44 protein-coding genes are annotated in these 43,860 nt (G+C 59.9%); 2 read left to right on the top strand and 42 right to left on the bottom strand.

Going from position 1 to position 43,860, the window contains the following annotated elements:
• The 41 genes from ACE4YL_RS10235 to hflX form a co-directional block, all read right to left on the bottom strand.
• Window positions 1-911 (bottom strand): S-layer homology domain-containing protein (locus ACE4YL_RS10235; RefSeq protein ID WP_461360358.1); only part of this gene is annotated, 911 nt, incomplete at its 3' end.
• 392 nt (window positions 912-1,303) lie between these two features.
• Complete coding sequence (locus ACE4YL_RS10230; RefSeq protein ID WP_461360357.1) at window positions 1,304-2,425, bottom strand: DUF3084 domain-containing protein; 1,122 nt, start codon at window positions 2,423-2,425, stop codon at window positions 1,304-1,306.
• An 18-nt stretch (window positions 2,426-2,443) separates the two neighbouring features.
• Entirely contained in the window at window positions 2,444-3,169 is a 726-nt protein-coding gene (gene lptB, locus ACE4YL_RS10225) for an LPS export ABC transporter ATP-binding protein (RefSeq protein WP_461358463.1), read from the bottom strand.
• Window positions 3,150-4,379 carry a lipid-A-disaccharide synthase gene (gene lpxB / locus ACE4YL_RS10220; RefSeq protein ID WP_461358464.1) on the bottom strand — a complete coding sequence of 410 codons (1,230 nt, stop codon included), beginning with the start codon at window positions 4,377-4,379 and terminating at the stop codon, window positions 3,150-3,152. Before lpxB ends, lptB begins: the two co-directional genes overlap by 20 nt.
• Before the next feature lie 98 nt (window positions 4,380-4,477).
• Window positions 4,478-5,206, bottom strand: a complete 729-nt coding sequence (locus ACE4YL_RS10215) for an amino acid ABC transporter ATP-binding protein (RefSeq protein ID WP_461358465.1) — start codon at window positions 5,204-5,206, stop codon at window positions 4,478-4,480.
• A 35-nt stretch (window positions 5,207-5,241) separates the two neighbouring features.
• Window positions 5,242-7,365, bottom strand: a complete 2,124-nt coding sequence (locus ACE4YL_RS10210) for a hypothetical protein (protein ID WP_461358466.1) — start codon at window positions 7,363-7,365, stop codon at window positions 5,242-5,244.
• A gap of 94 nt (window positions 7,366-7,459) precedes the next feature.
• Window positions 7,460-8,020 carry an LptA/OstA family protein gene (locus ACE4YL_RS10205; protein WP_461358467.1) on the bottom strand — a complete coding sequence of 187 codons (561 nt, stop codon included), beginning with the start codon at window positions 8,018-8,020 and terminating at the stop codon, window positions 7,460-7,462.
• Window positions 8,013-8,645, bottom strand: coding sequence for an LPS export ABC transporter periplasmic protein LptC (gene lptC / locus ACE4YL_RS10200; RefSeq protein ID WP_461358479.1), 633 nt, complete (start codon window positions 8,643-8,645; stop codon window positions 8,013-8,015). The genes ACE4YL_RS10205 and lptC overlap by 8 nt, the downstream gene beginning before the upstream one ends.
• On the bottom strand, window positions 8,645-10,783 hold the full coding sequence (gene lptD, locus ACE4YL_RS10195; RefSeq protein WP_461358468.1) for an LPS assembly protein LptD: 2,139 nt from the start codon (window positions 10,781-10,783) through the stop codon (window positions 8,645-8,647). The genes lptC and lptD overlap by 1 nt, the downstream gene beginning before the upstream one ends.
• Before the next feature lie 15 nt (window positions 10,784-10,798).
• On the bottom strand, window positions 10,799-11,875 hold the full coding sequence (locus ACE4YL_RS10190; protein WP_461358469.1) for an LptF/LptG family permease: 1,077 nt from the start codon (window positions 11,873-11,875) through the stop codon (window positions 10,799-10,801).
• Between the two features lie 27 nt (window positions 11,876-11,902).
• Window positions 11,903-12,499, bottom strand: coding sequence for a hypothetical protein (locus tag ACE4YL_RS10185; protein WP_461358470.1), 597 nt, complete (start codon window positions 12,497-12,499; stop codon window positions 11,903-11,905).
• Window positions 12,500-12,613: 114 nt separating this feature from the next.
• Window positions 12,614-13,033 carry an OmpH family outer membrane protein gene (locus ACE4YL_RS10180; RefSeq protein WP_461358471.1) on the bottom strand — a complete coding sequence of 140 codons (420 nt, stop codon included), beginning with the start codon at window positions 13,031-13,033 and terminating at the stop codon, window positions 12,614-12,616.
• A 44-nt stretch (window positions 13,034-13,077) separates the two neighbouring features.
• Complete coding sequence (locus ACE4YL_RS10175) at window positions 13,078-13,698, bottom strand: hypothetical protein (RefSeq protein WP_461358472.1); 621 nt, start codon at window positions 13,696-13,698, stop codon at window positions 13,078-13,080.
• Window positions 13,699-13,815: 117 nt separating this feature from the next.
• A complete protein-coding gene (locus ACE4YL_RS10170; RefSeq protein WP_461360355.1) occupies window positions 13,816-15,543 on the bottom strand; it encodes a BamA/OMP85 family outer membrane protein in 1,728 nt (575 codons plus the stop codon).
• A gap of 108 nt (window positions 15,544-15,651) precedes the next feature.
• Window positions 15,652-17,394: a SpoIVB peptidase S55 domain-containing protein gene (locus ACE4YL_RS10165; RefSeq protein ID WP_461358474.1), complete on the bottom strand. Its 1,743-nt coding sequence runs from the start codon at window positions 17,392-17,394 to the stop codon at window positions 15,652-15,654.
• A gap of 22 nt (window positions 17,395-17,416) precedes the next feature.
• A complete protein-coding gene (locus ACE4YL_RS10160) occupies window positions 17,417-18,820 on the bottom strand; it encodes a phosphodiester glycosidase family protein (RefSeq protein WP_461358475.1) in 1,404 nt (467 codons plus the stop codon).
• Window positions 18,821-18,934: 114 nt separating this feature from the next.
• Window positions 18,935-19,252 (bottom strand): rod-binding protein, encoded by a 318-nt coding sequence (locus ACE4YL_RS10155; protein ID WP_461358476.1) that lies wholly within the window; start codon window positions 19,250-19,252, stop codon window positions 18,935-18,937.
• Window positions 19,253-19,262: 10 nt separating this feature from the next.
• Window positions 19,263-20,378, bottom strand: coding sequence for a flagellar basal body P-ring protein FlgI (locus ACE4YL_RS10150; RefSeq protein WP_461360354.1), 1,116 nt, complete (start codon window positions 20,376-20,378; stop codon window positions 19,263-19,265).
• Between the two features lie 20 nt (window positions 20,379-20,398).
• Complete coding sequence (locus ACE4YL_RS10145) at window positions 20,399-20,995, bottom strand: flagellar basal body L-ring protein FlgH (RefSeq protein WP_461358823.1); 597 nt, start codon at window positions 20,993-20,995, stop codon at window positions 20,399-20,401.
• Complete coding sequence (flgA, locus tag ACE4YL_RS10140) at window positions 20,992-21,780, bottom strand: flagellar basal body P-ring formation chaperone FlgA (RefSeq protein WP_461358822.1); 789 nt, start codon at window positions 21,778-21,780, stop codon at window positions 20,992-20,994. The genes ACE4YL_RS10145 and flgA overlap by 4 nt, the downstream gene beginning before the upstream one ends.
• A gap of 6 nt (window positions 21,781-21,786) precedes the next feature.
• Complete coding sequence (gene flgG / locus ACE4YL_RS10135; RefSeq protein WP_461358821.1) at window positions 21,787-22,575, bottom strand: flagellar basal-body rod protein FlgG; 789 nt, start codon at window positions 22,573-22,575, stop codon at window positions 21,787-21,789.
• 154 nt (window positions 22,576-22,729) lie between these two features.
• Window positions 22,730-23,452 carry a flagellar basal-body rod protein FlgF gene (flgF, locus tag ACE4YL_RS10130; RefSeq protein WP_461360359.1) on the bottom strand — a complete coding sequence of 241 codons (723 nt, stop codon included), beginning with the start codon at window positions 23,450-23,452 and terminating at the stop codon, window positions 22,730-22,732.
• A gap of 77 nt (window positions 23,453-23,529) precedes the next feature.
• A complete protein-coding gene (gene mreB, locus ACE4YL_RS10125; protein ID WP_461360352.1) occupies window positions 23,530-24,546 on the bottom strand; it encodes a rod shape-determining protein MreB in 1,017 nt (338 codons plus the stop codon).
• Between the two features lie 91 nt (window positions 24,547-24,637).
• Window positions 24,638-24,904: a sporulation transcriptional regulator SpoIIID gene (gene spoIIID, locus ACE4YL_RS10120; protein ID WP_461358586.1), complete on the bottom strand. Its 267-nt coding sequence runs from the start codon at window positions 24,902-24,904 to the stop codon at window positions 24,638-24,640.
• A gap of 61 nt (window positions 24,905-24,965) precedes the next feature.
• A complete protein-coding gene (locus tag ACE4YL_RS10115) occupies window positions 24,966-25,682 on the bottom strand; it encodes a M23 family metallopeptidase (RefSeq protein WP_461358587.1) in 717 nt (238 codons plus the stop codon).
• A gap of 102 nt (window positions 25,683-25,784) precedes the next feature.
• The gene (locus ACE4YL_RS10110) at window positions 25,785-26,189 is read right to left on the bottom strand and encodes a F0F1 ATP synthase subunit epsilon (RefSeq protein ID WP_461358588.1); all 405 of its coding nucleotides are present in this window, start codon (window positions 26,187-26,189) and stop codon (window positions 25,785-25,787) included.
• Complete coding sequence (atpD, locus tag ACE4YL_RS10105; RefSeq protein WP_461360350.1) at window positions 26,189-27,607, bottom strand: F0F1 ATP synthase subunit beta; 1,419 nt, start codon at window positions 27,605-27,607, stop codon at window positions 26,189-26,191. The genes ACE4YL_RS10110 and atpD overlap by 1 nt, the downstream gene beginning before the upstream one ends.
• Window positions 27,608-27,627: 20 nt before the next feature.
• Window positions 27,628-28,497 (bottom strand): ATP synthase F1 subunit gamma, encoded by an 870-nt coding sequence (atpG, locus tag ACE4YL_RS10100; RefSeq protein ID WP_461359518.1) that lies wholly within the window; start codon window positions 28,495-28,497, stop codon window positions 27,628-27,630.
• 11 nt (window positions 28,498-28,508) lie between these two features.
• The gene (atpA, locus tag ACE4YL_RS10095) at window positions 28,509-30,017 is read right to left on the bottom strand and encodes a F0F1 ATP synthase subunit alpha (RefSeq protein ID WP_461360349.1); all 1,509 of its coding nucleotides are present in this window, start codon (window positions 30,015-30,017) and stop codon (window positions 28,509-28,511) included.
• 15 nt (window positions 30,018-30,032) lie between these two features.
• Window positions 30,033-31,139: a non-hydrolyzing UDP-N-acetylglucosamine 2-epimerase gene (wecB, locus tag ACE4YL_RS10090; RefSeq protein ID WP_461359516.1), complete on the bottom strand. Its 1,107-nt coding sequence runs from the start codon at window positions 31,137-31,139 to the stop codon at window positions 30,033-30,035.
• Window positions 31,132-32,169 (bottom strand): glycosyltransferase family 4 protein, encoded by a 1,038-nt coding sequence (locus tag ACE4YL_RS10085; RefSeq protein ID WP_461360348.1) that lies wholly within the window; start codon window positions 32,167-32,169, stop codon window positions 31,132-31,134. The genes wecB and ACE4YL_RS10085 overlap by 8 nt, the downstream gene beginning before the upstream one ends.
• Entirely contained in the window at window positions 32,166-32,627 is a 462-nt protein-coding gene (locus ACE4YL_RS10080) for a deoxycytidylate deaminase (RefSeq protein WP_461357872.1), read from the bottom strand. Before ACE4YL_RS10080 ends, ACE4YL_RS10085 begins: the two co-directional genes overlap by 4 nt.
• 23 nt (window positions 32,628-32,650) lie before the next feature.
• Window positions 32,651-33,280: a uracil phosphoribosyltransferase gene (gene upp, locus ACE4YL_RS10075; RefSeq protein ID WP_461357871.1), complete on the bottom strand. Its 630-nt coding sequence runs from the start codon at window positions 33,278-33,280 to the stop codon at window positions 32,651-32,653.
• A gap of 27 nt (window positions 33,281-33,307) precedes the next feature.
• Window positions 33,308-34,243: a ribose 5-phosphate isomerase B gene (rpiB, locus tag ACE4YL_RS10070; protein ID WP_461357870.1), complete on the bottom strand. Its 936-nt coding sequence runs from the start codon at window positions 34,241-34,243 to the stop codon at window positions 33,308-33,310.
• 18 nt (window positions 34,244-34,261) lie between these two features.
• Window positions 34,262-35,281: an L-threonylcarbamoyladenylate synthase gene (locus tag ACE4YL_RS10065; RefSeq protein ID WP_461357869.1), complete on the bottom strand. Its 1,020-nt coding sequence runs from the start codon at window positions 35,279-35,281 to the stop codon at window positions 34,262-34,264.
• Window positions 35,269-36,123: a peptide chain release factor N(5)-glutamine methyltransferase gene (gene prmC / locus ACE4YL_RS10060; RefSeq protein ID WP_461357868.1), complete on the bottom strand. Its 855-nt coding sequence runs from the start codon at window positions 36,121-36,123 to the stop codon at window positions 35,269-35,271. Before prmC ends, ACE4YL_RS10065 begins: the two co-directional genes overlap by 13 nt.
• On the bottom strand, window positions 36,116-37,198 hold the full coding sequence (gene prfA, locus ACE4YL_RS10055; RefSeq protein WP_461360347.1) for a peptide chain release factor 1: 1,083 nt from the start codon (window positions 37,196-37,198) through the stop codon (window positions 36,116-36,118). Before prfA ends, prmC begins: the two co-directional genes overlap by 8 nt.
• 13 nt (window positions 37,199-37,211) lie before the next feature.
• Window positions 37,212-38,132, bottom strand: a complete 921-nt coding sequence (locus ACE4YL_RS10050; RefSeq protein WP_461365495.1) for a DUF1385 domain-containing protein — start codon at window positions 38,130-38,132, stop codon at window positions 37,212-37,214.
• A complete protein-coding gene (locus ACE4YL_RS10045) occupies window positions 38,125-39,009 on the bottom strand; it encodes a TrkA C-terminal domain-containing protein (protein ID WP_461357865.1) in 885 nt (294 codons plus the stop codon). The genes ACE4YL_RS10050 and ACE4YL_RS10045 overlap by 8 nt, the downstream gene beginning before the upstream one ends.
• The gene (locus ACE4YL_RS10040; protein ID WP_461357875.1) at window positions 39,002-39,604 is read right to left on the bottom strand and encodes a thymidine kinase; all 603 of its coding nucleotides are present in this window, start codon (window positions 39,602-39,604) and stop codon (window positions 39,002-39,004) included. The genes ACE4YL_RS10045 and ACE4YL_RS10040 overlap by 8 nt, the downstream gene beginning before the upstream one ends.
• Before the next feature lie 75 nt (window positions 39,605-39,679).
• A complete protein-coding gene (hflX, locus tag ACE4YL_RS10035; protein ID WP_461357864.1) occupies window positions 39,680-40,912 on the bottom strand; it encodes a GTPase HflX in 1,233 nt (410 codons plus the stop codon).
• A gap of 73 nt (window positions 40,913-40,985) precedes the next feature.
• On the opposite strand from hflX, the gene dinB reads away from it, so the two are divergent.
• Window positions 40,986-42,158 (top strand): DNA polymerase IV, encoded by a 1,173-nt coding sequence (gene dinB, locus ACE4YL_RS10030; RefSeq protein WP_461357863.1) that lies wholly within the window; start codon window positions 40,986-40,988, stop codon window positions 42,156-42,158.
• A 41-nt stretch (window positions 42,159-42,199) separates the two neighbouring features.
• Here dinB and ACE4YL_RS10025 read toward each other — a convergent pair whose 3' ends face one another.
• Entirely contained in the window at window positions 42,200-42,943 is a 744-nt protein-coding gene (locus ACE4YL_RS10025; RefSeq protein WP_461357862.1) for a GTP-sensing pleiotropic transcriptional regulator CodY, read from the bottom strand.
• Between the two features lie 208 nt (window positions 42,944-43,151).
• Between ACE4YL_RS10025 and ACE4YL_RS10020 the strand changes: the two genes are divergently transcribed.
• A complete protein-coding gene (locus ACE4YL_RS10020; RefSeq protein ID WP_461357861.1) occupies window positions 43,152-43,664 on the top strand; it encodes a ferritin-like domain-containing protein in 513 nt (170 codons plus the stop codon).
• Window positions 43,665-43,860 lie beyond the last annotated feature (196 nt).

Here is a 43,860-nt window from a genome sequence, read left to right as displayed (position 1 = left end):
TTGCCAGAGAAGCCGACCTTCTCAAGGGCGGTTACTCTGTCTTCAACAGCAGCTACGTCTTCCTTCAGACCAGCAACGTCTTCCTTCAACACTGCTACGTCGCCGTCGAGCTCATCTACCCAGTCAGACAGGGCAGCGATCATAGCGCGGTTCTCGTTGATGAGCAGCTCCAACCTCTGAACCTGAGTCCTGATGAGAGCTTCAGCGATGAACTCCACATCTTCCTTGGTCAGCTCAGGAGTGGTGGCCACTACTCTTTCGATAATAGTGGTTTCCTTAGCAGCTGCGGCTGCTTCCAGAACGGCCTCTTCAATCCTCTTAGCGATCAGCTCTTCGATCTCGTCCATGGAAGGAACTTCCACTTCGGGCTGATCCTTCAGCTGGTTGAGATCATAGCGGATGCCATCGATCAAGCCGAGCATTCTGGCTTCGAGATAGGCCATGTCGCCGGTGAGAGCCTCGATGGCGACCTCGTTGGCGCGGATGCGGGCGAGTGTCTCTTCGTCTACATCCTTGTCAACGATAACTCTCTCGATAACGGTGGTCTCGATGGGTTCCTTCTCGGCTGCGGCTGCAGCAGCGGCCTTGGCAGCTTCGATCTCAGCCATCAGCTCAGCCTTAACTCTGTCGAGCTCAGGCAGGAGATCCATGGCTGCAATCTGGCCTTCGAGACGCTGCAGAGCGCGGGCAAATACCATAGCAGCCTCATAACGGGTCATCATCCGGGCGCCGCCATAGGTTCCATCGGGATACCCTTCGATCAAACCGGCTGCGGCTAGTTGTACGATTGCGTCGTATGCCCAGTGATCGGCAGGGACATCCGCGAACGGGCTGGCGAATGCCGGTGTTAGTGTACTAGCCAAAAGCACGATGGCTAATACCAGGGCAAACTTCTTGAATTTCATGTTCATGTTAACCCCCTTGGTTTACGCGAGATTTTCATCAGATGGGATATGTTTCACTCGATGAAAACCCTCTTGTCCGCGCTCCCTGAGTGTCCTTGTTCCCTCAGATTTCCGCAGATACAAGAGCGCCTTCATCTTCCAGTATCTTCAGCTGGCGGTAACCTCGGGCACCTCCTTTCTAACCGCCCCGGCTTTAAGATACTGAAAATGGACATTGTAATAGTGGTTATTTCTCCACTATTTTCCCAATTCCTCCTGGCAAGCGATCTTTTTCGGACCGCTTCCCTGGAAGAATCTAACTTTCCCCCTGCATTATACCACAGAACAGGGGTAGTTTCGACAAGAAGTTTTCCATAAGGGGAGAGAAATTCCTGCTAGGTAAGGACTGGGATTTTCTTCTAGGGGAACATCTCCAGGTAAAGCAGCACCGGGCTGGTGGAGCGCCAGGAGTCCTCCGCCACCACCAAACGGATTTCCACCGGCTGCTTTATAGCCCGGGAAGCTTCGATGGCATCGAAGAAGTAGTTGCCGGGGAGCAGAACCGCACCCCGCCGTTCTGGGCTCAGGGCTACTCCGGCATTGAGGGCTGCGTTGTTGGCTTGGTTCAAAAGCTGCAGGATGACCAGGTCGATTTCCATGCCGCTGTGGGGATCCCAGGTGCCGGCGGCCAATACCGTCCCTTGGGAAAAGACCATCTGATCGAGGAAGTTTTCCAGGTAGACACGGACGGGTACCCCCGGGATGCTGTTGGCTTCACTTACGGCGCGCACGATCACATTACCGGGAGCCAGAAGCACATCTTCCACCACCAAATCCAGGACGCCGGGGGGCAGGAAGATAGCGCGGTACGGCTCGCCATCGGCTCGGGCACTGCGCCGGTAGGCCACATCATCCACTTCCCGCAGGAAGTCTTCCAGGGCTGCCCGCACCTCTGCCCGGCTCAACCCCTTTTCGATGACTGTGCTCAAAATCACTTCACTGGCGTAAAAGGCAATGTCCGCGGAGCGGATCTGGCCGAAGGCGGTTTCCACCAGATCGTACAGCCAGCTCAGCTGCTCGGCCGTGACCATCAGTTCGGCAACCTCAGCCTCCAAAAAGGCACGCTCTTCCTTCAAGGCCTCCACCGACTGCTGGGCCAGCTCCAATTCGGCGGTGATCTGGGCGTAGCTTTCCTCCACCAGGGCCAGTCTGGACTCGGCTTCCTGGAGCTCGGTCTGGGCAGCATCCCTCTGCCGCCTCATCTCCGCGAAGTCCCTCTGGAGGCCCCGCAGTTCCTCTTGGATCTCCTTCATGTTGAACAGCGCGGTGCGCACATCCTGGGAAGCAATACTCAAAACCACGATGGAAGCCGTGGCAATAAGGACTCCTGTGACAATTGTCACTAATATGCTGGTGTGTTTTGGGCGCAGACCAAAGAGCGTTAGTTTCTTGCGGCCCACGTTCATCCCCAGGCGATCGCCGATATAAGCGATGGCACCGCCCACAACCGCTAGGGTGAGGATCAGGGTAAAACCATACATGGGCTGCACCTTCTTTCTCTACAGCGTGAAGTTCGCCCCTAAGTAGTACTTCCGGGCCAGTTCATCTGCTGCCACTTCTTGGGTAGTGCCAGCTACAAGGACTTTGCCGAGATGGATGATATAGGCGCGGTCGGTGATGCGCAGGGTCTCCCGTACATTATGATCCGTGATAATGATGCCGAGATTGCTGGAACGCAGGTGGGCCACGATGTCCTGGATCTCCCCCACAGCAATGGGGTCAACCCCGGCAAAGGGTTCATCCAGGAAGATAAACGCCGGATCTAGCGCCAGAGCCCTGGCAATTTCCGTCCTCCGCCGTTCCCCGCCGGAGAGCTGGTAGCCCTTTTGGTGGCGCACCTCCCGGAGGTTAAACTCTGCTAAAAGGTGCTCCAGCCTTTCCGCCTGCTCCGCCTTGCTCAGATCCCGGCGCAGCTCCAAAACCCCCCGCAGGTTTTCTTCCACGGTTAACTTGCGGAAAACCGAGGGCTCTTGGGGAAGGTAGCCCAAACCCAAGCGGGTACGCTTATACATGGGCAGCTGGGTGATCTCCCGCCCATCCAGGAAAATGCGTCCGGAGTTGGGCTTGGTCAGCCCTAAAATCATGCTGAAAATGGTGGTTTTGCCTGCTCCATTGGGGCCCAGCAGCCCCACGATCTCCCCGCGGTTGGCCTGGAAATCCACGCCCTGGACCACGGTGCGCCGGCCGTACACTTTGACCAGCCGTTCAGCCTCGAGTTGTCCCATCGTTTCCACATCCAGCCATTTCTATAACTACGCGTACCGCCCGCTCCACAGCACCTGGCTCCCCCAGTTCTTCCTCCAGCTGAGACAGGGCGGTGAGCATTTCCTGGCGGGCTTTTTCATCATACAGCAGTTGTTCAACTGCCTTGGCAATTTTCTGGTGATTGACATGGCCTTGGATGAACTCGGGTATTACATTCCTTCGCAGGATCTTGTTGGTTATGGACATATAGGGTTTGCGGTCCAGTATTTTCTCCGCAAAATAAGTAGCACGGGGCACCCGGTAAACAGCCAGGGAAGGCACACCCAAGAGGGAGGCCTCCAGGGAAGCTGTGCCGATGGAGGTGATGGCCGCATCGGCAGCGCTGAGCACCCGGTAAGTATCGCGCTCTAAGCGCACGTTGGCGCAGGGGTTACTCCCCAAGATTTCCTCCACCAAGGTGGTGCGAATGGTGGGCGCCAGGGAAATCAAAACCTGCAGTTCAGGATGGTCCTGGGTTACCTGGCAGAGGGCCTTTAGAACAGGGGGCAGAACGTTTTTCACTTCCACTTCCCTGGGCCCCGGCAAGACGGCCACCACTTTGCCCTCCAGGGCAAGTCCCAGCTTCTCCCGGGCTTGCTCGGGAGTTGCGGAGCGATCCGCCAGGTCCATCAAGGGATGGCCCACAAACTCCACATCCAGGCCCGCCTCTTGGCAGAGGGATGCTTCGGTGCGGCTGATGGCCGCCACTTTCGTGACCACGCTGCAGAACTGGCGCTGGTTCATATGGGCCAGCCCCCGGCTGAAGGGCGTGTAATAATAGATCACGGGGATCCCCCGGGCCCGGGCAATCTCCAAGAGCTTAAAGCCAAAGACCGGCAGGCCAATCTGCAGCACCACTGAAGGCTCCTCCTGGTCCATGGTCTCCACTACCCGGGCAATCAAGCGTTTGATCACGGTGGCGCCCTTCACAGACTGGAAGGCACCCAGACTTACCATCTCGGAAATATCAAAAAGCAGGCGCACCCCGGCATCGTTCATGTGCGGGCCCCCAACCCCATAGACGGTTGCCTGCGGGCAAAGTTCGTGAATCTTGGCAGTAAGGGCGGCCCCAAAACGGTCGCTGGTGTTGTCGCCGCCAATGATCAAGACGGTGGGGCTAGCAGCCACCTTTTCCTTTGGGCCCTCGCGCCTTTGGTCCGTAGGGAGCTTCTCTCCCGGTGTATCCGTCACCACATCTCACTCCTTGCCGCTAAGAATCCCGCGATTGCCTTAGCTCTATAGAGGGTTCTGCATCACTCCAGCTTTTCCTCTTTTTCCAAGTTTAACCCTTAGTTCATCAGCAGTTTCCTGTACAGCCTGGCTATCTCCGAGCGGGGTTGGGCAAAGACTTCTTGGGGCTCTCCCTCCTCCACCACCTTGCCCCGATCCATGAACACGATGCGATGGGCGGCCCTCAGGGCAAAGGACACCTCATGGGTGACAATGACCATGGTTGTCCCTGTTTCCTTCACCAGTTCTTCCATGACCTCCAGCACCTCTCCGACCAGGATGGGGTCCAGGGAGGCGGTGGGTTCATCCCAGAGCATGATCTCTGGGTTGGTCACCAGGGCCCGGGCAATGCCCACCCGCTGCTGCTGGCCACCGCTGAGCTGTGCCGGCCGGCGATCCGCGGCTGCCTTCAGCCCCACCCTGTCCAGGGCGAGCAGGGCCCTGGCGCGGGCCTCTTCCCGGTCCATGCCGGCCAACACAAGATGAAACATCACGTTATCCAGCACGGTGAGGCGGGCAATCAGGTTAAAATGCTGGAAGACAAAGCCAACTTTCCGTCGGAACGCCTGAAGCTCAGGACCCTGCAGGGCCAGGACATCCTGGCCGCCCAGGATGATGGAACCGCCGTCGGGCTCGGTCAGGCGGTTGACGCAGCGGATCAGGGTGGATTTGCCGCAGCCCGAAGGGCCCATGATCACCACCGTCTCCCCCCTGGCCACATGCAGATCCACCCCGTCCAAGGCCGTGGTTTTACCGTAAGACTTGTATAAATCCCTGATTTGCAGCATGCACTCACACCTCCCCGTTTCTCTCAAACCCTCGGTCAAAACTGCTGCTTTAAGCGGTTGAGCATGTTCATAAGTCCAGGCCGGCTGGGCGGGATGACCACTTCCCGCATGATCTGCACATTGGATAGTCCCAAGGCCTGAGCGGCCATGAGCTCCATGCCATCCACCGGGCTGAAGCGCTCGGCCAAAAGAACCAGCAGCACGCCTAGGGCGAAGCCCAGCACGGCAACGACCGCCGGATTGACCAGGGGAATCCCACCCCGGGCCAGATGGTAGATGCTGCTCAAAAGAGTGCACCCTACCCCGCCGCCCAAAAGCAGCAGGGGATCGACCAGTCGCCGCCAGCCCCGGGCAGCCGCCCGGCGTCCTGCCCGCAGGTGTTTGAGGGTGCTGAAGATGGTGGCATGGTCCAAAACTAAAGCGATCATGGTGAAGATAATGGCCAAAAGCCCGGCTACGATGGAGCGTACCTCCTTGAGAATGCGGAAAATCTCGCCCCGGGCATCGGGCGAAACCATGCCTGCTGAGGTGGAGTAGGTGTGCAGGTAGGGGTTTTCCAGCTCCGCCTGGAAGACCTTCTCCAATTCCTTTTCGTTCACCGGTTCTCCCTGGATCAGCAGCTGCACCCGCTCCCCAGGGATGACCTGGCCTCCCAGGTAGGTGTTGATCAAACGGATGGACTGGCCGATTTCCGCATCGCTTAAGTCGGGCAGCGTATCCCGGACAAAACCGATCTGTTCCATGATCGCGGCCACGTCGATCTGCTGCACGTTGGCGATCTGCTTGCTGATCCCGTCCAGGCTGCGCCGCATCTCCTCGATGTCCAGGTTCTCCAGGGAATCCAGGGACTCCTCACCGCTGTGGACGATACCCTGGGCCAGCGTCTGGAGCAGGCCGTTGAGGAGCAGGGTAACCAGAAACTGCTCGCCGGAGGGTTTGGCATCGCCCTTGGCAATACCCTCGTTGAGCTGCCGCATCTGCACCTGCAGTACCTCCAGCTGCAGAAGGGCCTCCTGGAAGGTGGTGAGCACCCCTTCCGCGTTGTCCACCGCGGCACTGGCCTGCACCGCCAGTTCCTCCAGCTCGGCGAGGAGCCTCAGGCTCTCATCCACCGCGTAGGCCAGCCGATAGCGCTCGTTTTCAATCTCCACTTCGCCCACGAAAGCGCCGCGCTCCCCCTCCCCCTGGAGGCGGAACCCCTGGTATAACACGCGATCCGTGGACTGGACGGGGGAACCCTGGACGATCATGCCCTCCGCCAGGCTGCCGAACAAGCCCGTCACTTCCACGATCAGATCCTGGCCGGCTTCCACCGGCCCCTCCAGCACCAGACGCTCGCCCACGGCCAGCTGCACTCCCTCAGAGGGGGTGATGCGCACCTTGGAGGCGTAGCTGCCTAAGAAATCCCGCATTTCCACCAGCGTCTTGAGGAAAGCGTCCAAATCCTCACCATACTGGGCAGAAGTGACGTTGGCGTAGCGGCTCCCCGCCCCCTGGTTCCGGGCGCGCAGAATTTCCAGAGCACGGCTGCCCACTTCCTGGGTATCCACTTCAAAGCCCATGGGAAAGCGCAGCTCCAGAATTTGATACTGCTCTAGAATCTGCTCGACGGCGGTCTTAACCTGGCCGAGCCGGCCTTCGCCGTCCGCCAGTACCACCAAGTTATTGCCGTCCTTCACGGTAAAGCGCACCCCGGGGAGGGCCTCAATTAGCGCCCGCAGCTCCTCCCGCACCCCGGGATGCACTCCCCGAATGAGCACGCTGGGCTGTACGATCAAGGTGTAACCGTTCAGCCCGGGAACCGCGCCAAAATAGGAGGTTATGCTCTCCAGAACCTCCCTGGTGCGACAATCCGGCGGCAGCCCAAAAAAGACATTGGCCTGCCCGGCGATGGTCAAGGTCTCGTTGAGTTTATAGCCGGGGAAGGACTGCTCACCGATGCGCTGCAGTTCACGCAGGGCCGCTTCTTTGGCCTCTTCCCGGATATGGAGGATCAGGTCATACTCTCCATACTCGCCCAGCATCTGATCGAGGGTATCGCCAAAATAGGCGTCGATGGCCCAGGCGATGCCCTGGGAAAAGGCGGCGCCCAGCAGGATTGTGATCACCAGCAAAAGTGCCAGGTCTTTATAAAATCCATCTCGAAAAAAATCGAGCATTACCCTTCCTCCTCACCCAGTGCATTCATTATAACATGCCTCTAGCTGGGTCTTAAGTGGTAATGCCCGTCAATACTGTCATATATTACTTACTTCAATCCGTCTCAAACGTTCCCTGGAAAGCGCCGAAGAACTGCAGCTCGCTCTTTTCCAGGAACATAACAAACTTCTCACCCTCCAGCACCCCATCATCAAAGACCACCTTCACCTGGCCGGTGAAAACCGCCTCGTCGGTCTCCTCATCGTAGACCAGTTCGTTGGCGTAAACGGTGGCATCATCGGTCACCACCACCACGCTGCCCACCGCGTGGAGTTTTTTCTCCTTACCGAAATACTCCAGCGTATCGCCGGTGACGGTGAAATCCTCCTTGGTCAAGGTAGCGCCGCCGGTGAAGATCAGGTAGTCATCGTCGGTGCGCCACTCCATGGTCTGACCCACGATCTTCACTTCTTCAAAGGTGACGTGGACTAAAGCTCCCTCAATGGCCGACACATCCGCGGAGAACACCCCTGCCTGGCGGTCATAGCGCCCGGCGGGTACATCCGCGGGCACACCGGTGATCTCCAGCGTCCCGGATTGGCCCTGGGCCCAAACAGCCGGTGCCAAGGCCAGCATGCCGGCGAGCAAACACAGTAAAGTCAACCTTTTAGTCACTGCCTGCTTCCCCCTCCAATACCACGTTTCCGTAGAAGTCCATTGACTCCGCATCCAGATCGTAGACCGCTTCCTCCAGCTTCCACACCAGACCCCCATCGCGGATTTCCACATTCCCCTGGAGGAAGACAATCTCCCCCTCCGTGTCCATGGTCATGGTATCCGCGGAGATCTCCATACCCCGCCAGAGCATCTGCACAGGGCCTGGCGAAAGCAGCTTCGAGCTGCGGCCCTGCCACTCCAGGTAATCGCTTTCTAGGCGGAATCCTTCTTCCCCCTCCACCAATACGGGGCCGAACAGGCGCAGCAGCTCCGTTTTCCGCTCCCACTCCGCCTCGGGGGCCTGGATGGTGAGGTACGGCTCTTCATCCTGGAAGACCACCATCTCCTCCAGCTCCCTTAGGGTCACCACATCCCCTTCCTGCAGCACGCTCCGGCTGAGTATCTCCCACTGCCTTTGGCCGTCTTTCCTCCCCACCAGCCGCGACTCCTGCAGCTGCACGCTGGGGGGCACACTCACCGCGGGTGGAGGCGGCTGGGCCGCGTAGCGAAAAGTGATGAACAGGAGCACGGCCACCGCAACGGTGCCCGCGGCGATCCACTTTGCCTTGGTTGACAGGTTCATCACTCCTTCGCATCATCAATGATGTCGGCCACATCTTCAAAGTCAAACAAGCTCAGGCCGCCTTCGCTGTCCCAGCCGATGGGCAGGGTGGGGAAGGCGTTGATGGTGAGCTGCACCGCCACCCGCCCCGCAACATGGTCGTAAGAAAAGGCCAGCTGCCGGCAGTGGAGATCCTTCTTGATGGAGATCTCACCCTTGGTGAACTTATCCGACGGGGGAGTGTAGATGCTGTCGTAGCTCACATACCAGGTGGAGCCCAGGGGCAGGGCCACGCGCAGATCTACCCGCTCCAGCTCCTGGAGATTGGGTTTGTAGCGGAAGCCGAACTTCAAACTGAGCTCATCCCGCTTGTACTCCACCAGGGGAACCACATGGGTTAGAGTACTGGTGTTCAGATCATAGCTGGCGTAGAGATCCACATTCCAACGCTCATTGGGGCGCAGGCCGGTGTTCAAGGTCAGGCTGCTGAACTTCTCCGTGAGGAAGTCGTAGGTTGTGCTGGCGCTGGCCCGGAACTTGTTCCGGTTGTAGCTGAGCCGCACGTTCAGGTCCTGCAGGGGCTTTTGGGCGTCGAATTTGATAGGTGATTCCCCCCACACATCCCTGCGCCGGTAGGTGCTGCTCAGGGACAGGTTGCTCCCCAGGCTCTGGTTGAGCACCGCCCGGCCGTAGAGCCAGGCCTGTCCTCCGCTTTCAGAGTAGAGGGCGCCGTTGAGGTCGCCCCGGTAGCTGATGCTCGTCCCGGTCCTGGGCCGCCAGGTCCTTGAGGCCAGGGTGAGCTGGCCGTAAACCCGGTCTTTGCTCACCATGGACGGGGTTTCCTGGTAGTGGCCCACCACCAGCTGGCTGCGGAGGGGCAGGCTCTTCAGCCCCAGATCGCTCACCTCCCATTTCAGCTCTGGGAGGCGCTGGACGCTGCGCCACTCCTGGGAACCGGAGGTCAGAAGGTCCGGATTGAACTGCTGCTCCAAGGTCAAAGTGAGCTTGTGCTTGCCCCGGCTGTACACCGAGGAGATGAGAAAGTCCATGAGGCGCACCTCCTCGCTGGTGCGCTTTTGGACATAGTTTCCCTTGAGGTTGAGCACCAAGTGGTCTGTGAGCTCCTTAGACCACTCCAGACCCAGATCCGTCTGCTCCTTGGCGGTTTCCCCCGGGTTGTTTTTGTAAGTGAGCCAGACCCTTCCCCGCAGGTCCTCGGTGCGGAAATCAAGGCGCGTGTCGGAGCTGGTCTGCTCGCGTACCCAGGTCTTCTCCACGCTGTTCTTGGTGGTGAGATCCCAGCTGTCTTTGGAGAGGGTGTGTTCCCAGGCCCCTTTGTAGGCGGTTTCGCTGCTGGTGGGCACGCCCCAGAGGTACAGAAATCCCTCGCCCAGATCCTTAAGCCGGTAGTTGTGGCGCATCCCCACGCCCAGGCCCAGCCGGCTGTAGAGGTCCACGTAGATGTTGCCGTAGGCCCTACTGTTGATATAGTAGTTAAAAGTGCTCTTCATGAAATAGCCTTCATGTTCGCTGTAACCGAAGGCGGGCAGGCTGACCAGGATATCCTCCAGATCCTTGCTCAAGGGAACGACCAGATAAGGCCAGTAAAAGAGGGGAATGCTGCCCTCATAGTAAACCACATGGCGAATGATGGCCTTATCGCCGGGGACGAACTCCATTTCCCTGGTCACCAGCCGGTAGTGGCTCTCTTCCAGATCGCAGGTGGTGAAGGCGGCGCGGGAGACGGTGTAGTTATCTCCAGCGAAGAGCACGCTGTCTCCGGTGACATAGACCGTACCGTCGGGCACCGTCAGCTGGGCACTGAGCTCCTCAAAGGTGCCCTCCCCGGTCTCCAGATTGTACACCAAGCGGTCCCCGCCCAGTTCCTGCCCGTCCCGGATCACCCGGACCGAACCCTCCAAGGTGACCAGGCCTTCGACCAGATCCGCATGGAGCACATCGCCGTAGAGCACCACATCGTCCACATGGACCTCCACATCGCCCTCGGCTGTGAACACCTGGCTTTTGAGATCGTAGGACCCGGTTTTGCCCGCGACGATGCGCACCATCTGCTCCGCAGCAAAAGCAGAAGGCGCCGGGAGAATCAAGATGATGATCAAAGCCAAAACGGCAAGCGGAGTGCGCTTCCACGGGCACATAGTATCTCCCCAATTCTAGTACCAGCGATCGGACAGGGCCAAAAAGACAAAGCCGCTCGCGGCGAAGATGGTGTTCACCAACCAAGCCGCTACAAAAGGCGGCAGCACTTCGTTAATGCCCAGGGAACGGGACACGGAAACAGCCACATAGTAGACCAGGAGAATGGTCAGGCTGAGGATGATCCCGTAGGCCCGCCCGCCCCGGCCCATCAGGGCCAACGGCGCGGCGAACAGGGCAAAAACAAAGGACGACATGGGCAGCGCGAGCCGCATGTGGTGCTCCACCACCCAGGAACGCACCTTGAGGCCCCCCCGTTGGAAGCGTTCGATGTATTCCCCCAGCTCCCGCCGGCTCATCTCGTCGACGGTGCGCTGGTTGCCCAGGTAGATATCGCCCTTCTGTTCAGTGACGATCTCCATGCGCTCGAAGCGGCTTTCAAACTGGACGAAACCTTCCGCATCCAGCTCCTGGTAGACACCGTCAAAGAGCACCCACACGTAGTCGTGGAAGATCCCCGTTTGGGCGCTGATGATGCTGGGGAACCTGTCCGAGGCCAGCTCGTATACTAGAATCTTCTTCAGCTCGCGGGTTTTTGTGTCCACTTCCCCGATGTAAAAATAGCGGTCATCGCCACCGTGGAAGAACACATTCTCCTCCACCAGGGGAACGCCCTCGGAGAAGATGATGCGCCGCAGTTCGTTTTCAAACTTGGTGTTGGCCGGAGGCACTATGTATTCCGAGGCCAGGTAAGTGCAGATGCTGATCAAAAGGCCCAAGACCAAAATGGGCACGATCAAACGGGGATAGGCAATGCCGCTTCCCCGCATAACCGTCATCTCATTGTCCTGCACCAAACGCCCCACCGCCAGCAGGGTGGCAAACAGCGTAGCAATGGGCAGCGTCATTACCACCGTGGCGGGAATGCGGTAGAGGAGCATCCTGGCCACCGTGGACACTGCCACATCGTGTACAAAAATGAGATCGGTGAGCTGGAAGAGCAGTCCGCTCAACAGCACCACCGTAAAGCCGAACACGCAGAACAAAAAGGGTCCCAGAAGTTCCCTGGTCAAATAGCGGTCAAAAATCCTCATCCACAAGCACCCCACGGTGAGCTTGGACTAAAAGGCCAGTTTGTGATGGAGGCCCATACTCAGCCCGTGTCCAAGCGTCAAACCCAATTTCGCCCCCAGTTCCGGACTGAACTGGGCGGTCACTCCTCCCGCCAGGCCTTGGCCGTCGTACTCCACAAAGAGGGACGTGGTGGGCACGTTGCTGACCTTGACGGGATTGAGCATGACAGTTAACCCCGCCATGCCCCGTGCGTAGCGGCCCAGTCCGAAGGCCAGGTGCCCCCGGAGATGCGGCGCGCCCAGCTGCTTGGAAAGGACAGCGTAAAGATGCTGGTGGGCTGAGGAAAACTCGCCCCCCAGGGCCAGCCCCGGCCACTCTTCCGTCTCCGGCATCAGCACGGCCTTGACCGTGGCATACAGCCGGCCCCCCACCTCCTGCCTCACGCCGGCACTAAAATTGGGATGGAGCCCCACTTCCAGCCCAACGCTGTGGCCGCCGCGGTGAAAGAGGTAGTCAAGCTCCAAGGTACCCGGGGCAGCCCCATCCGCGGTGGGCATGGCGGCAACCCGCTCTGCCTGGCAGCTGCCTGCGACTACGATAATAACCACAACCATGCTCCAGATCATGCTGCGTATCTTGTCCATACTTGACCTCATCTCCCTTACTCTGACCCTAGTTATTCGCCTTTAGCGGAACGATTACCTGCAAAGGGCCCTTGGCAGATGGTGGAATTTTAAAAACCGCCTGGCGGCGATTGGTTATTTGAGCTTGCGGATCACCTCATCGGTCAGGTCAATGCCCCCGTAGCGGATCACGTCGCTGTCCAGTACCACAGAAATCCCTTTATCCTCAGCCACCTCCCTCACGGCGGCATTCACTTCCTTTTCCAGCTGCAGCTCCAGCTCCTGGCGGTAGGCCAGGTATTCCCCGTAGGCCTGCCGCTCCCGGGCGGCCCTGTCCACGTCTTCCTCGCTGGGCGCCTCCTCCAGATCAAAGCGGGTCAGAAGTTCCTGGTAGCGCTGGGCTAAAAGCTCGTTGAGCTCCTGGGCCCGGGGGCTCTCATCCACCACCCTTACCAGGTTCACCACGCCCACCGATCCGCCCCCGGAACCGGCCAGGAGGGCCCAGATCAAAGCTGCGGCCAAAAGGCCCGCCAAAGCCCAAGGTAGATACTTCACTCGGCTGTCACCACCTTATCGCGGCTTGCAAGTGTACTTCTACCTTAGTATGGCCCGTTGGCCAGGGCCCTAGACAGCTGCCCGTCAAGTTCCACCAGAAGCTGCTGCCGATAGGCGGCCAGCTCCTCCCGGACAGCCTGGTCCAGTTCCCTGTGGAAAGCCTCAAGGCGCTTTTGGGCCAGGCTTTCATGCTCCGCCTGGAGATCCTGGAGCCTGGTTTGGAACTCCTCCTCCAGCTCCTCCTGGTAAAGCCGGAGCTCCTCCTGGAGGGCCTCAATGTCCTTCAGCTTCGCTTCCTGTTCCTCGGGGGTGAGGGTTACGAACACCAGCTCCAGCTGCAGGCCTAAAAGCTCCTGCTCCAGTTCCCTTTGGCCTTGGGCTGCCGTATCCTGGAGCTCCTTGCGGAGATCCGCCGCTGCGTCGTGCAGCTCTTGGGCCTGCTCCCGGCGGATCTCCCCCGCTTTGGCGCTGAGCAGTTCCTCCGCCGCCTGGAGGAGCTCCGCCTCGTAGGCCAGAAGCTTCTCTTCCTGCCTGGCCAGAAGCTTCTCTGCCCCCGGGGTATCTTCAACAGGCCCAGCAGCGCCCGCCTGGGGCAGCAGCCAGGGGCTCGAGCCCGTGAGCATGCTCAAGACTAAAATCAGAGAGATCATGCCTGCTAGACGCATAGATTCACCCCTTTTCCTGCCGCCCATTATACCAGGGGCTGGAAAGGAGCACAAATGCAAAAAAAACCAGCGGGACTTCCCCAAGGAAGCCCGCCGGCTCAATTCATGGCAGCATGCCTAAAAGGCCTGCCCGATGCCGAAGTAGAACTGGCCCTTCCGGTTGTTCTCTGCGTCCTTGCCCAGGCCGTAGTCCAGGCGCAGCAGGCCCAAAGGCGTATCCAGGCGCACGCCCACACCGAAGGAGTTCTTCAGATCCTGCAGCTGCAGCGACTGGCCCTGATCCCAGGCGGTACCCCAATCGGTGAAGACCACACCCTGGACCTTCTCCACGATGGGGAAGCGGAACTCAGCGTTAAAGACCAGCATGTTGTCGCCCACCAGGCCTAGGGTAGGATCTCCGTAACTGTAACCCCGGAGGGTTTCTGCCCCGCCGATCCTGAACTTATCGCTGTCCGGCAGGGTGCCCCCCAGCAGCCTGCCGCCCAAACCCCGCACGGCCAACACGTAGCCGCCATCCCGCACTTCGAAAAAGCGGCTGTGCTCCAGGCGCAGCTTAGCGTAGGCGCTGCTGCCTCCGAAGAGGGTGGTACCCAGCTCCAGGTAGGCATCGTTCTTGTAACCCTCCGTGGGGAAGAAGGGATGATCCACCGTGTTGGTGTTCAAGCCAATCCCCACGTTTCTGCTCTTGGAATCCTCTGGGGTCCACTCCTGCCCCTCTTCCGTGGGCTGGTAGGTGTTGTTTTCCAGTTTGAAGGTGAGGCGCCCCCTGGTAAACTCGCTTAAGGGTTTGCCCAGGGTCAGATTGCCCCCGATGCTGGTGCGCTTGCTCTCGAACTCTTGGTCCGTGTCGGGCTTGATGGTCTTCACTTCACTGGTCTGCCGGTAAAGGCCTGTGCCCAGCGAGATACCGGACTTGGTGATATACGGTTCGTAGAACTCAAACTCGTAGGAGGTAAGCTTCCGGCCCAGACTGACGTTGGCCTTAATCCTCTGACCACGTCCGAAGAGGTTGTCATCGGACACCTGCACAAAGCCCACCAGGCCATCTGTGGTGCTGTAGCCCACGCCAAAAGTGGCCGCACCGGTCTTGCGCTCCTTCAGGTTGATGGTGAGTACCGTTTCCGGCTCCTCCTCCTCGGTGAGCTCCCGGCTGATCTCGTCGAAGTAGCCCAGCATGAGCAGGCGGCGCAGGCTCTGGTCAATCTCGATGATATTGACAGGGTCCCCCACCTCAAAGGAGAGCTCGCGCTCAATCACGAAGTCTTTGGTCTTCTCATTGCCGGCGATGATGATATCCTTAAGTGTGGTTTGGGTCAGTTCAATGTGGATCTGTCCAGCCGTATCGGCACTGATCGCGGTAACCCGGACCCAATAGCCGTGCTCGTCAAGCACCCATTCCACCAAACCGCGCAGGTCTTCCCAGATATCATGGGCGTTGAGGATATACCCGGGCTGGGTCTTCATCTTTTTGGCGTAATCGCCAAAGGGCACGCCCGGCACGCCGGAAAAGGTGACCTCCCGTACAACGGGATTTTCCCAAACGTGGAACACCACTTCCACTCCGCCTAAAGCAGGGTCGATGGTGGCCTGCACATCTTCGAAGTAGCCCAGATCGTAGATGGCCCGCATGTCGTCGATAATCTTCTGCTCCACCGCGGGTTCGCCGAGCCGCGTCTTCAAGATGGCCGCTTTTATGGTCTCGGTATCAATCATAACGTTGCCTTTGATGGTAATCAGCCTCACGATACCGAGATCCTGGGACTGGGCCTGCACAATACCGCTTGCCGAAACGAGCAAACCCAGAACGACCAGTGCCAGAACCACCTTGGCTGAACTTTGCCTCATTGTCCTGCCTCCCACACAGTAGTTTTCGATCTATCTCCCTTATTTCGAGCACCTTGGGCAGATTCCTCTTGCCAACTCCGGGGACACCTTACAGAAAAAACCAAAGTCTCAGTGGTAGATGTTCAGGTCGAAGGTGGCCATGCCGTCCAGCACGAACTGCGTGGAGAGGCGCGCCATCACCGGATCCATCGGTTCGGCCCACGGATAATAGCTCAAGGGATCAAAGGCTTCCTCTTCTTCTCCATCCTCAGCTGCTTCGTCCTCCACCTGGTTCTCCCGGAAGGGGTAGAACTCGGCCACTAACTCGTTATTCCTCTCCCTATCCATATATTCTTCAATCAGGTCATCCAAAGTGTCCGCATCTGAGATAAACGTCCGCATGGGTTCCTCTGCATCCTCTTCCTCGCTGGGCTCCAGGATGCTGGTGTGGACCGGCGGCTTGGTGTAGTAATAGCCCTCCGCCCCGCTGCGCACCGTGACCGTGAGGAGCCCCGCTGCCGTATCCGCAGGGATCTGCAGCCGCAGGGTCCGGGTCTCCACCTGCCCCCGGAAGGGCCTGATCAGGACCTCCACGTCCACACTGTCGCCTGCCCGCACATGGGAAGTTGAGGGGGTGGCCCGTTCGATGGTCGCGGTTTTCCGCTCCCTGGACACCTCCACCTCGATCTTGACCTGCTGCAGATCCACCGCCTGCAGGTTGTTGCCTAGAAGCAGTTCCAAGCCGGAAAGGAGATCCACAAGACACCACACGGCGATGTCCGAGTCGCTGTAGAAGAGGTTTTCCCTGATCATCCGCTGGCCGAAATCCTGGGAAACGAACTCCACCCGGACATAGGCAGTTCCATCACCGATGCGGTCCAAAGCGGCATCGATGCTCTGGTAGGCACTGCCGATGATCAGCGGAGCAAGGAACTGCTCATCCTTCACCGCCTCCACGTAGTAGCTCTGCCGGACACCGCGCTCCGTATCTGTAACCGTGATGCTGATGGGCACGTAACCCACCGCGGTTCCCAGGACGCCCCCCACGCCGGCTGCCCGATCTTGGGCCACCTTGCCCACAGTTGCCCCCAGGGAGGCGATCTTTACCGGCACCTCCAAGTTGGACAGGGTCTGATGCACATAGACGGCGGAGGCAAAAAAGTCCACCGCGCCCCGGTGGAAGACGGGATGGCCCATGGCAATAAAGCGCCCGTCCTCCCGCACATGGGTGACGGTACCGTAGGTGGCCACCACAAAATCGCCCCTCAAAAGCTGCACACCCACCATGCTGCCCGGCTCGAAGGCCGCCGCGCCCGTGGAAGAAGCCGCTGCAGCAAAGGAGGGCAGAACCTGCGTCCGCTCCAGACCCAGGGCCTCCACCAGGTAGCTCAGATTGCGCTCATTCATGCCCTGGACAATCACTGGGGAACTAACTGCCACAACCTCTTCAGGCAGGGCCGGCTCGGGGGTGGGCAGCGCATCAAAGAGCCTGAACATGTCCACCGCGGGGGTGACCAAACCGATGCGGTGATCCGTGTAGGGGTATGTATGGGAAATGGCACCTAAAAGGCGATCCTGGATATACACGGGGGAGCCGCTCATGCCCCGGGCAATGCCCCCGTAGCGCTCAATGGCCTCTCCGCTTACCTTGACCATGATATAGCTGCTCACCGGGGGGCTCTGGGGAATAATGCCCAGCACCTCCACGTCAAAAGTCTCAATGGCGTTTCCAGAAAAGACCGTTTTGCCGATCCCGCGCAGGCCCGGCCGCACCTCCTCGGGGGGGAAGAGTTCGACGGCCAGCACCTGCGCGGAGATACCACAGATAATCACCAGCACGGCCATTCCTAACCACAACGGCAGTTTTCGCATGAAGCCACCCCTTCACTACCCTCTACCTAGATCCTGCCACAACGACTATGGCATTACTTACTGCTCGCTCTTTTCCATCGGAAGGCAAGTTCAACACCAGGTTGCGGATGACCATGGTTGTGGAACCGCCTCCATCTAGATTCATGGCCTCAAGCGCTCCAAGTTCTATGAGAAGATTCCCTAGCTCATCCAAAGTCATACCTACACTCACATTGGGCTGTCTTCCGTTGACGGTAACCAAAAGCAGTTTGTCATCGGCTGTAATGCCGATGGCGGTGCGGGGGGCCCGCCCCTTGAGGATATCATCCTTAAAGGCTTCCTCTTCCCCCGTGATGTCCAGCACTCCGGCCCGCACCAGCCTGGGGCCGCCGCCGATGATCTGGGAAAAGCCCTGTTCACGCCAGTCGGGCTCCAGCCGCAGGCTCACTTCCACCCGGTCGCCCGGGTTCAAAGCGGCTAGATACTGGCGCATCTCCCCGTGGGCGGACAGGACAAAACCGTCTTCAGGTATGGTGCTGTTGCCCTCTGGCTGCACCTGCACCACTACGCCCCCCGCCACCACAACCTCGTGGCCGTAGGGATTGGTGTTGGTCTTGGTCCCGTGGGCAGGGGTGTAAATGATCAGCTCATCCTGAAGTCGCGGGCGGTTGATGCCGGAAACCGCCGCCAAAAGGCGCCCTTCATGATAGACCTCACCCTGAAAGTCCACATTGCCCATGACCGCTGTCCCGGGGCCCAGGCCCACCGCAGTGCGGTTATTGTAGGGCTCGGTGATCAGCTCCCCATCGATCACAAACACCCCCAAGGGCCGCCCGGTCGATGCAAAATAGGCACCGTTGACCGCCGCAAGGGCCCCGGTGCGCTTGGCCATCTCGCTGACCCGTTCCGCTCCGTAGATGCGATCCTGCGCTAAGACCAGCTTCACCTCGTAGTTGCGCCTGAGATCTATCTCCAGGTAGTTTACCACATTGGGGCCAAAACTGTCAGCCCTGCGCTGATGACCGTAAACCAGGCCGAGTTCCACGATGCGTCTGGTGGTCTCAACGAAGGTTTTGGGAACCGTGAGCTGGAAAAGGTGCTCATCTTCCTGCACCACACCTTCCGGCAGCCAGTAGTTGAACTCCAAAACCAGCCGGGAGGCACCGCCCGGTTCTTGGGAATAGCGGAGCTCCCGCAGGGCCACATCGTCGATCTTCTGCCTTTCCGGCAGATCCGGGATGGGCAGATTAGAATCTATAATCACCTTCATGGGATGGGAAGTGTAGCTGACCTGAAACTCCTGGCCCTCTCCTTTGGGCAGGGTAAGCAGAACCTCTTGCGGCAGGACAGTTAAGACCTTCAACGCTGCAGTGCTGGCCTGTGCCGGGCTGAAGACAGTGAAAAGTGTCAATAAAAAGAAAACTAGCGGGGCCCATCTCCACTGCACAGACAATCCCCCTTCATATTCCTAATTACAATTCTTGACACCGATGTGTTTTCCTGCCACAAAATAAACTCCACAACGCCATTTGTGTGGAGTTTACTGAGCTCTTGCCTTTCTCTAACCCTCATCCTCAGGAAGATAGCGGGACATCTGTTCATAGATGAGCTTGGCCAGCCCCAGGCTCTGGGCTTGGGAGCTGTTTAGGGCCATTTCCTGATCCAGCAGGGACTGGAACAGCTTTTCCGCCCGCCGGTCGCCCAGCAGATCGCTGTCCGGCACGGTGCGGCGCATCTCCGTCAGGAGCATCTGCAAAAACAGGGCCTCAAACTCCTGCGCGGCCTCCCGCAGCGCTTCCCGGGATGAAGACTGCTTCGTTCTGCCCAGCTCCTCGGCCTTGCCGGCCACCAGATCGCCGGGGCTCCAGTTCACCCGCATAGGGATCCTCCTAAAGAATAATCAGCTCGCCAAACAGCGCCCCCGCCGCCTTCACAGCCTGCAGGATGGCGATAATGTCCCTGGGGGACGCGCCCACGGCGTTGAGGGCATCCACCAGTTCCTGCACGCTGGGGGAACCGCCCAAAACAGTGGTATTTCCAAAGGCTGGTTCTGAACCCATGAATTCGCCAAACAGCCCTCCGTCTCCTCCAAACGGGCCGGCATTTTCAACGGTACCCACCTGCACCTTGAGGCTGCCGTGGGATACCACCACAGGGGCGATGCGGACCTGCGCGCCCATGACCACTGTGCCTGTGCGCTCGTTGATCACCACCCGGGCATTGCTGTCAGGGCGGATGGGCAGCTCCTCAAGTTCGGCAATGAAGGCCACCACGTTGTTCAGGTAGCTGCCGGGAATCTGGATTTCCACCGTAGCCTGATCCCTGGCTCTGGCCAGGCTCTGCCCAAAGGCCGCATTCACCACTTCCACCAGGCGCTGCGCGGTGGTGAAGTCCGGCTCCATGAGCACCAGGGAAACCCAGCCCTCCGCGGCCAGGTCTCTGGCCTGCAGCTCCCGCTCCACGATGGCGCCGCTTGGTACGGTACCCACTGTGGTGTGGATGCTCTGGGCCCCTGATCCCCGCCCCGCAGCCCCGCCAATGGACACAGGACCCTGGGCCACGGCATAGATCTGCCCGTTGGCGGCCTGGAGGGGAGTTTGGAGAAGGAACCCGCCCTGCAGGCTGCGGGCATCGCCGATGGAGGAGACCGTCACATCAATGCGGTCCCCCACCCTGAGGGAAGTGGGCAGATCCGCGGTCACCATGACGGCAGCAATATTGCGCATGCGCAGATCATCTGGGGATACGGAAATCCCGAAATTCTCCAGCATATTGGCGATCATCTGCACATTGGCCCGGGAGCCTGAACCGTCTCCCGTACCCTGCAGACCCACCACCAGGCCCAGGCCGTAGATCTGGTTGTCCCGCACGCCCTGGACCCGAGCCACATCCTTAATCCGGACAATGGGGGTATCGTAGCGGAGGGGCTCCACCGTCTGGGCCCAGGCTCTGCCTGCACCCAGCAGGATGATCCCCAAGGCCAGCCAAACAAGTCTCCTCTTCATCTGCCTTCCTCCTCATCCCGCTAGAACAGCCAGTTGAACAGGCGCGTGAGCAGCCCGGGCTTGTTCTTCTCCCCGACAATGCCTGTGCCCACAAAGGAGATCTCCGCATCGGCCACAAAGGTGGAGAGCACAGTGTTGTCCGGGGCAATGTCTTCACCCCGCACCAGGCCGGTGAGCACGATCTCCTGTTCTTCGCCGTTCACCACAATCTTCTGCCGGCCTTCAATGCGCAGGGTGTTGTTGGCATAGGTTTCCACCACCTTGGTGGTGATCTTCGCTGTTAAGCTGCCGCCCCTGGTCACGGCCCCGTCCGCGGAGAAGCTGTCTCCTCCCCCCAGGCGCAGCAGGGGAATGAGATCCGCCAGCACACCGCCGCCTGGCCCCACGGACACTTCCGAGTCTTTACCAGTGCTGGTGGTGGCCGTCTGCCTGGCCTGGGCCTGTTCCACGATGATCACCGTGACCAGGTCCCCGGGCCGCCTGGCCTTGCGATCCGCGAACATGGACGCAGGCTGATCCACAGGAAACAACGATTCTGCCACGGTCAAGGTGGTGCTGCCCAACAGCAGCCCCACCGCCGAAAGCAGGGTAATGGTTAAGTACCAAGGTCTTTTCACGGCATAGCTGCCCCCTTTGTGTGCACCTGAACTGTGTGGGCATCGACGATCTCCCCGGCCACCCTCTGCCGGGAGAGGGTGTTTTCCACTTCGATCAGATCGCCCAGCCCGCCGCTCTGCCGGGCCACGCCCGGTGCGGTGACAGTGACGCTGCCCGTGTGCACCAGGATGGTGACCGCATCCCCCCGCTCGATGAGGGGTACTACCTCCACATGGAGCTGGGTGAGGGCAGTTCCCGCGGGCACCATTCTGGTGGTCCGCAGTCCCACAAAGTCCTCCAGGCTCCGGCTTTCCAGCGCAGCACCCCTTACTTCCCGCAGTTCCAGGCGGAGATCGTCCGCACTGAGGATCTCTCCCCGCTTAAGGTCCCGGGCCGCCACCACCACTTCCTGAACCGGGCGGCCTTCCCCGTCTTCACGCAAGCTCGCGGCTGCAGCGGCCGGCACCCGGAACACCCGCACGCTCTCGGCCCCCTGGAACTCCACCAGGCTGGGATGCAGCCCGGCATGGCGCAGGCGGACCTCGATGTGTCCCCTGAGCAGCACCCGGGAACTCCCCAGACTGGGAGCGGTTCCCACTACGACCTCGGCCAGCTGCTGCACCAGTTCAGGGGGACCCTCAAGTTCAGCCACTTCGCCCAGCAGCAGATCTTTACCGGACACGTTGGCCGTCTCCGGCAGGAACACCACCGCCCTCTCCTGCTCAGCCCCCCAGGCCCCGGGACCGGGACAGAGAGTGAGCACTGCCAAAAGCACGGCCAGCGCCACCAGCTTCCTAGCGGTCATCACAAACTACCTGCGCAGGTTATTGGCGGCCTGGAGCATCTCATCTGAAGCCTGGATGGCCTTGGAATTGCTCTCATACGCCCTTTGGGCCACGATCATATTCACCATCTCTTCCACTACCTGGACGTTGGACATCTCCAGGAAGTTCTGGGCCAAGGTGCCGAAACCGTCCATGCCGGGCTGACCCACAATGGGTGCTCCGCTCGCGGCGGTGGCGCGGTAGAGATTGCGGCCCACGCTCTGCAGCCCCGCGGGGTTCACAAAGCGGGCAATCATGATCGTATCCCTCTCCTCAGGATCGCTTACGCCGGGGTACATGACAGCCACCGTCCCATCGGAACTGATGCTGACCTCCACCGCTTCCTCTGGAATCTGAATTTCCGGCTCAATGGGAAAACCATCGGAGGTGGTGAGGCGGCCGTAGGCATCGATCTTGAAGGCCCCGTCCCGGGTGTAGCAGATGGTCCCATCGGGCAGGAGCACCTGGAAAAACCCGTCGCCTTCAATCACCACATCCAGGGGATTGTCCGTCTGCTGGTACATGCCTTGGGAGAACACCTTCTGGGTGGCCACCGTCCTCACCCCGTGGCCCACCTGGATGCCTGTGGGGATCTGCGCCCCCGTGGTGGAAGGTGTCCCCGCGTACTTCACCGTCTGGTAGAGCAGGTCTTGAAAGTCCACCCGGCTCTTTTTGAAACCTGTGGTGTTCACGTTGGCCAGGTTGTTGGAAATGACATCGATCTTGGTCTGCTGGGCGGTCATGCCGGAGGCTGCCGTCCATAAAGCGCGCATCATAACAAAAAACCCTCCTTTTGCTGTCCAAACTCGAGCACAGCCTAAGAGAGGGGTGTGTGAAGCTATCTCAGTCGGTCAATAGCTTCCAGGCTTCTGTTGCCAGTCCAGCCTCTTTCCCCTCAGGCTCTCGCTTCCTGCCGCTTACTACCTGTCACTAAACGTCATTGATGATCCTGCCTAGCGTCTCATCGAAGGCCTGCACCACCTTCTGGTTGGCTTCATAGGCCCTTTGAATGTTGATCAGGTTCACCATCTCCCTGACCACGTTCACGTTGGCCAATTCGATCATCCCGGGTGCCACCACCGCCCGGTAGCGGAAGGGATCCCCGGCTTCCGGCGTGGCCTCAAAGAGGTTGGCCCCCCTTCTGATCAGGCCGCTTCTGTCGTTGAACTCCACAATGAGGAGCCTGTCCACCACCTGGCCGTTCACCAGCACCTCCCCCGTTTCACTGAAAAAGACGGGTCCTTCCCCCACATAGATGGGGCCGTTTTCACCCCGCACCAGGTTCCCGTCGAGGGTGGCCAAAAGCCCGCTGGGGTTCACGGTGAACCGCCCATCCCGGGTGTATCTGGGGCCTTCTGGTGTCATGATGGCAAAAAAGCCCGCCCCAACCAAGGCCACATCTAAGGGATTCTCGGTTGTGCGCAGCACGCCTGGGGCGAAAGAAGTGTGACTGCCCTCCACCAGAGCTCCCGTACCCAAGGTGCCCAACGCCTGGGCCTGTCCCTGGAATAAGCGGAACACCGGCCTCTGGGGCGAGGCGTAGATGTGGGCGGTCTGCCGCTGGTAGCCGGCTGTATCCACGTTGGCCAGGTTGTTGCTGGCCACATCCATGCGCACTGTTTCCACCAGCATACCCGATGCTGCTGTATAGATGCCGCGGAGTATACGATCACCTCCCTGCCGCTTCTGCTTCCCTTATCGGCACCGCCCCAAAAAAACTTTAGGGCGCTTTAGCGCGCCCTAGTGTAGCTGTGGATGAACTGGCTGCGGTTGGGATTGCGGTCCAGGGAATCCAAAATCTCGCCCGTCCCCCGCACCACGCAGCTTAAGGGATCTTCGGCCAGGGTAACCGGCACTCCCGTTTTTTCCTGAATCAAGCGGGCCATCCCGTCCAGAAGGGCCCCTCCGCCAGTGAGGGCCATGCCCTTGTTCACGATATCGGCGGCGAGCTCAGGCGGGGTCACTTCCAGAACGCCCCGGATGGCATCCACAATGCTGATGAGGAGCTCCTCCAGGGCTGGGTAGATGTCCACGGAGCTGATTTCCACCGTGGCTGGCAGCCCGGTAACCAGATCCCTCCCCCGGATACTCATGCGCTTATCGGGGGTGGGGTAAGCGCTGGCGATGGAAATTTTGATATCCTCCGCGGTGCGGTCGCCGATGGCCAGGTTGTACACCCGCTTGATATGGCGGCTGATGGCCTCTTCCATGTGGATGCCGCCCACCCGCAGAGATTGGGCTGTAACCTCGCCCCCCAAAGAAATCACGGCGATATCCGTTGTACCGCCGCCAATATCCACCACCATGCTGCCGCTGGGCGCGGCAATATCCAGCCCGCAGCCGACCGCCGCAGCAATGGGCTCGGTCACCAGATAGACTTCCTTAGCCCCGGCCAGATTCGCCGCCTCAATCACAGCCCTTTTTTCAACTGTGGTAATCCCCGAGGGAACGCAGACCATCACCCGGGGCCGGAAGCCCCAGCCGGCCGCCTTTCTTATGAAGTGCTTAAGGATCTCCTCCGTGATGGTGAAATCCGCGATAACCCCTTCCTTCAGGGGCCTGATGGCCCTAATATTGCCAGGGGTCCGCCCGATCATTTCCCGGGCTTCTTGACCAATTGCGCAGATCTTCTGTGTATTCACATCAACGGCCACCACAGCGGGCTCGTGGATGACAACGCCTTTACCGCGCACATGAACCAGAACATTAGCAGTACCCAAATCAATCCCGATATCTTTGCCAAACACCTTTTGTCCCCCTCTGCAAACACTGGCTGCACAAACTGCAATGCCATAGTGTTCGCCACCGATGGGACAAATCCTTTTTTCGCCAGGCCCCCTAGGAAGCTCGACTGGCCCCTTTCACCCCGTATTTACGCCTGGTTGCCTCACCGCCGCGGATGTGTCTTTCCGATTTATTTATCTCAAGGACCCTCTTCACCTGTTCGGCCAGCTCCTTATTAATGCGTGGCAAGCGCTCGGTCACGTCCTTGTGCACAGTGCTCTTACTCACCCCGAAAACCAGAGCCGCTTGCCGCACAGTGGCGTTGGTTTTTACGATGTATAGGCTGACATCCACTACCCGCTTGCGGATATAGTCTCTCATCTGCGCTTCCCCCTAGCACTTTTTTTACATGTATATGCCGCAGGGCTTGCAATATGCGCGGCTAGTGGAGAAACGCCTGGGGATTGACGGGCTGTCCGTTGTAGGTAAGACCGAAGAAGATGCGGCCTGTGCTGTCCGGCGAGGCGATGTTCTGGTTCTGCTTCACCTGTTCACCTGGGGATACCTTGATGCCTGTGATGGAGCGGTAGATGCTGGCCCAGCCGCCGCCGTGGTCAATGATCAGCTCCATCTCCACGCCGTTGGAGTTCACCGCGGCAACTTTGCCCGGCAGCACGGTGCGCACCGCATCACCGGTCACCCTAAACTCCAAACCGGCGTTGAAGCGCCAATCGCCGTAGACCGGGTGGCGGTACCAGCCGAAGGGTGTGGCGATTTCCCCCTGCACAGGCCAGATCAAGCGCTCAAAGGAGACCGCCGGCTCCACTTCCGGCTCGGGCTCGGGCCTAGGTTCCACGGGCTCCGGCCGGGGGTTGGCAGGCGGCTCCACCATCACCACCTGGGTGGGGTCCTCCAGCACCCAAGGGTACAGGGAGGCGATCACGCTCTGCACCTTCTCCTCCACCAGTTCATCCAGCTCTTCCCGGGTCACCGGGTTCACCGCGGCCGCGGGCTGCTCCTGGGGCCAGGCCCGGTAAATGCCCAGACCCATACCGGCCAAGAGGGACAAGCCGATTACGATGGCCATGAGCACCCTGCGGCTGGTACGCTTCTGCCAGGCCGTCCGCAGCCTGTCTTTTAGTTTCCGCCATACTTGCATACTATCACCGCCTTGGCGCTAGTATGCTCCTAAAATCTGGATTCTATGCAAAAAAGCCCCCCTGAGGGAGCTTTCTTCGCGGGACATATGACCTTCTGGCTTTTACTCATCATTGGCCACTTTCAGGCGCAGCAGGGCCTTCTGCAGGGCGATCTGCGCCCGGGCCGTGTCCACATCGGACCTTTGGGAGCGCAGCCGCTCTTCCGCCCGGCGCTTGGCCTCCCGGGCCCGCAGCACATCGATTTCCTCCGCCAGTTCGGCGGTGCGGGCTATGATCACCATCTTGTTCCCGTGCATCTCCACAAAACCGCCGCCTAAGGCGATCTTGCGCCGCTTGCCCCGCAGGGGCCCAAACTCCATGATGCCGAGGCCCAGAGCCGCCATGAGGGGCTGGTGATTGGCCAAAACGCCGAACTGCCCATCTGTACCAGGCAGAAGCGCGTATTCCACCTCCGTGCTGACCACAGTCCTTTCCGGGGTCAAGACCTCCAAGCTGAATACCGCCATCAGGCATTCTCCTTCGCCAGGGCTTGGGCTCTAGCCACCGCCTCGTCGATGGTGCCCACCATGTAGAACGCGTTCTCCGGCAGGTGGTCGTGCTTGCCCTCCAGGATCTCCTTAAAGCCCCGCACCGTCTCCTTCACCGGGACGTACTTGCCGGGCATGCCGGTGAACGCCTCCGCCACAAACATGGGCTGGGACATGAAGCGCTCCAGGCGCCGTGCCCTGGCCACGATGATCTTGTCTTCCTCCGACAGTTCGTCCATGCCCAAAATGGCGATGATATCCTGCAGCTCCCGGTAGCGCTGGAGGACCTGCTGCACGCCCCGGGCCACCTCATAGTGCTCCTGGCCCACAACTTCCGGCGCTAGAATGCGGCTGGTGGAAGCTAAGGGGTCCACCGCGGGGTAGATACCCTTCTCGGCAATGCTCCGCTCCAGGTTGGTGGTGGCATCCAGGTGGGCAAAGGCCGTGGCGGGCGCGGGGTCCGTGTAGTCATCCGCAGGCACGTAGATGGCCTGGATGGAGGTGATGGATCCGTATTTGGTTGTGGTGATCCGCTCCTGCAGCTGGCCCATTTCCGTGGCCAGGGTAGGCTGGTAACCGGCGGCAGAGGGCATCCGCCCCAGCAGCGCCGACACTTCCGAACCGGCCTGGGTAAAGCGGAAGATATTATCGATAAACAAGAGCACATCCTGGCGCTCCTCATCGCGGAAATACTCGGCGATGGTGAGCGCCGCCAGCCCGACCCGGAGACGGGCCCCCGGCGGCTCGTTCATCTGGCCGAAGACCATGGCCGTCTTTTCTATAACTCCGGAATGCTTCATCTCGAAGTAGAGGTCGTTCCCTTCCCGGGTGCGCTCGCCCACACCTGCGAAGACCGAGTAGCCCCCGTGCTCGTAGGCGATGTTGCGGATCATCTCCATGATCAAAATGGTCTTGCCCACACCTGCGCCGCCAAAGAGGCCGATCTTGCCTCCCCGGGGATAGGGAGCGAGAAGATCCACAACCTTAATCCCCGTCTCCAGCATGACCGTGGCCGGTTCCACTTCATCCACCTTGGGCGCGGGGCGGTGAATAGGCCAGCGGGCCACACCATCCACGGGGGGACCGCCGTCTATTGGCTGGCCCAAGACGTTGAACAGCCTGCCCAAAGTTTCCGGGCCCACAGGCACCGTGATGGGTCCGCCCAGGTCCACCGCCTGCATGCCCCGCTGCAGGCCGTCTGTGGAGGCCATGGCGATGCAGCGCACCATGTTGTTCCCCAGGTGCTGGGCAGCTTCCACGATCAAATCTATCTTCTGGCCCTCCGCTTCCCCTTCGATGCGGATGGCGGTGAGCAGATCCGGCAGCCGCTCCGGCGGAAATTCAATGTCCACTACCGGGCCGATGACTTGAACCACTCTCCCCATGTTAGCACTCATGGTCAAACCCCCTCTTGTCTCTACGCTTGCAGTGCATCTGCACCGCCCACGATTTCCGCAATTTCCTTGGTGATCTGCGCCTGGCGCATGCGATGGAACGTCTTGTTCAGCTCTTCGATGAGCTCTTCCGCGTTGTCGGTGGCCTGAGCCATGGCATTCATCCTGGCCGCCATCTCGCTGGCCTTGGCCTCGATGAGCGACTGGTAGATCGCGGCATTGACATACAGCGGGATCAACTCTTCCAGCACTGCAGTGGCAGAGGGCTCGAAGATGTACACCGGTTCCGGCCCGGAGCTGCCGGAGGCGATCTCGCTTTGGATGGGCAGAACGGGGCGCAGCCGGACCCGCTGGGTCAGTGTATTGATGAACTGGGTGTATAAAATCGCAACCTGATCAAACATGCCGTGGAGGTAAAAATCTAAAATCACCTGGCCGATATCCATACCCTGCCTGAACTGGGGCTCGTCCCCCAGCCCCACATACTCGGCCAAAGCGGTGCGGTTCCGGCGGCGGAAATAATCCCGGGCTTTCCTGCCCACGATCACCAGCTCCGTGTGGGGATGCTCCTGAAGGAAGGCCTCCGCCCGCCGAATTACGTTGGTGTTGTAGCCCCCCGCCAGCCCCCGGTCAGAGGATAAGACCACAAGGCAGTGACGCTCACCGGTTCTGCGCTGTGCAATTTCCGGGAGCTCCACGCCGGACCCCTCCACCGCCTGGAGTACCACCGCCAGGGAGCCGGCCAGGCGCTCGTAGTACGGGCGGGTGCTGGCCACCCTATCCTGCACCTTGCGCAGTTTGGCCGCGGCGACCATCTCCATGGCCCTGGTGATCTGCTGAGTGCTGGAGATGCTGGCGATGCGCCGCTTGATCTCCCGACTCGTCCGTGCCATGCTGCACCCCCCTAACTGATGAACTCCTTCTTAAATTCCACAATGGCCTTTTTCAGTTCTTCCTCGATCGCTTCCGTGAACTTCTTCTCCTGCCTGAGTTTTGCCAAAAGGGCGGGGCGCTCTTTGCGGAGGAACTCCAGCAGCTCCCGCTCAAAGCGGACCACATCCGCCACGGCAATGCTGTCCAGATAGCCGTTGACCGCAACGTACAGGGATACCGCCTGCTCCTCCACGGGCATGGGCTTATACTGCTCCTGCTTGAGCACTTCATACATGCGCTCGCCCCTGGCCAAAAGGGCCTGGGTCTGGCGGTCCAGATCCGAGCCGAACTGGGCAAAGGCAGCCAGCTCCCTGTACTGGGAGAGCTCCAGACGCAGGGTGCCCGCGACCTTGCGCATCATGGGCACCTGCGCGGCCCCGCCCACACGGGATACGGAGCGGCCCACGCTGATCGCTGGCCTGATGCCCGCGTAGAACAGATCCGACTCCAAGTAGATCTGCCCGTCGGTGATGGAGATCACGTTGGTGGGGATGTAGGCGGAAATGTCTCCGGCCTGGGTCTCAATTATGGGCAGCGCCGTCAGGGAGCCGCCCCCCAGCTCGTCGTTGAGCTTGGCAGCCCGCTCCAAAAGGCGGGAGTGGATGTAGAAAATATCGCCTGGATAGGCTTCCCGCCCGGGGGGCCTGCGCAGAAGCAGGGACATCTCCCGGTAAGCCGCGGCGTGCTTGGAAAGGTCATCGTAGACGATGAGCACATCTTTCCCCTGGTACATGAACTCCTCGCCCATGGCGCAGCCCGCGTAGGGGGCGATATACAGCAGGGGAGAAGGCTCACTGGCGGTGGCTGAAACCACGATGGTGTAATCCATGGCCCCGTGCTTGAGGAAGGTGTCCACCACCGCGGCCACGGTGGAGGCCTTCTGGCCGATGGCCACGTAGATGCAGATCACGTCCTGATCCTTCTGGTTCAAGATGGTGTCCACCGCGATGGCGGTTTTGCCGGTCTGGCGGTCGCCGATGATCAGCTCCCTCTGCCCCCTCCCGATGGGGACCAGGGAGTCAATGGCCTTCAACCCGGTCTGCAGCGGCTGGTTGACGCTGACCCGGTCCACAACCCCCGGGGCCCTGGTCTCAATGGGCCGCCACTTGTCGGTCTTGATGGGCCCCTTGCCGTCGATGGGCTGGCCCAGGGGGTTGACCACCCGGCCGATCATGGCTTCGCCCACGGGCACCTGCACCACCCGCTTGGTGCGCCTTACGGGATCCCCCTCTTTGATATGCTCATAGGGACCCAAAATGACCACGCCGATGTTGTCCTGCTCCAGATTGAGCACCATACCGTAGGTGCCGCCGGGGAATTCCAGGAGCTCGCCGGCTAGGGCCTTTTCCAATCCATAGACGCGAGCGATTCCGTCCCCCACCATGAGGACGGAACCCAGATCTTCCACCTGCAGCTCCGTTTCGAATTCCTCGATCTGGCGCCTCAGTATCGCTACGATCTCATCCGGTCTCATTGCCATAGAGCGTTCCCCCAATTACTTATATTTCTCCTGCAGTATCCCGCAGATCCTCAAGGCCGCCCTCCCATCCCCGTAGGGGTTGGGCGCGGAGGACATGCGCGCGTAGAGTTCCGCATCACTCAAAAGCTCCAGCACGCCCTGGACAATACTATCTTTCGCGGAACCCACAAGTCTTACCGTCCCGGCTTCCAGGGCCTCGGGCCTTTCCGTGACTTCACGCATGACTAAAACAGGTTTATGTAAGGCAGGGGCTTCTTCCTGCAGCCCTCCGGAATCGGTCAAAAGCAGGGTGCACCTGGCCAAAAGGTTGGCGAACTCCTGGTAGCCAGGGGCATCCACCAAGATGATCTGCTCATCGGCCCCCAGAAGCTCCTCCATCACCGCCTGGATGTCGGGGTTTTTGTGCATGGCCACCACGATCTGCAGATCGCTGGCCGCGCTGATGGCCAAAAGGGCCTGGCAGATCCCCACCAGGGGCTCTCCCCAGTTCTCCCGGCGGTGGGCGGTGACCACCAGAATGGGCCGGCTGAAATCGAGGCCCCTCAGTTCAGGCGTTTTGAACTGGTAATCCTCTTCCACCACCGCAAGCAGGGCATCGATCACCGTATTCCCCGTGACAAAAATGCGCTGGGGGTCCACCCCTTCCCGCCTGAGGTTCTCCGCAGCCCGCTCGGTGGGGGCAAAATACCACGTGGCCAGGACATCAATGAGGCGCCGGTTGGCCTCTTCGGGAAAGGGGCTCTGCACAGAAGGAGTGCGCAGCCCCGCCTCCACGTGCCCCACGGGGATGCGCTCGTAAAAGGCGGCTAAGGCCGCGGCAAAGGCGGTATTGGTATCCCCGTGAACCAAAACCAGATCCGGGCGCCACTCGCGCAAAATCCCTGCCATGCCCCGCAGGGTGCGCTGGGAGATATCCGTTAAGGTCTGCCCGTGGCTCATGATGTCCAGGTCGTAATCCGGTTCGATACCAAACAGCTCCAGCACCTGGTCCACCATTTCCCGGTGCTGGCCGGTGATGATCACCCTGGTATCCCAGTGCCCAACCCCCCGGCAGGCCTTAACCAGGGGGGCCATCTTGATGGCCTCGGGCCTGGTGCCAAAGACCAGCGCCAGCTTAAACATCTTTGTTTTCTCCCTTATGGGATCCGAAGGGCTGGATCATGCCCACCCGCATGGAACCATACCAGAAGAGGAGGCCCAAAAGCAGGGCCACCAGCCAAGGGGCCCGGGTTAACTGCGCAGTGAGCACCGCCGCGGTTGCGGAAAGGACGGTGATCAGATAGGCTAGGCCAGCGATCTGCCTCTGGCTGAGGCCCAGATCCAGCAGCCGGTGGTGGAAATGGGAGCGGTCCGCCTGGTAGACGGGGACTCCGTTCTGCACCCGGCGCACCACCGCGCAGAGGAGATCCGTAACCGGTACTGCCAGAATCAAAATGGGCACCGCGATGCTGATGGTGGCCGCGCCCTTGAGGGCACCTTCGGTGGAAATGGCCGCCAGGAGAAAGCCCAGCAGCATGGCCCCCCCATCGCCCAGGTAGAGCTTGGCGGGGTTGAAGTTGTGGGGAAGAAAGCCCAGGGCACTGCCCGCGGTGATCACGGCCATAAGTGCCGCATCAAAGCGCCCCAAAAGCAGCGCCAAAGTGGCCAGGGCTGCCGCCGCGATGAAGCTGATCCCGGTGGTGAGCCCGTCGATACCGTCGATGAAGTTCATGATATTGACCAAGGTGAGCACCCAGAGCATGGTCAGGGGAATGGCCAGCCAGCCGAGGTAGAACATGCCCCCAAAGGGATTGCTGATAAACTCGATGCGGGGGCCCAAGAGCACATAGATGAGCACCACGACAAACTGACCCGCGAACTTCACGCCAGCTGAGAGCTGATAGCGGTCATCCACAACGCCAAGGACCAGGATGAAAAATGCCGCGCTGAGGGTTACGCCCAAGTGGGGAAGGTCCCCCACCAGAGAAGCGGCGGCAAAACCAACGAAGATGGCCAAACCGCCCCCTGTGGGCATGGGCACCCGGTTGATCCTGCGGGGATTGGGCTCGTCAACCAAACCCCAGCGCAGAGCCACCCGCCGTGCCGCGGGGCTGCAGAGGGCCGTAACCGCTGTGGAAATCAAGAAAGCCAAGATAAACTGCGCTGCGTTCATTCCTTCCCCTCCCCCCCGCTGCGCCTGACAATCTCCAGACCGGCCTCGTTCAGAAGCTCCAAGGCCAGAGCATCGGGGTAATCGCCCTGGAAGACGACTCTTTTCACACCGGCGTTAATCAACATTTTAACGCACAGGATACAGGGCTGATGAGTGCAGTACAAAGTGGCCCCGGCGGTGCTCACCCCGTGCAGGGCCGCCTGGATGATGGCGTTCTGCTCCGCGTGAGTGCCCCGGCACATCTCATGCCGTTCGCCCGAGGGTATGTTCAGCTGTTCCCTCAGGCAGCCCACGTCCAAGCAGTGGGCCACGCCCCGGGGAGCCCCATTGTAACCTGTGGCGATAATATGTTTGTCCCGCACCAGCACAGCACCTACCTGCCTGCGCAGGCAGGTGGACCGGCTGGAAACCAAGACAGCTATGTCCATGAAATATTGATCCCACGAGGGCCTGCCCATCTGCCGCCGCCTCCCCCACCGGCTTATTTCGTACCGAAGAGGCGGTCGCCGGCATCGCCCAGTCCGGGGACGATGTAGCCGTGGTCGTTGAGCCGCTGGTCAATGGCGGCTGTGTAGATATTCACATCTGGATGTTCCCTCTGCAGGAACTCAATTCCTTCCGGAGCCGCCACGATGCACATGAACTTGATGGAGGTCACGTTCCTCTCCTTGAGGTACTTAATCGCAGCGGCCGCGGAACCTCCCGTGGCCAGCATGGGATCGAGCACGATCACCTGGCGCTCCTCCACATCCACGGGCAGCTTGCAGTAGTATTCCACAGGCTTGAGCGTGTCCGGATCCCGGTAAACCCCGATGTGCCCCACCTTGGCTGCGGGGATGAGCTTCAAAACACCGCCCACCATCCCCAGGCCCGCCCGGAGAATGGGCACAATGCCCAGCTGCCGCCCGGCGATCACCTTGCCGGTGGTGCGGCCGATTGGGGTTTCCACTTCCAGGTCCTCTAAAGGCATGTCCCTGGTTACCTCATAGGCCATGAGCATGGACATCTCTTCCACCAAGTCCCTGAAGTCTTTAGGGCCGGTGGCCTGGTCCCTAATAATGGTTAGTTTGTGCTGTACTAAAGGGTGGTCAATAAGGTGCACCGAACTCATCTGATCATCTCCCATCTTGGTCTGCCTTCAGTCCAATGCGTCGATTTTTTCGACCCTGGTCTTGTGCCTGCCCCCGACGAAACTGCCGTTCAGGTAGACATCCACTATGTCCAGCATCAAGCCCAGCCCCAACACCCTGGCCCCCAGGCAGAGAATGTTGGCATCGTTGTGCTCCCTGGCCATGCGGGCCGAGAAGGTATCGTTGCACAGGGCAGCGCGAATGCCCTTGATTTTGTTGGCGGCGATGGACATGCCGATGCCTGTCCCGCAGATCAGAATCCCGAAAGTGCATTCACCGCTCCTCACTGCCTCAGCCACGGGCTGGGCAATGTCGGGGTAATCGCAAGACTCCTCGGAATCGGTGCCGAAATCCACCGCTTCCAGCCCCCGGGAGCGCAAATGCTCGATAATCACCTGCTTAGCCTGGAAACCACCATGATCGGAACCCACGGCAATACGCATGTTCTTTCCTCCTTTACCCATGCTCTGGGCAATGATGGCCTGTACCGCCCGGTCAATCTCCTGGCGGGCCCGGCGGTAGGCCTCTAAGGACTGCCCAAAGGGATCGGGTATCTCGTATTCTTTCTCCGCTGACTGCTGTGCCTCCTGCCCGGAAGTCAAGATGTCCGCGTACTCCTTGAGCAGAAAAATCTTGCCAGCCTGTTCAGGAGCGAGCCTCAAAAGCTCCTCCTTGTGGCGCTCCGTCATGGCCAGAACCAGGTCGGCCTCCTCCAAAAGGCGGGGATGGAGCTTGCGGGAGCGGTGCTCCCGGGCATCGATCCCCAGCTCCGAGAGGGCCTGAAGAGCCTCTTCGGTGGCCGCATCTCCCGTGAAGGCAAAGAGTCCGGCGGAGGTGGCCTCAAGATTCAGGCCCGCTTCCTTGGCCCTGTGCCTCAACAGGTACTCAGCCATGACGCTGCGGCAGGTATTGCCGGAACAGATGAACAGAATAGATTTCCCCATGCTTCCTCCTTTAACTCCCTACGTGCTGATCTCCCGGCCCCGGGCCGCCTTGCGCAGGCGGTTCATGATCGCCAGGCCCAGGTGCCGCTCGCTTACGGCTTCCACAAACAGCACCTCCAGCCCCAGATCATCCGCCTGACGGAGCAGGTGGTAGAGCCTGCTGGCCAGACCGGGCAGATCGCCTTCAGGGCCCATGGAAAGAACGGTCAGCCCTGGATAGAGCCCCGCCCTTTCTTGCCAGGTCATCACACCAACCTTTTGGCCCTTCCTTAACAAAGCTTCGCTCAGCTCCAGGATTTTTGCGGCGGCTCCCGGCCCGGAAACCAGGTAGACCTCGGCCTCCGGCGCGTAGTGCTCGTATTTCATCCCCGGCGAAGGGGGTGGCCCCTCCTCCAGGTGCCCGGGTGCCAAGCTCACTTCCACCAGCTCCTGCAGCTCCTCCAGGGTGACCCCGCCGGGCCTGAGCAGGCGGAAGGGCCTGCGGGTACAGTCCAAAACGGTTGATTCCACTCCGAAGCCCGTTTCTCCTCCATCCACCACCGCGGGGATGCGGCCCCCCAGATCCCGGAGCACGTGCTCCGCCCTGGTGGGGCTGGGCTTTCCGGAAAGATTGGCGCTGGGCGCGGCCAGAGGGAAATTCACCGCCCTCAGCAGGCTCAAAGCCACGGGATGGGCGGGAACCCGCACCGCCACTGTATCCAATCCTGCAGTCACTTCCCCAGGAACCACTTCATTCTTGGGCAGAACCAGGGTCAAAGGGCCGGGCCAAAAGCGCTCCATGAGCAGGCGGGCTTCCTTAGGGATCTCCCGCACCAGCTCTTCCACCTGCTCCCTGCCTGTACAGTGCACGATCAAGGGGTTGTCCTGGGGCCTGCCCTTGGCCGCAAAGATCCTGGCCACCGCCTCCGGATCCAGGGCGTTGGCACCAAGCCCGTATACGGTTTCAGTGGGGAAGGCCACAACCTGCCCCTCCGCCAAAAGCTGCGCGGCCTTGTCGATTTCCTCCGGCAGCAGCACCTCGGTCTTCAGCTTTTCCACTGGAAAACCACCACCCGGTCGCGGCCGCCGTAGTCCTGCACCGTCTGCAGCCAGGTTAAGCCCGCCTCTTCCCCTAAGGCCCGCACTTCCCGGGCCTGATCCCAGCCGATTTCCAGCACTACAAAACCAGGCTCCTCCAAAAAGGAAGCGGCCTGGCGGAAAATGCGGCGGTAAAAGTCCAATCCATCGGCGCCGCCATCCAGGGCAACAGCCGGCTCATAGGCTATCTCTGGAGCCAGTTTGCCAAGATCGTCCCGTTTTATGTACGGAGGGTTGGAACAGATCACCTGGAAAGTGCCGGACACACGCTGGAAAAGATCGCTCTCCAGGAAGGTGATCTGCCCGGCCACCTCCAGCCGCTGCGCGTTGGCCCGGGCCACCTCCAGGGCCTCGGGGGAGATGTCCACCGCTGTCACCTGGATATCCGGGTCCTGGCAGGCCAGGGCCACGGCAATGGCCCCGCTGCCTGTGCCCAGCTCCAAAATGCGGCCAGGACGGCCTGGCTCCAGAAGCTCCAGGACTTTGTCCACCACAAACTCCGTTTCCGGCCGGGGAATGAGCACCGCCTCATTCACAAGCAGAGGCAGCGAGTAAAACTCCCGCTCCCCGGTGAGGTAGGCCAAAGGGATCCTCTGTCCCCGGCGCCCGATGAGCCTGCGGTAGGCATCCACTTCCTGGCTGGTCAGGGGCTTGTCGAAGTTGAGGTAGAGGGACAAGCGGTCCAGCCCCAGAACGTGGCCCAAAAGCAGCTCCGCATCGAGCCGGGGTGAGCTGCAGCCCTTTTCCTGAAGGTAACCTGCGCTGAGGTTGATCAGTTCGCCGATGGTATACTGCTTAGCCATGGTGAATGTCTGCTGTCTCCTTCAATCTTTCCACCTGATCCGCGGTGATCAGGGCCTCGATGATCTCATCCAGATCTCCGTCCACAACCAGGTCCAGCTTGTAGAGGGTGAGGCCGATGCGGTGATCCGTCACCCGCCCCTGGGGGAAGTTGTAGGTCCTGATGCGCTCGCTGCGCTCCCCGGTGCCCACCTGGCTGCGGCGCACAGCCGCCTGCTCCGCCAGGGCCTCCTCCTGCATTTTCTCCAGCAGCCTGGCCCTTAAGATCCTCAGGGCCTTTTCCTTGTTCTTGTGCTGTGACTTTTCGTCCTGACAGGAGACCACCATGCCCGTGGGGAGGTGGGTGATCCTCACCGCGGAGTCGGTGGTGTTCACGCTCTGCCCACCTGGGCCGGACGAGCGGTAGACATCGATCTTCAGATCAGCGGGATCGATGTGCACCTCCACTTCCTCGGCCTCGGGCAGGACCGCAACGGTAGCGGTGGAGGTGTGGATGCGGCCCCCCGCCTCTGTAACGGGGATGCGCTGCACCCTGTGTACGCCGCTTTCGAATTTGAGGCGCGAATAAGCGCCCTGCCCTTCGATCATGAAGATCACTTCTTTAAAGCCCCCCAATTCAGTGGGGCTGCTGCTTAAAACCTCCACTTTCCAGCGCTTCTCCTCGGCGTAGCGGGAGTACATGCGGAAGAGGTCCGCGGCAAACAGGGCCGCCTCTTCCCCGCCGGTTCCGCTGCGGATCTCCATGATCACGTTCTTTTCATCATTGGGATCCTTGGGCAGAAGGAGAATCTGCAGCTCGTTTTCGAGGTTCTCCTTGGCTTCCTTCAGGCCGTCGATCTCCTCCCGGAGCAGTTCGGCGAACTCCTCCTCCTGGGGCTCCTCCTGGAGCAGGTAGGCTTCCTCCAAAGCGGAGAGCACCTGGCGGTACTCCCGGAATTTGGCCACGATCTCTTCCAGGTCCGAGTGGGCCTTGGCCAGCTTCCGGTAGCGGACCGGATCCCCCAGCACCTGCGGATCACTCATCTGCCTGGTCAATTCCTCATATTTTTCTTCCAGCGCCTGCAGCTTCTCTAGCATTAAACCTTTCCTCCTAGGCGGTGGTTTCGTTATTGGGGAAGGGAACCACCTTTTTCCCTTCTGGATGGGCCATGTCCCTGGCCAAAACGGCCTTAAGGGCGGAAATGGCCACTTCAATCTGGCTGTGGTCGGGCTCTTTCGTGGTCAGTCCCTGCAGAAGCATTCCAGGCCTGGCCAGCCAGCGGAAGATGGGGTGGCAGTCTTTCTGGCCCGCTTTGCGGATCAGCTCGTAGGAAAGCCCCGCGACCAAAGGCATGATGGCCACATGGGTCAAAACCCGCTGCAGAAAGGGGGGCCGCCCGAAAAACGAAAAGACAAACACGCTGGTGAAGAGGACGATGAGCAGAAAGTTGGTCCCGCAGCGGGCGTGCACCCGGCTGTGCTTGGCCACGTTTTCCACCGTGAGCTCTTCCCCGGCCTCGTAGCAGTTAATGGCCTTGTGCTCCGCCCCGTGGTAGGCAAACACCCTTTTGATGTCCTCCATCCAGGAAATCCCGGCGATATAAAGGACGAAGAAGGACACCTTAATCAAACCCTCCACTAAGTTTAAGATGATGTTGGAGGAAATATAGCTCTGCACAAAGCGCAGCAAAAACGCGGGCAGCACAATAAACAAGGCCACCGTCAGCACCAGGGCAAAGCCCATGGTCAGAACCAGCTCCTTGGCGGTGAGCTGTTCTTCTTCACCCCCGTATTCGCTGGCGGAGTAGTTCAGGCTCTTGATCCCCATGATCAGGGTTTCTACCAAAGCCACCGCTCCCCTGATCACCGGTTTTTTCAGCAGGGGGAAGCGGTCGGACCAGGGTTTGAGGTCCTGGTGGAGGATGGAGATGCTCTGATCTTGTTTGCGCACGGCAACTGCCGCGGAATACCGGCCGCGCATCATCACGCCTTCGATGACAGCCTGGCCGCCGTAGTTATACTGATTACTCACCTAGCACGCGTCCTTTCATGAGCGAGATTAGATTCTGCGCCTGATTCGATGGTGCCACCACCACCAGCTGATCCAGGGGCAGCAGCACATCATCGCCCCGGGGGGAGATGATCTCCTTGGGCGAACGGATGATGGAGATGACCTGCACGCCCAGGTCCCTGCCCAGGGCCGCTTCCGCCAGGGTATGGTAGGCCAGGGGCGAATCTTCGCTGAGTTCAATCTGGAGCAGCACCTTATCATCCCCAAAGTGGGTCACATCCTTGAAGGAGCGCATCCACAGGGGCTGGGCGTAGGCGCTGCTTTTTACCGTCCTAAAGCCCCGGGGCAGAAAGAGCCTGGTGAAAACGCCGATGACGATACCCACCAGCCAGCCCAGGAGCAGGGCCAGGAAGGTGCTGTACACCAGCTGCCCGGCTACGCCGCCTAGATCCTGCATCCACTCGTCCGTAAAGATGCTGAGGGTGCGGATGCGGTCAAACATCTCCACCGCGGAAACCAGGCCCACATAGCTGGAGATGCTTCCCCTGATCTGGGAGGCCCAGCTGTAGGAGATGCCCACCGTCAGAACCGCCCCGGCCAGAACCGGCAGGCCCACCTTGGTCAACCCGCCGAACACCACCCCCACCAAGAGGCCCCCCGCCAAGCTCAAGGCGGTGGCGCTCATGCGGGGCAGCAGCACCAGCAGCAGATCCTTTAAGTGGGCCAGGCGGATGGAAAACTTGGGCATGGCCACTATAAGATCAAAGGACAAGAAACCGACAAAAATAGAGACAAATGATGAAGTCAGACCCGGCAGGTTGCGCACCAGGTAGTAGGCAACGCCCACCACAATGGCCCGCATGGCCAGGATAAACAGCACCGTGATCCGCTTAGCCACCGAGGCCCCCACCTTCAGGCGCACCCGGCACTTCATGGCAGCGGTTGCAGCGGGCCTCGTAGTTCTCGGTGGCCCCGATGAGGATGATGGGATCGTTGTAGTTGGCGGGCGCACCGTCAATCAGGCGCTGCGTGCGGCTGGCGGGCCGGCCGCAGACCACACAGATGGCATTGAGCTTTGTGACCTGCTCCGCCAGGGCCATGAGCACAGGCACGGAGCCGAAGGGCACGCCCCGGAAGTCCAGATCCAGCCCGGCCGCGATCACCCGCTTGCCGTCTTTAACCAGCTGCTGACAGACCTCGACAATGCTGGGCGGAAAGAACTGAACCTCGTCAATGGCCACCACGTCTGTGGCCTGGTCAACCTGCTCGAGAATCTCTTCCGGCTGCTGAACCGGAATGCAGTCGATGGAAAGCCCGTTGTGGGCCGCCACTTTTTCCACGCCATAGCGGTGGTCCAGGGCGGGTTTGAACACCATCACCTTCTGTTTGGCAATGAGCGCCCGCTTGACCCTGCGGATCAGCTCTTCCGACTTCCCCGAAAACATGGAACCCACCACTACTTCCAGCCAGGATGCTTCACGTTGCGGCATGATCTCACCTCTATCGATTATGGCAGAAAAGACAACAAAGTTGTTTTCTCTAATGCCGGGGGGAAATCCTGCCGCTGGCTACTTCTGGAAAGGCTGCAGGAGGCTCTCCAGCCTGGCATCCACTTCCGCTTTGATCGCAACGCCTTGATCCGTGAACTCTTCGCCCAAAATCGTGGCGTGGGCCCTGAGGATGCTGGCCTGGCCAAGCTCGCTGAAGGGGAAGAAATATTCCCTTACGGAGTACTGCTGGGCAAAAAACTCATAGACCGCGGCCGTGAGCCGATCCAGGTTGTACCCGGTTTTGGCGGAAACCGCTTGGTCCGGTGGGCGCACCTCCAGGGGGTGGTCCACCAAATCCACTTTATTATACACCGCGATGATGGGCTGCGCCGCACCAATTTCTTTCAAGACCTCTTCCACCGCTTCCTTCTGCTCCCTGGACTGGGGATGGCTGGCGTCGATCACATGGAGCAGGAGATCCGCGTAAACCACCTCTTCCAAGGTAGCCTGGAAGGCCGCGACTAAAGTGTGGGGCAGCTTGCGGATGAAGCCCACGGTGTCGGTGAGGTACACCCAGCGCCCCTCCGTGAGGTCCCAGCGCCGGATGGTGGGGTCTAGGGTTGCAAAGAGCTGATCGGCTACGAACACCTCCGAGCCGGTCAGGGCCTGAAGCAGCGTGGATTTGCCCGCGTTGGTGTAGCCCACCAGGGCCACCACGGGCACCTCGGTGCTGGACCGATGCTGCCGCTGCAGGCCCCTGGTCTGCTTGATCTTCTCCAGCTCTCTGCGGAGGTCGGAGATGCGCCTGCGGATGCGGCGCCGGTCCGTCTCCAGCTTGGTCTCACCGGGGCCCCTGGTGCCGATCCCGCCGCCGAGCCGGGAGAGGGCCTTTCCCATCCCCGTCAGCCGGGGCAGGAGGTAACTCAGCTGGGCCAGCTCCACTTGGATCTTACCCTCGTTGCTGCGGGCCCGCTGGGCGAAGATATCCAGGATCAGCTGGGTGCGATCGAGTACCGGCGCGTCCATCAAGTCAGAAAGGGTGCCTTGCTGGGCGGGGGTAAGCTCGTCGTCGAAGATGACAATACTGCTATCGTCCAGCATCTCGGCGATTTCCAGGGCCTTGCCCCGGCCGATGAAGGTGCCCGGCTCGGGGTGGCTGCGCCTTTGGACGATTGTCTCCACCACGTTTAGGCCGGCATCCCTGGCCAGATCCGCCAGTTCCGCCAGGCTGTCGGCCACTTCCCAGTCGCTCTGGAAGCTCTGCTGCAGTGCTACTAAATAGGCGTTTTGAGTTTCGTTGATTTCTGGCATGTGCGGTTCACCTCGCAGTCCGGAAAGGATTTTCCGCTGTGTATCTGGAAAGAAGACAGGGGGGGAAAGGACCATGCGCACGATCATGCATGTGGACATGGATGCTTTCTTTGCCGCCGTGGAGGTGCTGGATAACCCCGAGTACGCGGGAAAGCCCCTGATCATCGGCGGCTACAAAGACTCGCCAAGGGGCGTTGTTTCCACCGCGTCCTATGAAGCGAGAAAATTCGGGGTGCGCAGCGCCATGCCCCTGCGGCAGGCCGCGGTGCTCTGCCCCCAGGGGATCTTCATCCCCGGGCGCATGTACCGCTACCAAGAGGTTTCCGAGCAGGTGATGGGCATCTTCCCGGAGTTCTCCCCCGTGGTGGAGCCCCTGTCCATAGACGAAGCTTTTCTTGATATGACCGGCTGCGAGCATTTCTACTCCAGCCTGGAAGAGATGGGCCTGCGCCTGAAACAGCGGATCAAGGAAGAAACGGGTCTCACCGCTTCTGTGGGCATCGCCCCCAACAAGTTCTTGGCCAAGCTGGCCTCGGACTGGCGCAAACCAGATGGCTTGTTTGTGCTCCGGCCCCAAGAGGTCCAGGGCTTCCTGCGGGATCTTCCCGTGAGCAAGCTCTGGGGGGTGGGGAAAAAATCCGCAGCCCTTCTGCACCAGCTGAACCTCTACTACATCCGGGATATTCTCCCCCATTCCTTAAGCTGGCTGCAGGAAAAGCTGGGCACCGCCTTGGGCACCCAGGTGTACAACCTGGCCCGGGGGATCGATGATCGACCGGTTACCCCCGTGCGGGATGTGCAGTCGGTGGGCCATGAGATCACCTTCCCCGAGGATCAGGAAAGCTTCCCCTTCCTCCGCCAGCAGCTGGCCAAAATGAGCGAGAAGGTGGGCTGGCGGCTGCGCCAGCAGGGGCTGTATGCCCGCACCGTTTCCATCAAGGTGCGCTTCGGGGACTTTAAGACCATCACCCGCTCCCACACCCTGGATTATTCCTTCAATGATGATGATACCATTTTCCGCGAAGCTCTGCACCTCTTAGAACAGGTGAAGCTGAAACCGGTAAGGCTTCTGGGGGTGTCGGTGAGCAGCCTCTCCACAGGAGCCCAGCTCTCCCTGTTCTCCGGCGAGGAGAGCTCCGCCAGCCGCATCACACAAGCAATGGATGCCATCAACCGCAAATACTCCCACGGCACCATCACCAGGGGCCGTACGCTGCCCAGCCCTGAAGAGGGCCCGCGGCACTAAAAAAAGGCCTGTGCTTGCCACAGGCCCGCTTAGCTTGCCCCTTAGGACTTGGGGTTAGAGAACCACTGCTTCTCGAACTCCTTGCGAATCTCCGGATTGAGAATGCGCAGATAAGTACCCTTCATACCCAGGGAGCGGGATTCAATCACATTGGCAGACGCCAATTTGCGCAGGGCATTGACAATCACCGAGCGGGTGATCTCTGCTTCGTCGGCGATGCGGCTGGCCACTAAGAGCCCTTCGTCGCCGTCCAGCTCCTCAAAAATCTTCTGCATGGCTAAGATTTCCGAGTAGGATAGGCTGTTGATGGCATTCCTGGCTGCCCGTGCTTCCGCAGCCTTGTCCTCCTGCCGCTCGTGGATGACCCGGGAGATGATCATGCCCAAAGTCACCCCGGCGATATGGGCGATGTCCATATCTTCAGCGGTAAACTCTCCGCGGCGGCGCACAATCAGGGCCGAGCCTACCCGCTCATCGCCCCCGATGATGGGGACGATCATGACCGTCTCACCGTTTGGTCCTTCCTGGATGCTGATATCCGCTACTCTGTTGGCCATGCTTTGGATCTGGTTGGAAGCCGTTCCCTCAGAGAGCCACTCCGCATCAAAGGGAGTGCTGTCAAAACCCTCTTCCAGGGCATAACCGAGGACCCGGCCCTTGCGGCCCAGTATGTAGACGCTGCTATCGTCCATGGCCGCCCTCAGGCCCTCTGACAGCTCATTGAAGTCGACATCCGCTGTGATTTGCTGCAGTAACTGTAGATATTGCGCCATTCGTTCTAGCATTCCTTGGTCTCCTCTCTCTGTGCGCAGAAAAATCTTTCCGTGTAGTGTTAATTATATATTTTCGCACAATTGGTGTCAACCGATTTGGGCCACTGAAACGTTGTTTTGGTGAAAAAAATGAAACGCTCTTCCCTGTCCCAGAAACGGCCCTAGTCCACCCCTTTCTGTTGTGGTAAAATGTTGGTAATAGATCTAAGGAGGGATTATCTTGGAAAACAAGGACAAGATCATTGAGATGCTGAAAAAGGCCATGGCCATGGAAATTCAGTCCGCACACCAATACATGCATCAGCACTTCGAACTAGACGACCAGGATTTCGGGGAACTGGCGAAGAACGTCAAGCTGATCGCCATTGACGAGATGCGCCACGCGGAAGCCCTGGGTGAAAGGATCAAAGAGCTGGGCGGCGAGCCCACCAGCCAGCTCGCGGGCCCCATCGTGAAGGGCCAAGAGCTGAAGGAGATCTTCCCCTTCGATGCCAAGGAAGAGGAAGAAGCAATCAAGGCCTACACAGAGTTCGCCAAGCTCTGCCGGGAATACGGGGATACCATTTCGGCCAACCTCTTTGAAGAAATGATCGAGCATGAACAGGAGCACTACAATTACTTCTCCAACGTCGATCAGCACATCCAGAGCCTGGGCGACGCGTACCTTGGCCGCCTGGCCGGCACCTCCGCCGACACAGGCAAACCCAAGGGCTTTGTGGTGAAGGACAAATAGATTGTCTCGGGCTGCCGGCCCGAGCCGGCAGCCCTTCCACCATCTGACAGAAGAATTTTCTCTAAAGTGCAATAGCAAATGCAACGGCTAGCCAGAAACCCGTTCTATAAAGCATTTCACAGTTGCGTCCAGCTTCGATAGTTCCTCCTGGAAGAGCTCCAACGGTGTGCGGTAACCCAAGATCTTCCGAGGTAGG

It is taken from the genome of Candidatus Darwinibacter acetoxidans (assembly GCF_041936445.1).
Classification (GTDB): domain Bacteria; phylum Bacillota; class Limnochordia; order Darwinibacteriales; family Darwinibacteriaceae; genus DTU010.
This window is presented reverse-complemented; position numbering and strand designations above follow the sequence as displayed.

Coding starts and splice junctions, on each gene's coding strand:
- ACE4YL_RS10230 (WP_461360357.1), bottom strand. CDS start 2,425: ATGTATGGTTTTACCCTGATCCTCACCCTAGCGGTTGTGGGCGGTGCC.
- lptB (WP_461358463.1), bottom strand. CDS start 3,169: ATGGGACAACTCGAGGCTGAACGGCTGGTCAAAGTGTACGGCCGGCGC.
- ACE4YL_RS10215 (WP_461358465.1), bottom strand. CDS start 5,206: ATGCTGCAAATCAGGGATTTATACAAGTCTTACGGTAAAACCACGGCC.
- ACE4YL_RS10210 (WP_461358466.1), bottom strand. CDS start 7,365: ATGCTCGATTTTTTTCGAGATGGATTTTATAAAGACCTGGCACTTTTG.
- lptC (WP_461358479.1), bottom strand. CDS start 8,645: ATGAACCTGTCAACCAAGGCAAAGTGGATCGCCGCGGGCACCGTTGCG.
- lptD (WP_461358468.1), bottom strand. CDS start 10,783: ATGTGCCCGTGGAAGCGCACTCCGCTTGCCGTTTTGGCTTTGATCATC.
- ACE4YL_RS10190 (WP_461358469.1), bottom strand. CDS start 11,875: ATGAGGATTTTTGACCGCTATTTGACCAGGGAACTTCTGGGACCCTTT.
- ACE4YL_RS10185 (WP_461358470.1), bottom strand. CDS start 12,499: ATGGACAAGATACGCAGCATGATCTGGAGCATGGTTGTGGTTATTATC.
- ACE4YL_RS10175 (WP_461358472.1), bottom strand. CDS start 13,698: ATGCGTCTAGCAGGCATGATCTCTCTGATTTTAGTCTTGAGCATGCTC.
- ACE4YL_RS10170 (WP_461360355.1), bottom strand. CDS start 15,543: ATGAGGCAAAGTTCAGCCAAGGTGGTTCTGGCACTGGTCGTTCTGGGT.
- ACE4YL_RS10165 (WP_461358474.1), bottom strand. CDS start 17,394: ATGCGAAAACTGCCGTTGTGGTTAGGAATGGCCGTGCTGGTGATTATC.
- ACE4YL_RS10155 (WP_461358476.1), bottom strand. CDS start 19,252: ATGCGGGTGAACTGGAGCCCCGGCGATCTGGTGGCCGGCAAGGCCGAG.
- ACE4YL_RS10150 (WP_461360354.1), bottom strand. CDS start 20,378: ATGAAGAGGAGACTTGTTTGGCTGGCCTTGGGGATCATCCTGCTGGGT.
- flgA (WP_461358822.1), bottom strand. CDS start 21,780: ATGACCGCTAGGAAGCTGGTGGCGCTGGCCGTGCTTTTGGCAGTGCTC.
- flgG (WP_461358821.1), bottom strand. CDS start 22,575: ATGATGCGCGCTTTATGGACGGCAGCCTCCGGCATGACCGCCCAGCAG.
- spoIIID (WP_461358586.1), bottom strand. CDS start 24,904: ATGAGAGACTATATCCGCAAGCGGGTAGTGGATGTCAGCCTATACATC.
- ACE4YL_RS10115 (WP_461358587.1), bottom strand. CDS start 25,682: ATGCAAGTATGGCGGAAACTAAAAGACAGGCTGCGGACGGCCTGGCAG.
- ACE4YL_RS10110 (WP_461358588.1), bottom strand. CDS start 26,189: ATGGCGGTATTCAGCTTGGAGGTCTTGACCCCGGAAAGGACTGTGGTC.
- atpD (WP_461360350.1), bottom strand. CDS start 27,607: ATGAGTGCTAACATGGGGAGAGTGGTTCAAGTCATCGGCCCGGTAGTG.
- atpG (WP_461359518.1), bottom strand. CDS start 28,497: ATGGCACGGACGAGTCGGGAGATCAAGCGGCGCATCGCCAGCATCTCC.
- atpA (WP_461360349.1), bottom strand. CDS start 30,017: ATGGCAATGAGACCGGATGAGATCGTAGCGATACTGAGGCGCCAGATC.
- wecB (WP_461359516.1), bottom strand. CDS start 31,139: ATGTTTAAGCTGGCGCTGGTCTTTGGCACCAGGCCCGAGGCCATCAAG.
- ACE4YL_RS10085 (WP_461360348.1), bottom strand. CDS start 32,169: ATGAACGCAGCGCAGTTTATCTTGGCTTTCTTGATTTCCACAGCGGTT.
- ACE4YL_RS10080 (WP_461357872.1), bottom strand. CDS start 32,627: ATGGGCAGGCCCTCGTGGGATCAATATTTCATGGACATAGCTGTCTTG.
- upp (WP_461357871.1), bottom strand. CDS start 33,280: ATGAGTTCGGTGCACCTTATTGACCACCCTTTAGTACAGCACAAACTA.
- rpiB (WP_461357870.1), bottom strand. CDS start 34,243: ATGGGGAAATCTATTCTGTTCATCTGTTCCGGCAATACCTGCCGCAGC.
- prmC (WP_461357868.1), bottom strand. CDS start 36,123: ATGGCTAAGCAGTATACCATCGGCGAACTGATCAACCTCAGCGCAGGT.
- prfA (WP_461360347.1), bottom strand. CDS start 37,198: ATGCTAGAGAAGCTGCAGGCGCTGGAAGAAAAATATGAGGAATTGACC.
- hflX (WP_461357864.1), bottom strand. CDS start 40,912: ATGCCAGAAATCAACGAAACTCAAAACGCCTATTTAGTAGCACTGCAG.
- dinB (WP_461357863.1), top strand. CDS start 40,986: ATGCGCACGATCATGCATGTGGACATGGATGCTTTCTTTGCCGCCGTG.
- ACE4YL_RS10025 (WP_461357862.1), bottom strand. CDS start 42,943: ATGCTAGAACGAATGGCGCAATATCTACAGTTACTGCAGCAAATCACA.